The sequence below is a fragment of the Duganella sp. CF458 genome, from assembly GCF_900113115.1.
Lineage (GTDB): Bacteria > Pseudomonadota > Gammaproteobacteria > Burkholderiales > Burkholderiaceae_D > Rugamonas.
Window position 1 is genome coordinate 1 of the sequence record NZ_FOOF01000025.1, and the last position, 57,671, is coordinate 57,671.

General features: G+C 65.1%; 45 protein-coding genes, 1 pseudogene and 1 riboswitch (1 of these 47 running past the window's edge). Of the genes and pseudogenes, 30 read left to right on the forward strand and 16 right to left on the reverse strand.

Translation table 11 applies throughout. From position 1 onward, the window contains the following. Nucleotides 1-612: 612 nt before the first annotated feature. From BM269_RS27245 to BM269_RS27285, 9 genes are all read left to right on the forward strand, one after another. The gene (locus tag BM269_RS27245) at nucleotides 613-1,056 is read left to right on the forward strand and encodes a VOC family protein (RefSeq protein ID WP_090445139.1); all 444 of its coding nucleotides are present in this window, start codon (nucleotides 613-615) and stop codon (nucleotides 1,054-1,056) included. A 45-nt stretch (nucleotides 1,057-1,101) separates the two neighbouring features. Further along, nucleotides 1,102-1,470, forward strand: a complete 369-nt coding sequence (locus BM269_RS27250; RefSeq protein ID WP_090445142.1) for a DUF6404 family protein — start codon at nucleotides 1,102-1,104, stop codon at nucleotides 1,468-1,470. 61 nt (nucleotides 1,471-1,531) lie between these two features. Continuing rightward, nucleotides 1,532-2,815 (forward strand): MFS transporter, encoded by a 1,284-nt coding sequence (locus BM269_RS27255; protein WP_090445144.1) that lies wholly within the window; start codon nucleotides 1,532-1,534, stop codon nucleotides 2,813-2,815. A 5-nt stretch (nucleotides 2,816-2,820) separates the two neighbouring features. After that, nucleotides 2,821-3,045, forward strand: a complete 225-nt coding sequence (locus BM269_RS27260; protein ID WP_139232889.1) for a hypothetical protein — start codon at nucleotides 2,821-2,823, stop codon at nucleotides 3,043-3,045. Nucleotides 3,046-3,060: 15 nt separating this feature from the next. Further along, the gene (locus BM269_RS27265) at nucleotides 3,061-3,585 is read left to right on the forward strand and encodes a hypothetical protein (RefSeq protein ID WP_090445150.1); all 525 of its coding nucleotides are present in this window, start codon (nucleotides 3,061-3,063) and stop codon (nucleotides 3,583-3,585) included. Nucleotides 3,586-3,596: 11 nt separating this feature from the next. Continuing rightward, nucleotides 3,597-3,872, forward strand: a complete 276-nt coding sequence (locus tag BM269_RS27270; protein ID WP_090445153.1) for a hypothetical protein — start codon at nucleotides 3,597-3,599, stop codon at nucleotides 3,870-3,872. Between the two features lie 99 nt (nucleotides 3,873-3,971). Then, nucleotides 3,972-4,526, forward strand: coding sequence for a dihydrofolate reductase family protein (locus BM269_RS27275; protein ID WP_090445156.1), 555 nt, complete (start codon nucleotides 3,972-3,974; stop codon nucleotides 4,524-4,526). Between the two features lie 4 nt (nucleotides 4,527-4,530). Then, a complete protein-coding gene (locus BM269_RS27280) occupies nucleotides 4,531-5,013 on the forward strand; it encodes a GNAT family N-acetyltransferase (RefSeq protein WP_090445159.1) in 483 nt (160 codons plus the stop codon). Next, nucleotides 4,997-5,572 (forward strand): LURP-one-related family protein, encoded by a 576-nt coding sequence (locus BM269_RS27285; protein WP_090445162.1) that lies wholly within the window; start codon nucleotides 4,997-4,999, stop codon nucleotides 5,570-5,572. Before BM269_RS27280 ends, BM269_RS27285 begins: the two co-directional genes overlap by 17 nt. Before the next feature lie 3 nt (nucleotides 5,573-5,575). Here BM269_RS27285 and BM269_RS27290 read toward each other — a convergent pair whose 3' ends face one another. Continuing rightward, complete coding sequence (locus tag BM269_RS27290; RefSeq protein ID WP_090445285.1) at nucleotides 5,576-6,739, reverse strand: zinc-dependent alcohol dehydrogenase; 1,164 nt, start codon at nucleotides 6,737-6,739, stop codon at nucleotides 5,576-5,578. A gap of 139 nt (nucleotides 6,740-6,878) precedes the next feature. On the opposite strand from BM269_RS27290, the gene BM269_RS27295 reads away from it, so the two are divergent. From BM269_RS27295 to BM269_RS27315, 5 genes are all read left to right on the forward strand, one after another. Beyond that, the gene (locus BM269_RS27295; RefSeq protein ID WP_090445165.1) at nucleotides 6,879-7,178 is read left to right on the forward strand and encodes a hypothetical protein; all 300 of its coding nucleotides are present in this window, start codon (nucleotides 6,879-6,881) and stop codon (nucleotides 7,176-7,178) included. 56 nt (nucleotides 7,179-7,234) lie between these two features. Next, nucleotides 7,235-8,290 carry a Holliday junction branch migration DNA helicase RuvB gene (ruvB, locus tag BM269_RS27300; RefSeq protein ID WP_090445168.1) on the forward strand — a complete coding sequence of 352 codons (1,056 nt, stop codon included), beginning with the start codon at nucleotides 7,235-7,237 and terminating at the stop codon, nucleotides 8,288-8,290. Further along, a complete protein-coding gene (locus tag BM269_RS27305; protein WP_090445171.1) occupies nucleotides 8,283-9,047 on the forward strand; it encodes a glutaminyl-peptide cyclotransferase in 765 nt (254 codons plus the stop codon). The genes ruvB and BM269_RS27305 overlap by 8 nt, the downstream gene beginning before the upstream one ends. Before the next feature lie 76 nt (nucleotides 9,048-9,123). Continuing rightward, nucleotides 9,124-12,624 carry a response regulator gene (locus BM269_RS27310; RefSeq protein ID WP_170860498.1) on the forward strand — a complete coding sequence of 1,167 codons (3,501 nt, stop codon included), beginning with the start codon at nucleotides 9,124-9,126 and terminating at the stop codon, nucleotides 12,622-12,624. A gap of 8 nt (nucleotides 12,625-12,632) precedes the next feature. Continuing rightward, nucleotides 12,633-14,141: a sensor histidine kinase gene (locus tag BM269_RS27315; protein WP_090445178.1), complete on the forward strand. Its 1,509-nt coding sequence runs from the start codon at nucleotides 12,633-12,635 to the stop codon at nucleotides 14,139-14,141. 15 nt (nucleotides 14,142-14,156) lie between these two features. On the opposite strand, the gene BM269_RS27320 is transcribed toward BM269_RS27315, so the two are convergent. Continuing rightward, nucleotides 14,157-15,014 carry a sterol desaturase family protein gene (locus BM269_RS27320; protein WP_090445180.1) on the reverse strand — a complete coding sequence of 286 codons (858 nt, stop codon included), beginning with the start codon at nucleotides 15,012-15,014 and terminating at the stop codon, nucleotides 14,157-14,159. Nucleotides 15,015-15,097: 83 nt separating this feature from the next. On the opposite strand from BM269_RS27320, the gene BM269_RS27325 reads away from it, so the two are divergent. Continuing rightward, nucleotides 15,098-15,775, forward strand: coding sequence for a Crp/Fnr family transcriptional regulator (locus tag BM269_RS27325; protein ID WP_170860499.1), 678 nt, complete (start codon nucleotides 15,098-15,100; stop codon nucleotides 15,773-15,775). Nucleotides 15,776-15,782: 7 nt separating this feature from the next. On the opposite strand, the gene BM269_RS27330 is transcribed toward BM269_RS27325, so the two are convergent. Beyond that, the gene (locus tag BM269_RS27330; RefSeq protein ID WP_170860500.1) at nucleotides 15,783-16,706 is read right to left on the reverse strand and encodes a LysR family transcriptional regulator; all 924 of its coding nucleotides are present in this window, start codon (nucleotides 16,704-16,706) and stop codon (nucleotides 15,783-15,785) included. Nucleotides 16,707-16,836: 130 nt separating this feature from the next. On the opposite strand from BM269_RS27330, the gene BM269_RS27335 reads away from it, so the two are divergent. From BM269_RS27335 to BM269_RS27355, 5 genes are all read left to right on the forward strand, one after another. After that, entirely contained in the window at nucleotides 16,837-18,294 is a 1,458-nt protein-coding gene (locus BM269_RS27335) for a coniferyl aldehyde dehydrogenase (protein ID WP_090445189.1), read from the forward strand. Nucleotides 18,295-18,491: 197 nt separating this feature from the next. Further along, nucleotides 18,492-20,423, forward strand: coding sequence for a DUF1302 domain-containing protein (locus BM269_RS27340; protein ID WP_090445192.1), 1,932 nt, complete (start codon nucleotides 18,492-18,494; stop codon nucleotides 20,421-20,423). Nucleotides 20,424-20,445: 22 nt separating this feature from the next. Then, nucleotides 20,446-21,789, forward strand: coding sequence for a DUF1329 domain-containing protein (locus BM269_RS27345; RefSeq protein ID WP_211482754.1), 1,344 nt, complete (start codon nucleotides 20,446-20,448; stop codon nucleotides 21,787-21,789). An 82-nt stretch (nucleotides 21,790-21,871) separates the two neighbouring features. Next, nucleotides 21,872-22,960, forward strand: coding sequence for a YCF48-related protein (locus BM269_RS27350; protein ID WP_090445195.1), 1,089 nt, complete (start codon nucleotides 21,872-21,874; stop codon nucleotides 22,958-22,960). Continuing rightward, nucleotides 22,957-25,317, forward strand: a complete 2,361-nt coding sequence (locus BM269_RS27355) for an efflux RND transporter permease subunit (RefSeq protein WP_090445199.1) — start codon at nucleotides 22,957-22,959, stop codon at nucleotides 25,315-25,317. Before BM269_RS27350 ends, BM269_RS27355 begins: the two co-directional genes overlap by 4 nt. Before the next feature lie 51 nt (nucleotides 25,318-25,368). On the opposite strand, the gene BM269_RS27360 is transcribed toward BM269_RS27355, so the two are convergent. From BM269_RS27360 to BM269_RS27370, 3 genes are all read right to left on the reverse strand, one after another. Next, complete coding sequence (locus tag BM269_RS27360; RefSeq protein WP_090445202.1) at nucleotides 25,369-25,818, reverse strand: DUF2147 domain-containing protein; 450 nt, start codon at nucleotides 25,816-25,818, stop codon at nucleotides 25,369-25,371. A gap of 142 nt (nucleotides 25,819-25,960) precedes the next feature. Beyond that, a complete protein-coding gene (locus tag BM269_RS27365; protein ID WP_090445205.1) occupies nucleotides 25,961-29,839 on the reverse strand; it encodes a fibronectin type III domain-containing protein in 3,879 nt (1,292 codons plus the stop codon). Between the two features lie 297 nt (nucleotides 29,840-30,136). Next, entirely contained in the window at nucleotides 30,137-32,926 is a 2,790-nt protein-coding gene (locus BM269_RS27370; RefSeq protein WP_090445289.1) for a valine--tRNA ligase, read from the reverse strand. Between the two features lie 55 nt (nucleotides 32,927-32,981). Here BM269_RS27370 and BM269_RS27375 point away from each other — a divergent pair, with 55 nt between their 5' ends. The 10 genes and pseudogenes from BM269_RS27375 (at nucleotide 32,982) to BM269_RS27415 (ending at nucleotide 44,453) form a co-directional block, all read left to right on the forward strand. Beyond that, the gene (locus BM269_RS27375; RefSeq protein ID WP_090445208.1) at nucleotides 32,982-33,593 is read left to right on the forward strand and encodes a TetR/AcrR family transcriptional regulator; all 612 of its coding nucleotides are present in this window, start codon (nucleotides 32,982-32,984) and stop codon (nucleotides 33,591-33,593) included. A gap of 122 nt (nucleotides 33,594-33,715) precedes the next feature. Beyond that, nucleotides 33,716-34,189, forward strand: coding sequence for a hypothetical protein (locus BM269_RS27380; protein WP_090445211.1), 474 nt, complete (start codon nucleotides 33,716-33,718; stop codon nucleotides 34,187-34,189). A 217-nt stretch (nucleotides 34,190-34,406) separates the two neighbouring features. After that, a complete protein-coding gene (locus tag BM269_RS27385; RefSeq protein ID WP_090445213.1) occupies nucleotides 34,407-34,835 on the forward strand; it encodes a DUF2170 family protein in 429 nt (142 codons plus the stop codon). Between the two features lie 10 nt (nucleotides 34,836-34,845). Then, complete coding sequence (locus tag BM269_RS27390; RefSeq protein ID WP_090445216.1) at nucleotides 34,846-35,556, forward strand: PspA/IM30 family protein; 711 nt, start codon at nucleotides 34,846-34,848, stop codon at nucleotides 35,554-35,556. Nucleotides 35,557-35,562: 6 nt separating this feature from the next. Next, complete coding sequence (locus tag BM269_RS27395; RefSeq protein ID WP_090445219.1) at nucleotides 35,563-35,898, forward strand: hypothetical protein; 336 nt, start codon at nucleotides 35,563-35,565, stop codon at nucleotides 35,896-35,898. A gap of 24 nt (nucleotides 35,899-35,922) precedes the next feature. Beyond that, nucleotides 35,923-36,552: a hypothetical protein gene (locus tag BM269_RS27400; RefSeq protein WP_090445222.1), complete on the forward strand. Its 630-nt coding sequence runs from the start codon at nucleotides 35,923-35,925 to the stop codon at nucleotides 36,550-36,552. A gap of 34 nt (nucleotides 36,553-36,586) precedes the next feature. Then, a complete protein-coding gene (locus tag BM269_RS27405; RefSeq protein ID WP_090445225.1) occupies nucleotides 36,587-38,650 on the forward strand; it encodes a flotillin family protein in 2,064 nt (687 codons plus the stop codon). Continuing rightward, nucleotides 38,647-38,757: pseudogene (locus BM269_RS30180) on the forward strand (zf-TFIIB domain-containing protein); the annotation flags it as partial. The gene BM269_RS27405 and the pseudogene BM269_RS30180, both read left to right, overlap by 4 nt. A 21-nt stretch (nucleotides 38,758-38,778) precedes the next feature. After that, nucleotides 38,779-39,186 carry a TFIIB-type zinc ribbon-containing protein gene (locus tag BM269_RS27410; protein ID WP_229204825.1) on the forward strand — a complete coding sequence of 136 codons (408 nt, stop codon included), beginning with the start codon at nucleotides 38,779-38,781 and terminating at the stop codon, nucleotides 39,184-39,186. Between the two features lie 11 nt (nucleotides 39,187-39,197). Then, nucleotides 39,198-44,453: a DNA repair ATPase gene (locus BM269_RS27415; RefSeq protein WP_090445232.1), complete on the forward strand. Its 5,256-nt coding sequence runs from the start codon at nucleotides 39,198-39,200 to the stop codon at nucleotides 44,451-44,453. Here BM269_RS27415 and BM269_RS27420 read toward each other — a convergent pair whose 3' ends face one another. From BM269_RS27420 to BM269_RS27465, 10 genes are all read right to left on the reverse strand, one after another. Beyond that, complete coding sequence (locus tag BM269_RS27420) at nucleotides 44,454-45,998, reverse strand: class I adenylate-forming enzyme family protein (protein WP_090445234.1); 1,545 nt, start codon at nucleotides 45,996-45,998, stop codon at nucleotides 44,454-44,456. After that, nucleotides 45,991-46,821, reverse strand: a complete 831-nt coding sequence (locus BM269_RS27425; protein WP_090445237.1) for an SDR family oxidoreductase — start codon at nucleotides 46,819-46,821, stop codon at nucleotides 45,991-45,993. The genes BM269_RS27420 and BM269_RS27425 overlap by 8 nt, the downstream gene beginning before the upstream one ends. 10 nt (nucleotides 46,822-46,831) lie before the next feature. After that, on the reverse strand, nucleotides 46,832-48,841 hold the full coding sequence (locus BM269_RS27430; protein WP_211482755.1) for an acetyl/propionyl/methylcrotonyl-CoA carboxylase subunit alpha: 2,010 nt from the start codon (nucleotides 48,839-48,841) through the stop codon (nucleotides 46,832-46,834). Further along, nucleotides 48,838-49,995, reverse strand: coding sequence for an acyl-CoA dehydrogenase family protein (locus BM269_RS27435; protein ID WP_090445240.1), 1,158 nt, complete (start codon nucleotides 49,993-49,995; stop codon nucleotides 48,838-48,840). Before BM269_RS27435 ends, BM269_RS27430 begins: the two co-directional genes overlap by 4 nt. Nucleotides 49,996-50,008: 13 nt before the next feature. Then, on the reverse strand, nucleotides 50,009-51,634 hold the full coding sequence (locus BM269_RS27440; RefSeq protein ID WP_090445243.1) for an acyl-CoA carboxylase subunit beta: 1,626 nt from the start codon (nucleotides 51,632-51,634) through the stop codon (nucleotides 50,009-50,011). Further along, on the reverse strand, nucleotides 51,634-52,506 hold the full coding sequence (locus BM269_RS27445) for an SDR family oxidoreductase (RefSeq protein ID WP_090445245.1): 873 nt from the start codon (nucleotides 52,504-52,506) through the stop codon (nucleotides 51,634-51,636). Before BM269_RS27445 ends, BM269_RS27440 begins: the two co-directional genes overlap by 1 nt. An 11-nt stretch (nucleotides 52,507-52,517) precedes the next feature. Then, nucleotides 52,518-53,636 carry an acyl-CoA dehydrogenase family protein gene (locus BM269_RS27450; protein ID WP_090445292.1) on the reverse strand — a complete coding sequence of 373 codons (1,119 nt, stop codon included), beginning with the start codon at nucleotides 53,634-53,636 and terminating at the stop codon, nucleotides 52,518-52,520. Then, nucleotides 53,633-55,438 (reverse strand): acyclic terpene utilization AtuA family protein, encoded by a 1,806-nt coding sequence (locus BM269_RS27455; RefSeq protein ID WP_090445248.1) that lies wholly within the window; start codon nucleotides 55,436-55,438, stop codon nucleotides 53,633-53,635. Before BM269_RS27455 ends, BM269_RS27450 begins: the two co-directional genes overlap by 4 nt. Nucleotides 55,439-55,577: 139 nt before the next feature. Next, nucleotides 55,578-56,783 carry a DUF4382 domain-containing protein gene (locus BM269_RS27460; RefSeq protein WP_090445251.1) on the reverse strand — a complete coding sequence of 402 codons (1,206 nt, stop codon included), beginning with the start codon at nucleotides 56,781-56,783 and terminating at the stop codon, nucleotides 55,578-55,580. Between the two features lie 124 nt (nucleotides 56,784-56,907). Continuing rightward, nucleotides 56,908-57,528 (reverse strand): hypothetical protein, encoded by a 621-nt coding sequence (locus BM269_RS27465; protein WP_090445253.1) that lies wholly within the window; start codon nucleotides 57,526-57,528, stop codon nucleotides 56,908-56,910. Nucleotides 57,529-57,585: 57 nt separating this feature from the next. Next, nucleotides 57,586-57,671: riboswitch (TPP riboswitch) on the forward strand (it continues 27 nt past the right edge of the window).

Here is a 57,671-nt window from a genome sequence, read left to right on the forward strand (position 1 = left end):
CGCCAATCAATTTGCCATTCTGTTTGGGGAACGCTTTACCAACGCGATCAATTAATCAAACCGCGACCCCGGCACACAAAATTCCTGACAGGTCCTCGGTCGCAGTCCCTCGCCTCTTGCGCTTGAAGAGATGAGGCAGACCAAGTCATCAACTCACGGCCGACATTCACATGAGCACCGACCCAAATGACCGGATCTCTCGCTTGCTTTCTGTTTGCAGCAGAATTGTTGTAACGGCGCAGACTCAATTTGATCCGAAAGACAAAAGACACACCCTCGTCCTCGCTGACATACGAGACCCTGCTGCGATTGAAATAGCAAAGAATGTGCTTCTCGTCGACCCGGAATCATGTCATGGAAGTTGGATGAGCCCGGTCGATTTCCATATTGCCTTTTTAGCTGGGAAGACTCTGATTGGAAGTGTGGGTGTTGTTTTAGACAGTTGGCTTAGAAGTTCAATGTGGGAGGGGGATTACGTGATTAGCAGCGATCACGAATTTCGAGCATGGTTGGAGGGTCATATAGTGCTAAATGGACCTCTTGATCGCTGATGCAATCGCCTGCCTGCGAAGCTATCGGCCAGTGACAGGGTAAGCAATTTAGGGAGACATCATGACAGTGAAGCGCATGGACAACGTAGGCATTGTGGTGGAGGACCTTGATGCCGCCATTGAGTTTTTCTCCGAGCTTGGTCTTGAACTGGAGGGGCGCGTGCCAATTGAAGGAGATTGGGCTGACGGCGTGACTGGTTTGCATGGCATGCGCGTCGAGATTGCGATGATGCGTACGCCGGATGGCAACAGTCGGCTTGAGCTGTCCCGCTTCTTCGCGCCAGCGGTGGTTTCCGATCATCGTGCCGCGCCCGTGAATTCCCTGGGCTATTTGCGCGTGATGTTTGCCGTGGATGATATCGACGGTACGCTGGCTCGGCTCGGCAAACTTGGGGCGAAGCTGGTTGGCGAGGTGGTCCAGTACCAGAACGTGTACCGGCTCTGCTACATCCGCGGGCCGGAAGGAATCCTCATTGGGCTGGCCCAGGAGCTTGGCCAGAAGTGATGCCACAGAGGAGGTGCATGCTAGAATTTCCCAAAATATTCGACCATGACATATCCACACCGACTCGAGACTGCACTCGCACACCTTGCCGCAACCGGCATCATGAAGAGCAATTACGCGCCGCCGTTGTTCCGCATTCTTTGGCGGATCGGCGTTCATGTACGACCGCCGCACTTCGCGAGTTTCAGCGCCAATTTCCTGTTGACGGGTGCCTGGTTTGGCGTCGTATGGGGTGCGCTCATGTGGCTCCTGGTCTGGCCGGGAACCGGTAAATCGTCTCTCGTTGCTGCGATTACGGCCCTGGTGTCCGGAGTATCGTTTGGTCTTTGCATGGCGTTGTACTACCGCCACGGTGCCCGCAAGTACAAGCTGCCTGAGTGGTCGCAGATTCCGCAGGAAAAGCTGGTTCGATGATGGCGCGGTGCTCTATACTCGCCACGATTTTCCAATTCGCGCGGCGCATAGAGCATTTGAAATGACCAACATCACTGCTAATCAAGTTCCTCCACGAATCCTTCGACGGCAATCCCTGGCGCTTGTGCTGCTGGTGGCCAGCGGCGTCATTAACTACCTGGACCGTGCCACCTTGGCCGTGGCGAACGAATATATTCGTGCGGACCTTGGCTTGTCGCTCGGTGAGATGGGTGTGCTGCTGTCGGCATTCTCGTGGAGCTACGCCTTATGCCAACTTCCGGTCGGCGCGCTGGTCGACAAGATCGGGCCGCGGTGGCTGCTTGGCATCGGCTTGGTGGTGTGGTCGGTGGCACAGGCGGCGGGCGGATTGGCTTCGACCTTTGGCTTCTTCGTGCTGGCGCGTATCGCACTTGGGATCGGGGAGGCGCCGCAGTTTCCTTCTGCGGCGCGGGTGGTGAGCAACTGGTTCCCGCTGCGGTCGCGCGGAACTCCCACGGGCATCTACAATTCAGCGTCTCCTTTGGGCGTTGCCTTGGCGCCGCTGCTGCTGCCGCCATTGATTGCGGCGACCAGTTGGCATTGGGCGTTTTTCGTCACGGGCGGGCTTGGCCTGCTTGCTGCAATTGTCTGGGTGAGTGTCTATCGCGATCCGGTGCGTGAGGAACTGAGCGCGGAAGAGCGTGCCTACCTTGAGGCCGGCGAGTCCAGCGAGGCCGCACCAAAGACCAGTTTCGCCGCCTGGCGGGCCCTGTTCCGCCATCGTGTGACCTGGGGCATGATGTTCGGCTTTTTCGGTTCCGTGTACCTGAACTGGGTATACCTGACCTGGCTGCCCGGTTACCTGCGCACTGAGCGTCATATGGACCTGACAAATGCGGGCTTTGCATCGGCCATTCCGTTCCTGTGCGGCTTTGCCGGCGCCCTGATCGCGGGCTGGGCGTCCGATCGCATCGTGCGCTTTGCGCGCACGCCGATATCGGGCCGCCGTAACGCGGTGGTGGTGGCCACGCTGGGCATGGTGGCGTTCACGATTCCCGCTGCGCTGGTGGAGAGCAATGTCGTGGCAGTGGCGTGCATCTCCATTGTGATCTTCCTCGCCAACGCCTCATCGGCCTGCGCATGGTCGCTTGCCACGGTGGCGGCCCCGCGCAGCCGGATTGCATCACTCGGCGCGATCCAGAATTTCGGTGGCTTCCTGGGCGGGGCGCTGGCGCCTGTCCTTACTGGATATATCGCGCAAAACTGGTCCTTTGTACCGGCGCTGCTGACCGGTGCGGGTATTGCCTTCCTTGGAGCCATGTCTTACCTGTTCCTGGTCGCGCAACCCATTCCTGAAGAAGAGTGACATGATTGATTGATCCGCACATGTCCCACAGAAGCAAGTTCGCAACCTTACTGGCGATTGCCAGCGCCGCACTCATCGCCGCCTGCAGTCAGAAGGCCGACGGCGTGTCGGATGAAGACATCAGGGTGTCTAGCCTCGAAGCCCTTCCAGACATTTCGAACCGGTTGATTGGCAAGGAACGCCAGGTCAAGCCGAGCGAGCCGGATTACGTTCCTGAGCCGATAGCGTAGTCGCTGAAGACTCAATTGGGCAAGTGGCCAAAGGGCGAGGAACTGGCTGGTGCGCTTTCCTACTGTTCCGGTGCCCTGGTTTCCAATCGACTTGGCGCGAAGTCCGCTTGCGATGACGGGTATTCGCCCACACCGGAAAATACATGCATCGAGAAGCATGGCTATGGCAGGAAATCCATCGGCCAGGCACTGACCGCGGATCGCCGCGACCTGAATGGCGACGGCGTCAATGACTACATCATCTCGGACCGGTATTACTGCGATAGCTTGTCCGCAAACCAGGCCAACGTATACTTCGTCATGCTGTCCAATTCGAAAAAGGATTTCACGCTGGCATATGCAGACTGGGCGTCGTATGCCATGTATGTGGTTGACGACAAGGTCAACGGCAAGCCTGTCCTGATCGAGTCGGCCGGCAAGTCCTTCGGGACTTACTCGACAATCTATGAGCTGCGTGATTCGAAATTCTTGCCAAAGGCTTGCGTTTTCCACGACGAGAAAGGCTATAGCGCCTGCGAGCTTCCAAAGCCGCAAAGCTGAAAGGGTTCTTGATGCGCAAGCTTACGTTTGCCCTGGTTGGGGCACTGGCCGGAATGGTCGCGGTGTCGTGCTGGATCGGTGGCGCCATCGGTTGGGAACAAAGCGGGCTGTGGCCGGCGTGGCTCGCGGTGCCGCTTGGCGTTGGCATGGGGCCGATGTACCTGATAGAGGACTTGATGTCCCTCGCCGAAGGCAAGCCGCAGGACATGATCGCCTTGCCGCACGCGCTTGCCGTAGGGTTGGCCGGTGGTGCACTGGGCTGGCTGATTGCCCATTTCCGACAATAGTCGTTTGGGTAAGTAACTTTTTGTGAGAATTTGAGGCGGCGTTGGCGCGTACAATATTGCACCCTGATCCTCCGCGCAATGCGGCAGCGTTGCAAGCACATGAAGACCCAATTTTCTACCGCCACCAGCCTTGACGGCTTCATTGCCACCGAAGACGACTCGCTCGACTGGTTGTTCCCGCTCGGCGATGTCAACGACAGCAGCTATCCCGAATTCATAGCCCAGGTAGGGGCGATTGCGATGGGTTCTTCCACCTACGAGTGGATGCTGCGCAATGCCGATACGGTGGCGGCGGAAGTTGGTTCGCCGTGGCCCTATACACAACCCACCTGGGTATTTTCTTCGCGTACCCTGTCGCTCATTCCGGGCGCCGACCTGCGCTTCGTGAACGGCGATGTGCGGGCGGTGCACGGCGCCATGCGCGAGGTGGCCGGCGGCAAGAACCTGTGGATCGTGGGCGGCGGCGACCTGGCCGGACAATTCCATGATGCCGGGCTGCTGGATGAACTGATCGTGCAGGTCGGCTCGGTGACGCTGGGGCAGGGTAAGCCGCTGTTCCCGCGCCGCTTGACCAACCCGCCGCTGTCGTTGCAGTCGGCGCGCAAGATCGGATCCGGCATGGTGGAGCTGCGCTACCTCGTACAAAGACTCTGAACGTATGCTGATCCGTCCTTATCAAACATCCGACTGGCAGGGAATCTGCCTGGTGCATGACGCGGCGCGCAAGTTCGAACTGGAAGCCAGCGGCCTGGCCGATGCCTTCCTGACGCTGGAGGAAACCGGCGAGGAAGCGGGCTTGTTCGATGCCGCCTTGCTGGTGGCGGAAGTCGACGGCGAAGTTGCCGGCTTTGCCGGCTTCACTGACGACGAAGTCACCTGGCTGTACGTCGATCCCGCGCGCTATCGCAAGGGGATTGGCCGCGCTCTGGTCGACGCCGTGTTACGCGAATCGGGCACGCCTTTGTCGCTGGATGTCCTGGTCGGTAACACGGCCGCCCTGGCTTTGTACCAAAGTGCCGGCTTCAAGATCATCGACACGATCAGTGGCAAGCTGGCCGGCAATGAGCAGTTTGCCGCGACGGCACATGTTCTTCATAACTCTAACTCTCAACTGGGGAAATCAATTGCTGGACAGGACTAACTACTTCGTCAAAGAACACGTCGGCGTGCTCAAACTGTCGGACACTTACGACATCATCGACCCTGATACCCAGCAGAATCTGGGCGTGGCACAGGAAAAACTGAGCTTCCTGGTGCATGCGTTGCGCCTGGTGATCGACAAGCGGATGCTGCCGACCAAGGTGGAAATTTCGGAACAGGTCAACGGCCCTGCGCTGCTGACCATCAAGCGCGGCGTGACTTTCCTGCGTTCGCGAATCGAGATCCTGGACCGTTCGGGCCAGGTGATCGGCTACTTCAAGTCCAAGCTGTTCAGCCTGGGCGGCGGCTTCTTCGTCTACGGCACGCGCGACCAGTTGGTTGCCGAAGTGAAGGGCGACTGGAAGGGCTGGAACTTCAAGTTCCTCGACGCCAAAGGCAATGAGAAGGGCACCGTCAGCAAGAAGTGGGCTGGCATCGGCAAGGAGCTGTTCACCAGCGCCGACAACTACATGATCTCGATCGCCGACGACTTCAAGGCCAACTCCGGCTTGCTGCTGGCCGCTGGCCTGGCGATCGATATCGTCTTCAAAGAGCGTTAAGCACTAGCCTGGCCGCAGGATCACCTTGCGGCACTCCTCTTCCTTCTTGTCGAAGATGCGATAGCCTTGCGCCGCCTGTTCAAGCGGCAGGCGGTGTGTGATGATGGCTTCGGGATGCAGCCTGCCTGCGCCGATGAATTCCAGCAGTCCGGGCATGAAGCGCTGCACGTGGGTCTGGCCCATCTTGAAGCTGATGCCTTTATCGAAGGCATCGCCAAACAGGAAGCCGTGGATAAAGCCCGAATATACGCCCGGCACACTGACCGTGCCGCCGCGCCTTACGGCGGCGATGCACTGGCGTAGCGCGGCGCCGCTGCTTCCTTCCAGCTTGATTGCCGTCAGCGCCGTTTCCAGGGCGCTGCCCTTGGCTTCAAAACCGATGGCATCGATCACCGCATCCACGCCGCGCGACGCGGTGTTGTCGATAATGTATTCGGCGGCATCGACCTCATCGAAATTAACCGGAATCACGCCGTAGGCCTGGCGCGCAAAGTCGAGCCGGTAGCCGTTGTGATCGACCATGAAGATGGTCTCCACGCCCAGCATGCGCGCACACGCCGCTGCCATCAGGCCCACCGGGCCGGCGCCGTAGATGGCCAGGCTGTCGCCCGGCCCGACGTTGGCGTTCAACACAGCCTGGTAGCCGGTCGGCAGGATATCGCTCAAGAACAGCACCTGCTCATCGTCCAGCGCATCGGGGATGCGGATCGGGCCGACGTTGGCTTTCGGCACCCGCACGAATTCGGCCTGCCCGCCCGGCATGCCGCCGTACAAGTGGGTGTAGCCGAACATGGCGGCGCCTGAGCGCAGGCTTTTCTTGTTCATGATGGCGCCACGGTCGGGGTTTGTGGTCTCGCAGGCGGAGAACAATTGGCGCTCGCAGAAGAAGCAGTTGCCGCAGGCGATCACGAAGGGCACGACCACGCGGTCGCCGCGGGACAGTGCGGTGACGCCGGGGCCGGCATCTTCCACGATCCCCATGAATTCGTGGCCGAGGATGTCGCCTTCCTTCATGCCGGGCACCTTGCCGCGGTAGAGGTGCAGGTCGGAGCCGCAAATCGCGGTGGCGGTGATGCGCAGAATGACGTCGTCCGGCTCCTGCAGGATGGGATCGGGCACCGTGTCCACCTGGACATCATGTGCGGAGTGGTAGGTAAGGGCGCGCATGACAAGCTCCTTGGGTTTGCATTGCGCCAGTATCGTCACCACAGCCGGCACGCCAAGCGGCGCGCGTGCCGTGCCGCTGTAGGCGCAGGCCTTCAAGGCTGCGCGTGCTAGACTCTGGCGATAGTCAGGAGGACTTGCGATGAAAATTCGTCAACTTTACGTGGCGGTGCTGGCCGCCGGGCTGTCGGCCATGGCGCCTGCCGCATGGGGCCAGCAGGCCTCGGTCCAGGACAAGCCCGAGGCACGCCAGCAGGCCAAGGCCGGCGTGAACGGCGAATCCTCCACTGCTGCGCGCAAGGCCAGCGCTCTACAGGCGCCGAAAAAAGGGGGCGAACCGGCCACCCAGCCGGACCGGCGCGAAAAGGCGATGCAAGTCTCCGGCGGCCTGCAGAAAAAAACCAGCGAAACGGCGAACGCGGCCGCTTCCAACATGAAGTAAGGCCCGGGCTGCCCGGCCTTGTTAAAATCATGCCCTGAACCTCTTTTCGAGCTGGCATGAGTATCCAAACCGACAATTTCACCGAGCAGCGCATCATCGACGCGGCGCCGTCCTCCCCGAACGAGGAGGCCATCGAGCGCGCGCTGCGTCCCAAGCACCTCGATGAATACGTCGGGCAGTCCAAGATCCGCGACCAGCTCGAAATTTTCATCTCGGCCGCCCGCAAGCGCAGTGAAGCGCTGGACCATACCTTGCTGTTCGGTCCTCCCGGCCTGGGCAAGACCACGCTGGCCAATATCATTGCGCGCGAAATGGGCGTCAACCTGCGCCAGACTTCCGGCCCGGTGCTGGAGCGCCCGGGCGACCTGGCCGCGATCCTGACCAACCTGGAAGCGAACGACGTGCTGTTCATCGACGAGATCCATCGCCTGTCGCCGGTGGTCGAAGAGATCCTGTACCCGGCGCTGGAGGACTACCAGATCGACATCATGATCGGCGAGGGCCCGGCGGCGCGCAGCGTCAAGCTGGACCTGCAGCCTTTCACCCTGGTCGGCGCCACCACCCGCGCCGGCATGCTGACCAACCCGCTGCGCGACCGTTTCGGCATCGTGGCGCGGCTGGAGTTCTATACCACCGATGAATTGGCGAAGATCGTCGCCCGCAGCGCCGCGCTGCTGAAGGCGAATATCGACGAAAGCGGGGCGGTGGAAATCGCACGCCGTGCGCGCGGCACGCCGCGTATCGCCAACCGCTTGCTGCGCCGCGTGCGCGACTACGCGGAAGTGAAGGGCAACGGCGACATCACGCGCGAGGTGGCCGATGCCGCGCTGCGCATGCTCGACGTCGACCACGTTGGCTTTGACGTCATGGACCGCAAGCTGCTGGAAGCGGTGCTGTACAAATTCGGCGGTGGCCCGGTCGGCATCGGCAACCTGGCGGCCGCCATCGGCGAGGCCGCGGATACTATCGAGGACGTTTTGGAACCATACCTGATCCAGCAAGGCTTCCTGCAACGCACGCCGCGCGGCCGCGTCGCTACCGCGCAGGCCTACCAGCATTTCGGTGTCACGCCGCCGCGCAGCAGCGCCACTGGAGACCTGTGGGATGCGTAAGTTGGCAGCGCTGGGCGCGGCGGCGTTGGCCGCGCAAATCGCCTCGGCCGCAGTGCCGGTACAGGGTTACTCGATCAAGGCGGCTTACCCGCACGATCCGCAAGCCTTCACCCAGGGCCTGTTCTTCAAGGACGGCTTCCTGTGGGAGAGCACCGGCCAGTACGGTGCGTCTTCCGTGCGCAAGGTGGAACTTGCCACCGGCAAGGTGCTGCAAAAGCGCGACCTGCCGGAGAAAGTGTTCGGCGAAGGCATCGCGCCGCATGGCGACAGCATTGTCGGCATCACCTGGATGAACCAGGCCGGTTACGTGATGGACCAGGGCAGCCTGGCCATCAAGGGCACCTTCAATTACCTGGGTGAAGGATGGGGCCTGACCAGCGACGGCGAGCGCCTGTACATGAGCGACGGCACGCCGGAAATCCGCGTGCTCGATCCGAAGACCTTCGGCGAGCAGCGCCGCATCAAGGTCACGGCCGACGGCCAGCCGCTGGCGCAGATCAATGAGCTGGAGTGGGTGGACGGCCAGATCTATGCCAATGTCTGGCAGACCGACCGCATCGCCCGCATCGACCCGTTCAGCGGCCATGTGCTGGGCTGGATCGACCTGTCCGGACTGGCGGCGACCGCCAAGGTGGGCAACGATGTCGACAATGTCCTGAACGGCATCGCCTACGACGCCAAGTCGCACCGCCTGTTCGTGACCGGCAAGCGCTGGCCGAAGCTGTTCGAAATCGTCCTGCGGCCGCACAAAAAATAGTAACTGTCGGTAGGCTTGCCTCATGGAGTTTTCCGCGCAAGAATAGCTTGAAAACTCAGCCTTGCGGAGGCTCGCCGTGCTTGCGCGTTCCAGCAGCTTGTTCTGGAAACTGTTCCTGCCCATTGCCTTGCTCCTGGCCGGGTGCGGTCTGGTCATTTCGGCACTATTGCCAATCCTGATCAGCGAGAATGCGGAGCGCGATGCGGTGGACTCGGCGCAGGCCACGGTGCGCCAGTTCCTCCTGCTGCGCAAGTACTACACCGAGAACGTGGCGGCGCGTGTGCTGGCGCAGACCGATATGCGGGTCGACCCGGACTATCGCAGCAAGGAAAACGCGATCCCGCTGCCGGCCACCATGATCCACGACCTGAGCGATTTGATGCAGGGCGGCGGCACCACGGTCAGGCTGTACAGTCCTTTTCCCTTCCCGCAGCGGCGCGAGCGCCCGGTCGACCAGTTCGCGCGGGATGCCTGGACCTACCTGCAGAATACCCCCGACGGCGTCTTCTCCCGCACTGAAACCCTGCATGGCCGCAGCACGGTGCGGGTGGCGCTGGCCGACCGCATGAGCGCCCAGGCTTGCGTTTCCTGCCACAACAGCCATCCGCAAAGCCCCAAGACCGACTGGAAACTGGGCGACGTGCGCGGCATCCTGGAGGTCGATTCCACGCGCGAGGTGGCCAGCGCCACGCGCATCGTCAGCTGGGTCTTGTTCGCGTTCGGCACCGTGCTGGTACTGGTGGCGGTGGCGCTGCGCGTGTTCTACCAGCGCAATGTGGCGCAACCGCTGCACCGGGCGCTCGATTCGGCGCGCGCGCTGGCCGATTCGCGCGCCGGCCATGTGGCGGCGGTGCAGGCCGTGGCAAGCGGCAACCTGGACCATGATTTCACGCCGGCGCCGCTGCCGCAGCTCGACCTGGCCGGCGTGGCGCACGACGAGGCGGGCGACCTGCTGCTCTCGGTGGCGGGGCTGGCGGAGTCGCAGCGCAGCTTCGACGATGCCTTCGCCAGGATGACCGAGGCCCTGCGTGCCAGCAACCTGGCCGACCGTGAGCGCGATTGGCTCAAGTCCAGCCAGAATGAACTCAATACCGTCATGCGCGGCGAGCAGGAACTGGCCGCGCTCGGGCAACGCATCCTGGATTTCCTGGCGCAGCGCCTGCAGGCGCGCGTCGGCGCGCTGTATGTGGATGAGGGCCTGGGCGCGGGCATGTGCCTGCTGGCAGGTTATGGACTGGCGCAGGAGCGGCACCCGGCGCGGGTGGCGCCGGGCGAGGGCCTGGCGGGGCAGGCGCTCCGCGACGGCAGGCGGATGCTGGTCAGCGAGGCCCCGCCGGGCTACCTGGAAATCGGTTCCGCCCTGGGCAGTGCCGAGCCGTCCTGCGTGCTGGTGTTGCCGTTGCAGCATGGGCGCAATATGGTGGGGGTGGTGGAGCTGGGCGCCTTCCGCCGCTTCAGCGGCAACCAGCTGGCGTTGGTCGACCTGTGCGCGGAAGCGGTGGCCATCGGGCTGGAGGTGAACATCACGCGCCATCGCACGCGTTCCTTGCTGGCGGAAACGGCGCAGCAGGCGGAGGAATTGCGGGTGCAGCAGGAAGAGCTCCAGCAAAGCAATGCGGAACTGGAGGAGCGCACCGACCTGCTCGAGCGGCAGCGCGAAGAGATCCAGCGCGTCAGCGCCTACAAGAGCGAGTTCATGGCCAATATGTCGCACGAGCTGCGCACGCCCTTGAATTCCATGCTGATCCTGTCGGCCCTGCTGAAGGAGAACAAGGCGCACAACCTGAACGAGCGGCAGCTTGAATACGCGGGCACCATCCACAATGCCGGGCGGGACCTGCTGAACCTGATCAACGATATCCTTGACCTGGCCAAGATGGAGGCGGGCAAGGTGGAGCTGAATATCGAGCCGGTGGAGCTGGCGGGATTGTGCGCCGACCTGCTGGCGCAGTTCCAGCCCCAGGCCGAGCAGAAAGGCCTGGCATTGCAGGTCGAGCGTTTGCCCGGCACGCCGGCGGCGGCGATGATGGACGGGCCGCGCGTGCAGCAGGTGCTGCGCAACCTGCTGGCCAATGCGCTCAAATTCACGCACCAGGGAAGCGTGGCATTGCGTATCTCCGTGGCGGGCGAGCAGTTGTCGTTTGCCGTCAGCGACACGGGGATCGGCGTGCCGGCGGACAAGCAGGTGACGATCTTCGAAGCGTTCCGGCAGGCGGATGGCAGCATCAGCCGGCATTACGGCGGCACCGGGCTCGGCTTGTCGATATCGCTCCAGCTGGCGCGCACCATGGGCGGGGCGCTGCACCTGCACAGCGTGGCCGGGGAGGGCAGCACATTCACGTTCATGCTGCCATTGCTGCCTGGCGGCGGCGCAGCGCAAGCTGACCGGCCTGGCGTTGCGGTGGCCGCGCCGGCCGGGGACGACGGCGTGCGCCGCATCCTGATCGTGGAAGACGATCCTTTCTTCGCCAGCCTGCTGGCGGATTTCGTACACGGCCGCGGTTACACGCCGCTGGTGGCGGCCGATGGCGAGCAGGGGCTGCAACTGGCGCGGCGCGCCGCGCCGCATGCCGTTCTGCTGGACGTGATGATGGCGCGCATGGATGGCTGGGAAGTGATGCGCGAGCTGCGCGCCGATCCCCGTACCAGCCACCTGCCGGTGCACTTCATCTCCTGCCTCGACGAGATCCAGCGGGCACGCGACCTGGGGGCGCTGGGCCTGGTGACCAAGCCGGTCAGTCCTGAACAATTGGCGCAGGTATTCGACACCATTGAGCATGCATGGGCCGGCGCGCTGAAGCGCGTGCTGGTGGTGGAAGACGACGCGAGCCAGTTAAGCAGCCTGGCCGCGCTGCTGGAGGGGCGGGAAGTGGAAGTGGTGCGCAGCAAGTCCGGCCGGGAGGCGCTCGATTTGCTGGTGCACAGCCACTTCGACTGCATGGTGCTGGACCTTGGCCTGCAAGACATGTCCGGCTATGAAGTACTGGAGGCGATGCAAGCCGCTCCCGGCTTGCGCCACCTGCCGGTGGTGATTCACTCCGGCCAGGACCTGACGCGCGAGCAGCTGCGCATGTTGAACCGTTACGCGCGCAGTGTGATCATCAAGGGGGCCCACAGCCCGCAACGCCTGTTCAGCGAAGTGCAGCTATTCCTGCATAGCGTGGAGCAGGGCGGCGACGCCACCCATCAGGAAGCCTTTGCCCTTGCAGGCAGCAAGGTGCTGGTGGTGGACGACGATATGCGCAACCTGTTCTCGCTCGCCAGCCTGCTCGGCGACCGCGGGGTGCAGGTCATCGAGGCCGAAAACGGCCTGGAGGCGCTCGACAAGCTGGCGCAGGAAAGCAAGGTGGACGCGGTGTTGATGGATATAATGATGCCGCAGATGGATGGTTACGAGGCGATGCGCCGCATCCGCGCCGATCTCCGCTTCAAGGACTTGCCCATCATCGCGATGACCGCCAAGGCAATGCCGGGCGACCATCAGCATTGCCTGGAGGCGGGAGCCAGCGATTACCTCGCCAAGCCGATCGACACCGCGCAGCTTTTATCGCTGTTGCGTGTCTGGATTAGACGCTAGGGGAGCGCATGGACCTGAACATCCCGGTGCTGCTGGTCGACGACCGACAGGAGAACCTGACGGCGCTGGAAGCCTTGCTGGAAGATATGCCGCTGCCGCTGCACCTGGTCAAGGCCATGTCCGGCCATGAAGCCTTGCGCCAGTCGCTCAGGCATGATTTCGCGGTGGTGCTGCTGGACGTGCAGATGCCCGAAATGGACGGCCTGGAGACGGCCGAACTGCTGCGTACCAACCCACGCACGCGCCACCTGCCCATCATCTTCGTCACCGCCGGCCTGCACGACCGCGTGCGCCAGTTCAAGGGCTATGAAATGGGCGCGGTGGATTTCCTCAACAAGCCGATCGAACCGGCGGTGTTGCGCAACAAGGTGGCCGTGCTGTGCGAACTGTACGCCAAGGTGCAGGAGCGCACGCAGGCCCTGCATGAATCGGAGCGGCGCCTGCGCATGGTGATCGACAGCGCCTGCGAGGCCTTCATCGCCACCGACAGCCAGGACATCGTCACGGACTGGAACCATGCGGCGGAAGACTTGTTCGGCTGGCGCCGCGATGAAATGCTGGGCCAGCCGGCCGGCAAGGTGCTGTTGCCGCCTGCGGGGTGCAGCCAGCGTGGGCGTCACCGTACCGGGCGCGAGTTCGATGTCGAAGTGTCGCAGTGGCAGGTGCCGCAATCGCAGCCGCCCGCGTTTGCGGCGCTGGTGCGTGACATCACGCAACGCAAGGAAGCCGAGGAAGCGCGCAGTTGCGAGCTGCGCCAGGCCCTGCAGCAGATCGTCGAGCAGGAAAAAATGGTGGCGCTGGGCAGCATCGTGGCCGGCGTGGCGCACGAATTGAATACGCCGGTCGGCAACCTGGTGTTGCTGGCATCGACGCTGCGCGACCGGGTGGGCGAACTTGCCGGCAATGCGCTGGCCGGCAAGTTGACGCGCTCCTGCCTGGTGCAGGCGGCCGGCGAATGCCGCGAAGCGAGCGAAGTGCTGATCCGCAGCGCGGACCGGGCGCGCGAATTGATCGAAAGCTTCAAGAACGTGGCGGTGGACCAGACCAGCCAGCGCCGCCGCCAGTTCGACCTGCAGACCTGCCTGCACGATATCCTGGTCACGCTGGGGCGCATGATGCGGCAGGCGAATGTGACGGCGGAACTGCAGGTGCCGCCCGGCGTGCTGATGGATTCCTACCCGGGGCACCTGGAGCAGATCCTCAACAACCTGATCGTCAACTCCATCCTGCACGGCTTTGAGGGGCGCGGCTGCGGCAAGGTGTCGATTGCAGCCAGCGTGGCGGGCGACCATGTGCGGCTGGTCTACAGCGACGACGGGGTCGGCATCGCGCCGGAGCTGCAGCAGAAGATCTTCGAACCCTTCTTCTCCACCAAGGTCGGCGCCGGCGGTTCCGGGCTCGGCATGTACATCGTGAACAACCTGGTGAGCGGGGCGTTGCAAGGCAGCGTGAGCCTGAGCAGTGCGCCGGGGCAGGGCGTCCGGTTCGAGTTCAGCCTGCCGCTGGCGCCTGCCTGAGCCGCCGCCCGCGCCTTATTCATCGCTGTAGATCTTCCCGCCGAATTTCAGGGCGCTGTGCTCGCGCTGCGATTGCAGCAAGGGATAGAACATCTGCTTGTCCCAGCGCTCGGCGCCGAACAGCCGGTCGTCGCGCAGGCCGAATTCGGCCGGGTAGCGGCGCGTAATGTGGGCGGTGCCGAACAACACGTCCCAGAAGAACAGCAGGTTGCCGAAGTTGCCCTTGTAATGGCCGATGCCGTCGGCGTTGGTGATGGCGTGATGGGCGCGGTGCGTGGCCGGGGTGGAGATGGTGCGCTCCACCAGCCACATCAGGGGGCGCAGGGCCCGGATCCGGTACAGCGGCTCGTCCCAGGCCCAGGCGCAGTGGGCGCCGAGGATCACGGCCTGCTTGACGACGACGTAGGCGAAATACATCCAGCCGCAACCCAGGTAGACCATGGCGCCGGAGAACCAGATGCCGGGCATCATCAGGTAGTAAAAGAAGTTGTTGCGGTAGGTGATGCGGATGCTCATGTAGGAAGCCGAGTGGTGGGCGCGGTGCAGCGGCCACAGTCGCGGCGAATGCGAGATGCGGTGCCACCAGTACTGGCTCATGTCGTCGCCCACCAGCAGCAGTCCGGCCCAGGCCCACCAGGGCAGTCCGGCCCAGGCGTTGCGCAGGCCCGGCGCCAGCCACTGGCCCAGCGCGCTGGCGCCGAACAGGATCAGCGGCTGGGTGATGGCCAGCAGGCTGACTGCCATCAGCACTTCCAGCGCAGTATCATTGGCGCTGGCACGTACCGTGTCGCGGTAGCGCCGGCTCGCGAATTCAGCCAGGGCCAGGCCCGCAACGACCAGTGCCAGCAGCGTGTACATCATGTTGTTGTCCATGTTCCGGGTCTCCTTTGGCCACCATGATGCAGGGCAGCGCCGGCAAAGATTGTTCAATTCCGGGCAATTCAGGATTATTTTGCATGCAGATATTCTTCGACAACCCCTGGTTCGCCCGCCTGCCGGCAGCGCAAGCCCAAGCCTTGCTGGCGGTGGCGCGCAGCGTGCGCCTGGTACAGGGGGAAGTGCTCTACCTGCAGGGGGACACGGCAGCCGGGGCGCAGGACGGACTGTGGGGCGTGGTGCGCGGCGCGGTGCGCCTGTCGGTCATGCATGCGGACGGCAGCGAGGCCATCGTGACCATGGCGGAAGCGGGCAACTGGTTCGGCGAAACGGCCCTGCTGGCGGACTTGCCGCGCAGTGCGACCGCGACGGCGCACGCAGACACGGAGCTGCTGGCGGTCAGCGCCGAACGCTTCGCGGCCCTGATGCAGGACGTGGTGTTTGCCAACGCCATGGCGCGCCTGGAAGGGGAGCGGCTGCACGCTGCGTTCGGCCTGATTGCCGACATGGCGATGTACAGCACCTGCACGCGCCTGGCGCGGCGCCTGTTGATGATGGCGCACGGCGACCTGACCCAGGCGGCGAGCGCGCGCAGCACCATCGCCGCCTCGCAGGACCAGATCGCGATGATGCTGGGCGTCGGCCGCACTACCCTGAACCGGGAATTGCAGGCGCTGGCCGGTTGCGGCGCGATCGCCCTGCGCTATGGCCAGATCGAGCTGCTCGACCTGGAAGCGCTGCGCGCGGCGGCGGCCTGACAGCGCATCACTGGCGCGGCATTTCCGTGCCGGCCAGTTGTGCCAGGATTTCGCGCGCCGCCTGCAGCACGCGCTGCGCCCCTGGCGACAGGGTGCGCCCGCGCAAGCGGATGGTGGCAATGTCGGCCCACAGCGGCGGCAGCGGCACCTGCACCTGTGCCAGCCGGCCCTCGGCGGCCGCTTCGGCCAGCGCCGCATGACTGGAAATCAGCAGTAAATCGCTTTCGGCCACCACGTCGACCAGGGTGTGCACGCTGTCGCAACTGAGCATGATCGGCAGGTCGCGCCCGGGCGGCAGGCGGAACAACTTGTTCATCTGCGTCATCAGCACTTCGGGAATGGTGGGCGCCGCCATGCCGTAGGGCAGCAGCTCGGGCGGGGTGACGTCATCCCGTCCGAGCAGCGGGTGGCCGGGGCGGCAGTAGATGCCGCCGTACTGGCGGCATTCGTGGGTGATGATCAAGTCTTCGGCCGGTTCGATCAGGCGCACGTCGGACATGAAGAATTCCATTTCTTCGCCGCGCAGGTGGTCCAGCAGGTAGGTCGAAGTATTGATGGTCACCGACAGGCTGATGCCCGGCTGGTCGGTGCGTACCTGGCGCAGCATGCGCGGCAGCAGGGCGCCCGAATGCAGGGGGCCGATGCCGAAGGCCACGTGGCCGCTGTCGCCATTTCGCAACAAGGACAAATCATGTTCCATGTTGCGTACATCAAACAGTAAGCGCCGCGCGTGGTTGAAGAAGGCGGCCCCGGCCACCGTCACCGCCACGTTGCGGTTGCCGCGGTCGAACAGCAGGAAGCCCAGCTCGTCCTCCAGGGTCTGCACGGCGCGCGACAGGGCGGGTTGGCTGATGCTGATCTTCTCGGCCGCCCGGACGAAATTGCCTTCGTCGGCGACCGCCAGGGCGTAACGCAAGCGCTTGAAATCCATGAAAAATCCTCTAGTATGCGGAATATGCATTGTGCGGATAAATACAATGCATTGGACGAATAGTAGTGTCAAACACATACTCGTTTCAACGACAGCGTTAATAAAACGCGGCGCAACTGGAGACACTGTGATGAAAGTTCAGGAATTCGACCCTGCCGTCGTAGGACGCGGCGCGTCCTCTCTGCTTGACGTGCTGGAAGTGCAGCGCGCGGCCTTCAATGCCGACATGGTGCCGGCGGCCGCGCTGCGGCGCGAGCGGCTCGACCGCCTGCAGGCGATGGTGGCCGACAACGAGCCGGCCATCCTGGCCGCGATCGACAGCGACTTCGGCGGCCGCGCGCGGCAGGAGATGGTGCTGACGGAACTGTTCGTCGTGTTGTCGGCCATCCGCCAGCAGCGCCGCAAGCTGGGACGCTGGATGCGCCCGCGCCGCGTGGCGACGCCGCTGCACATGCTGCCCGGTTCGAGCCGGATCATGCCGCAGCCGCTGGGCGTGATCGGCAATATCGTGCCGTGGAATTACCCTTGCCAACTGGCGCTGGTGCCGGCGGCGGCGGCGCTGGCGGCCGGCAACCGCGTGATGATCAAGCCAAGCGAATTGACGCCGGCTTTTTCGCGCCTGCTGGCGCAACTGGCAGCGCAGTATTTCAGCCCGGCGGAACTGGCCGTGGTGGAAGGCGGCGTGGAGGTCAGCCGTGATTTTGCCGCGCTGCCGTTTGACCATCTGATTTTCACCGGCTCCACCGCGGTAGGGCGCCAGGTGGCTGTCGCCGCGGCGCATAACCTGACGCCGGTGACGCTTGAGCTGGGCGGCAAATCGCCCGCCATCATCGATGAGAGTTGCGACCTGGCCGAATCGGCGCCGCGCCTGGCGTTCGGCAAATTGTTCAATGCCGGCCAAACCTGCGTGGCGCCCGATTACGCGCTGGTGCCGCGCGCGCGCGTCGAGGAGTTCGTGCGCGAAGTCAGCGCGGCGGCGGCGGCCATGTATCCCCGGTTTGCCGGCAACGAGCAGTACACCAGCATCATCAGTGAGCGCCATCACGCGCGCCTGCAGCAGCTGGTGCAGGATGCCGAGCAGCAGGGCGCACGCGTGGTGCACATTGGCGCTGGTGCTGGTGCCGGCGCAGCGGGGCAGGCCGGCGAGCGGCGCATGGCGCCGGTGCTGCTGCTGGACGTGACGCCCGAGATGGCGGTGATGCGCGAAGAGATCTTCGGTCCGCTGCTGCCGGTGGTGCCGTACGACACGCTGCAGCAAGCCATCGCCTTCATCAACCAGCGCGAGCGCCCGCTGGCGCTGTACTGGTTCGGCAAGGAGCGTCGCAACTGCACCAAGGTGCTGCACTCGACCATCTCCGGCGGCGTGACCATCAACGACGCGCTGTGGCATGCGGCGCAGGAAAACCTGCCCTTTGGCGGCGTGGGCGCCAGCGGCACGGGCGCCTATCACGGCGAGCATGGCTTCCTGGCGTTCTCCAAGCAAAAGCCGATCTACCGGCAGGCGCGCCTGAACGGCTTCGGCCTGTTCCGCCCACCGTACGGCCGCGTCTTTGACACGCTGGCCGATTTCCTGAAACGCCATATGTAATGGCTTAGTGCATGCAAGTTCAGGCAGTTCCTCCGCACGCGATGAAATGTTAGGCTAGCTTGCCAGCGGCATAGACGCCAATGGCAATGTGCAGAAGATGATTCGCGTGAGGAGTTTAAGCAGTTAAGCAGTTGAGCAGTTGAGCAGTCAAATAAGTCTGTATAAAAAGCTGTAAAAAACCATTAGGAGACACTAGGATGACGAGGAAGTACAACCGTACCATGGCATTCGCTGTGGCGGCGGCGCTGGCAACCCCACTGGCGCACGCAGATACCTTCACCACCGACAATGGACTGGAAGGACGCTGGTCCCTGAATATGTCGGTCGGCACCAGCATCCGGATGAAGGATGCAGACAAGAACCTGATCTCTGTACCCAATGGCGGCACGGCAGGCGCCGGCGCCGACGACGGCAACCTGAACTTCTCCAAGCACGACGCCTATTCCACCGTCGGCAAGCTGACCGGCGAACTGGAATTGAAGGGCAATACCTACGGCCTGTTCATGCGCGGCTTCGCCTGGTACGACAAAACGCTCAAGGGCAAGGAAATGCCGCACGGGCATTACAACAACGGCTACAAGTCGAACGGCGAGTTGAACGACAACGGCTTCGACCAGCTGTCCACCTTTGACGGCGCCGCGCTGGCCGACGCCTATGTGTTCGCCAACTGGGACCTGGGCGGCAAGGCGCTGAGCGCCAAGCTGGGCAACCAGGTGATCAACTGGGGCGAATCGCTGTTCGTGCCGGGCATTAACGCGATGGGCGCCTTCGATACCAGCGCCGCGCGCCGCCCCGGCGCCCAGGTCAAGGAAATCCTGCGCCCGCAACCGGCCCTGATGGCCAACCTGGGCCTGGGCAACGGCCTGTCGGTGGAAGCGTTCTACAACTTGGGCTGGCGCCAGAACGTGGTGGACGGTTGCGGCACCTACTGGTCGGCGGCCGATTCGCTCAACTGCAACAACGGCACCGTGCTGTTTGGCGACGGCACCAAGCTGAATGACCAGGGCCAGTACAATGGCGCGCCGTTCCTGGCCGCGTTGCCGGCTGCGCTGAATCCGGTGCTGGCCTCGCTCGGCCTGTCGCGCAGCATGCCGCTCAACTTCCGCATGACCACGGCGGAAAAGATCAAGCCGAAGAAATCCGGCCAGTTCGGTCTCTCCAGCCACTACTTTGCCGATGCCATCGCGACCGACTTCGGCGTCTACTTCGCGCGCTACCACAGCCACTCGCCGATCGTGTCGGTGGTCAAGCAGCCGTCGGCGCTGCCGTCGGTCTGGTCGGGCCGCCTGGCGCAGCTGGTGAAAGCCGTGCCGTCGCTGGCGCCCGCACTGGGCACGCTGGGCGTGCTGCCGGCCGGGAATATCGTGTGGGACTACAGCGGCGAGAACGTGAAGACGCTGGGCCTGTCGGCGGCCACCGAAGTGGGCGGCTTCTCGCTGTTCGGCGAAGTGTCGCGCACCAAGGACATTCCGGTGCAGATCAACGCCATCGACCTGCTGGTCGGCACGGCGCTGGGCATCGGCCCGCAGGCCAAGCTGGCGGTGATCGCGCGCAACCCGGCGGTGCCGACCGGCACCGTGATCCACGGCTACGACCGCAAGGACAAGACCCAGGCGCAAGTGTCCTTCATCCGCCAGTTCCCGCAAGTGCTGGGCGCCGATTCGCTCACCCTGCTGGGTGAGGTGGCGGGCCAGAAGTGGAGCGGCATCGGCGACCCGAACACCAGCACCCGCTATGTGCGCGGCTTCATGTACAACTTCGGCCCGACCGCGGCGCTGGGCGGCACTTGCGGCCCGGCCGGCATCCAGCCGAACGCCTCGTACTGCGAGAACCAGGGCTATGCCACCAGCAGCGCCTGGGGCTACCGCCTGTCGGCCGAGATGCTGTTCCCGAACGTGGTGGCCGGCATCAACTTCAAGCCGCGCGTCTACTTCGCGCACGACGTGAAAGGCTATGCGGCGGACAACCTGTTCGTGGAAGACCGCCAGACCCGCTCCGTCGGCCTGCGCGCGGACTACAACAACCGCTATTACGCAGACATCAGCTACACCAGCTACAACAAGAGCGCCAAGTACGACCAGTTCCACGACCGCGACAACATGCAGTTCGTGGTCGGCGCCAACTTCTAATAAAGACACAGGAGACAGGTAGATGAAGATGATGAAGCAAAGCTTGCTGGCCGCAGCGCTGGCGTGCATCGCGGGCGGTGCCATGGCCGGGCTGTCGCAGGCCGAGGCGGACCGCCTGGGCAAGGACCTGACGCCGGTGGGCGCGGAAAAAGAAGGCAACAAGGCCGGCACCATCCCGGCCTGGGGCGGCGGCCTGACCAAGGCGCCGGCCGGCTTCGACAGCAAGAACGGCTATGCCGACCCGCTGCCGAACGAGGCGGCGCAGTACAGCATCACGGCGGCCAATATGGACAAGTACAAGGACGTGCTGGCGCCGGGCCAGATGGAAATGCTGAAGCGCTACCCGAGCTACAAGATGAATGTCTACAAGAGCTACCGCACGGCCGGCTATCCGCAGGGCGTGTACGACACCATCAAGGCCGAGGCGTCCAAGGCGGAGCTGGCCGGCGGCGGCAACGGCGTGACCGGCATCGCCCGGACCACGGTGCCGTTCCCGCTGCCCAAGAGCGGGGTGGAAGTGATCTGGAACCACCTGATGCGCTACCGCGGCGGCACCATCGAGCGCTACACCGCCGAATTCCCGGTGCAGACCAACGGCGCCTTCACGCCGGTGACCCGGACCGAGAAGGTGGCGTTCGCGCAAGGCATGGCCAATCCGGAGCCGAACCGCCTGCTGTACTACATGGCGACCCTGACCGGGCCGTCCTCGGTGGCGGGCGATGCGCTGCTGGTGGTCGATCCGCTGGACCAGGTGAAGGAATCGCGCCTGGCCTGGACCTACAACCCGGGCCAGCGCCGCGTGCTGCGCGCGCCGAACGTGGCGTACGACTCGCCTGGGCAGGGCGCCGACGGCCTGCGCACCACCGACGACTACGACGGCTTCAACGGCGCGCCCGACCGCTACGACTGGAAGCTGGTGGGCAAGAAGGAGATGCTGGTCTCCTACAACAACTACAAGATCACCAACAAGGCGATCAAGTATGCCGACATCGTTCGCCCTGGCCATATCAACCAGGACTTCGTGCGCTACGAGCCGCACCGCGTGTGGGTGGTGGAAGCGACCCTGAAGAAGGACAAGCGCCACATCTACGCCAAGCGCGTGTTCTACGTGGACGAGGACAGCTGGCAGGTGGTGCACACCGATTCCTACGACGGCCGCGGCGAGCTGTGGCGCGTGCACGAAATCGGCGGCATCCAGTACTACGATGCGATGACCCACTACTTCGCATACGAGGTGTTCTACGACCTGCAGGCACGCCGCTACCTGCTGTCCGGCATCTCCAACCAGGAGAAGCCGATCAAATTTGGCGTCAAGCTCGATCCGTCGAACTTCACGCCAGATACGCTGCGCCGCTCTTCCAACTGAGGACGGCGTAGCGGGTTTGGGGGTGTCTCTTCGGGCGCTTGCGTTCACAGGGAGCGCTGCGCCCATTTTTTGCAGGTAGAGCATGAATAAAGTCTTGAAACGGGCCGCTGCCGCGCTGCTGGGCGCACTGGCGGTGGTGCCGGCGGGGGCGGGCGAGCCGCTGCAAACGCCGGCGCGCATGTCGGCGCGGGCGCCGAAAGCGATGCTGACGGCACTGGCGCAGGCCGGGCAGCGCACGGTGGCGGTGGGTGAGCGCGGCATTATCCTGCTGCGCGATAGCGGCGCCAATGCGGCGTGGCAGCAGGCCAAGGTACCGGTGTCGGTGACGCTGACCGACGTGGCGTTTGCCGACGCATCCAACGGCTGGGCCGTCGGGCACGACGGCGTGATCCTTTCCACCAATGACGGCGGGGCGCAGTGGCGCACCCGCTTTGACGGCAACCAGGCCAATGCGTTGATGCTGGCCGACGCCAAGGCGGCGGTTGCGAAGGCGCAGGCGGCGGGGGCGGGCAATACCGCGCTCACCGACGCCGAGAACGCGCTGGGCGATATTGAAGCGGCGGCCAAGTTCGGCCCGTCGCGCCCGTTGCTGGGCGTATGGTTCCGCGATGCCAAGACCGGCTACGCGGTGGGCGCATACGGCCAGGCCTTCCGTACCACGGACGGCGGGGCACACTGGAATTCCATGGGCGCGGGCCTGCCCAATCCCGAAGGCTTGCACTACAACGCGATCGGCGGCGGCCCGGGCAATGTGCTGGCCATTGCGGGCGAGGGCGGCTACGTCTATCGCTCGCAGGATGGCGGCACCAGCTGGCAGCGCATCGAAACCGGCTACGGCGGCCAGTTGTACGGCGTGCTGTTCACCGGCCGCAGCTTGCTGGCCTACGGCTTCGGCGGCCACGTGTTCCGCAGCGAAGATGGCGGCGCCACCTGGCGCGAGACGCCGGCGGTGACGAAAAAGAGCCTGGTGGGCGGCGCCATGCAGGGCGGCAGCATCGTGCTGGCGGCCCAGGATGGCGCGCTGCTGCGCAGCGATGACGATGGCACCAGTTTCCGCGTGGTGCGCCAGGGCGATGCGGTACCGACGGCCGGCATGCTGGCCGTAAATGGTACGGTGCTGCTGTCGGGAGTGGGCGGCGTGCGCGCCGCCGCAGGAGAGGGCGCCAAATGATCCGCGACGACAAGAAAGCCTGCCAGGTGGCGCAGCAGGGCCACCAGCGCTTCACCTCCGTCGAGCATTGGCTGGAGCCGCGCCTGTTCAAGCACCGCTTCATCATCATGATCGCCTTCCTGCTGGCGTCGGTGCTGTTCGCCTGGCAGGCGGCGCTGCTGAAACCGGACGCCAGCTTGCAGAAGATGGTGCCGGCCACGCATCCCTTCATCGCCAATTACCTGAAATACGAGAACGAGTTGCGCCCGCTGGGCAACAACATCCGTATCGCGGTGGAGGCGAAAAGCGGCGACATCTACTCCAAGGCGTACCTGGACACGCTGAAGGCGGTGACCGACGAGGTGTTCTACATCCCCGGCGTGGACCGCGGCAACCTGAAGTCGCTGTGGACGCCCAACGTGCAGTGGATGGAGGTGACCGAGACCGGCATGAACAGCGGCCAGATCATCCCGCAGGGCTTCGACGGTTCGCCGGCCATGCTGGACGAGGTGCGGGCCAACGTGGCGCGTTCGGGCCGCATCGGCAGCCTGGTGGCGGCGGACCAGAAGTCCACCATCGTGCAGGTGCCGCTGCTGGAGATCGATCCGGACAAGGGCAGCAAGCTCGATTACGGCCTGTTCTCCGAGCGCCTGGAAAAGCTGGTGCGCGACAAGTACCAGGCGCAGGGCGTGACGATCCACATCGTGGGCTTTGCCAAGGTGGTGGGCGACCTGATTCACGGCGCCAAGGCGATCGGCATATTCTTCGCAATCACCTTTGCCATGACGGTGGCGCTGCTGCTGTGGTATTCGCGCTGCTGGAAGTCGACCCTGGTGACGGTGTTTTGCTGTTCGCTGGCGGTGATCTGGCAGTTGGGCATCGTGCGGCTGCTGGGCTTCGGGCTGGATCCGTACTCGATCCTGGTGCCGTTCCTGACCTTTGCCATCGGCGTGTCGCACGCGGTGCAGAACATCAATACCATGGCGGCCGAGCGGCTGTCCGGCAAGACCGACACGGAAGCTGCCAAGCAGACCTTCCGCCAGCTGTTCATCCCGGGCACCATCGCGCTGTTGTGCGATGCGGTCGGCTTCTCGACCCTGCTGGTGATCGAGATCGGCGTGATCCGCGAGCTGGCGATTTCGGCCTCGGTCGGCGTGGCGGTGATCGTGCTGACCAAGATGTTCCTGTTGCCGGTACTGATGTCCTACGTGGGCGTGACGCCGGCCTGCCTGCGCAACCAGCAACGGAAGGCGCAGGGCAAGCATCGCTTCATGCGCCAGCTGTCGCGCATCGCGGAGCCGAAGTTTGCCAAGCTGGCGGTGCTGGGCGCGCTGGCGGTATTCGTCACCGCCTTCGCGCTGAACCGCGACCTGAAGATCGGCGACCTCGATCCGGGCGCCCCGGAACTGCGGGCGGATTCGCGCTACAACCGCGACAACGCCTACATCACCGGCCATTACTCGACCAGCTCGGACGTGTTCGTGGTGATGGTGAAGACGCCGGCCGGCGAGTGCGGCGCCTATCCGACGGCGGAAGTGGTGGACCGCTTCCAGTGGGAGATGGAGAACGTGCCGGGCGTGGAGTCGACCGCTTCGCTGTTCACGGTGCAAAAGCGGATCATCAGCAACGTGAACGGCGGCAGCCTGAAATGGCAGGCGCTGTCGCGCAACCGTTTCGTCTCCAATTCGGCGCAGCGCATGATTCCGTCCGAGTTGTACAGCAACGATTGCTCGATGCTGCCGGTGCTGGTGTTCCTGTCCGACCACAAGGCCGACACGCTGACGCGGGTGGTGCAGGCGGCCCAGGCATTCGCCAAGGAGAACAATACGCCGCAGGCGGAGTTCATCCTGGCAGCGGGCAACTCCGGCATCGAAGCGGCCACCAATATCGTGATCAAGCAGGCCGAGATCACCATGCTGGTGCTGGTGTACGCCATTGTGGCGCTGCTGGTGTGGTGGGAGTTCCGCTCGCTGCGGGTGACCATCTGCATCATGGTGCCGCTGTATATCACCTCGGCACTGTGCGAGGCCATCATGGCGCGCCTGGGGCTGGGGGTGAAGGTGGCGACCTTGCCGGTGATTGCGCTGGGTATCGGGATTGGGGTGGACTACGGCATCTACATCTACAACCGGCTGCAGTGCTTCCTGGAGCGCGGCATGGAACTGAAGGAAGCCTACTTCGAAACGCTGAAGACCACCGGCGTGGCGGTGGCGCTGACCGGTGTGACGCTGGCGCTGGGCGTGCTGACCTGGGTCTGGTCCGACATCAAGTTCCAGGCCGATATGGGCCTGCTGCTGATGTTCATGTTCCTGTGGAATATGGTGGGGGCGATCGTGATGATCCCGGCGCTGGCGTCGTTGCTGCTGCCGAAGCGCTGAAACCGGCAGGCCGGGGTCTGACCCTGTGGGTCGGACCCTGGTTTACCGGTTTTACTCCTGGCGCTCCCAGGTCTGCGAGCGGCCCAGCATCGGGAAGCCAACGTAGCCGCGTACTTTCAGCTTCTTGCCGCCGTCGGCGATTTCCAGCTTGCTCTTGTACACCTTGCCGTTGTTCGGGTCGAGGATCTCGCCGCCGTTGTACTCGCTGCCGTCCTTCTTCAGGCCGGACACGATCACCATGCCGACAATCGGCTTGTCCTTGCGCGCGTCAGTGCACTTGTCGCACACCGGGTTCTGGTCTTCGGTCGGGCCGCGGTACAGCTTTTCGATCTTGCCCTGCAGGGCGCCGTTTTCCTCGGTGATGCGGATCAGTGCCTTTGGCTTGCCGCTGACGTCATCGATGTTCTTCCACAGGCCGACAGGGGAGGGATCTTGGGCGAATGCCGGAGCGGCAGCCAGCAAGGCTGCAGCAGCCAGCGCCACTGTGCGGGTAAGGCGCATGGGGTGTCTCTTTTTTAGATTTGGGGAAAATCAGTTTAGCAAAGGACCCGGCGGGACACCGTACGGTCATGCTATTTTTTTTGGAGGGAAGCCTCTAGAATTTTGGGGGGAACCGCGCCGCCTGGGCGGCGCGGCTGTACGGTCAGGATTTGAAGTTGCCGTCGTTGCGCTGCAGGGGGCTGCCGCACGATGCCGGGGTGCTGAATTCGCGATTGCCGGACGCGGTGCCCTGGCCGCCTTCCCATGCCGCGGTGCTGCCGTTCCACTTGACGTATTTGTACTGGATGGCGCTGGCGGCGGGCAAGGTCAGGGTGCCGCTCCACGGCACGTTGGCGCCGCTGCCCTGGATCGCCAACGCGTAGCCGCCGGCCGGCGTCCAGTTGCCGAGGGCGGCGTGGTTGCCGACCACGTACAGGTTCTGCCCGACGACGGTATTGGCGTTGGCGATGGTGAAGCTGACCTGGCAGCCGGCTGCCGCCGTGGTGCTCACTGCAAGGGCGGCGCTGGCGGCGGAGCTGTTGCCGGCGGCGTCGAAGGCCTGTACCGCGTAGCTGTAGCTGGTGGCGGGCACCAGGCCGGTGTCGCTGTAGCTGGTGGCGCTGGTGCTGGCGACCTGCACGTTGTTGCGCAGGATGTTGTAGCCGGCCACGCCGACGTTGTCGCTGGCGGCAATCCAGGACAGCGTGGCCGACTGGCTGCCGACGTTGCTGCTGGCAAGGCCGGTGGGCACGCCGGGCGGGGTGGTGTCGGCGCCGGTGCAGGGGTTGGCGGTGGTGACGGCGCCGGCATTGACAGCGGAGATGCCGCTGCCCAGCGCGTAGTTCCTGCCGCCGTTATTGTCCCAGTTGCCGCTGCCGTTATTGAACACGGCTTGCCAGCCGGTGGCCGCGCCGAGGCTGGCGGTATACGACAGCCAGCCGCTGCAAGCCGGGGCCATCGCCACGCCGGGCACCGTGGTCCAGGCGCCGCCGGTCGGGCTGTAGTGGATGTTGGCGTTGCCCCAGCCGCTGGGCAGGCGGTAGTACACGGTGGCGACATTGCCGGCTGCCGTGGTGAGGGTGCGGGCGGCGGAAGCCGGACCGGTATTGCCTGCCGCATCGCGCGCCTTGACCGTGTAGCTGTAGCTGGTGGCAGGCGCCAGGCCGCTGTCGGTGTAGCTGGTGGCGGCGGTGGCGCCAACCTGGCTGCCGTTTCGCAGCACCAGGTATTGGGCGACGCCATAGTTGTCGCTGGCAGGCGCCCAGGTCAAGGTGGCGGCGACCGGCGTGATGGCCGATGCCGCCGGCTGGCCGGGCGCGCTGGGGGCCTGGGTGTCGGCGGCCAGCGTGGTGATGGCGAGGGCCGGGCTGGCGGCGGACTGGTTGCCCGCGGCGTCAAGCGCGGTCACCGTGTAGCTATAGGCGGTGGCGGGCGCCAGGCCGCTGTCGCTGAAGCTGGCGCCGGCGGGGGAACCGGCCAGCACGCCGTTGCGGAACACCTGGTAGCCGGTGACGCCGATGTTGTCGCTGGCGGCGGTCCAGGCCAGGGTGAGCGAGCGGTCCGTCAGCTGGCTGGCTGCCGGCTGGCCGGGCGCGCCGGGTGCAGTGATGTCGACCGTGAGGAAGGGGTACACCCCGTTGACGGTGCCGTTGATGTCTTCCGCATAGCCGGAGCCGGTGGCGACGGGGCGGTAGCGGCCGGCGCCGACAAACACCTGCTGGATCTCGGAGCGGGTGAGGTTGCCGCGGGTGTCGGTCATCTCGACGTAATAGTCCAGCAACTGGTTGCGGTAGCCGGAGAGATAGGCGTAATACAGGTCGCCGCTGTCCTGCGCGGGCAGGGCGGCGATGGTGTCGCGCGTGGCGGGGATCCAGGCTACGCCGTTCATGTCCGGCTGCAGCTCGCGCAGTTGCATCGGGATGTCCTGCCAGGCACCGACGTTGGCGGGGTTGATCGACAGGCCGGGCTGGCCGGCCAGCGCCGCCGGGTCGTACACCTTGTACGTGTCGTCGGCCGCGTCGATATTGTTGCTGGCGTGGACCCGTACTTTCACGCTGGCGCCGGCAATGCCCGACACGTCGTGGCCGTAGGTGTAGACGGCAAAGTCATTGCTGTAGTGCTGCACGGTCCAGCCTTCGGCCTTGGAAGCGTTGACCGAGCCGGGGTTGTAGGGGTAGCGCTGCGGCCACCAGACGGAAGGACCGGTGCGGTCCTCGGCCAAGCGCGCCTGCACGTACGGGCGCGAGAAGGCCAGCGAGTTGTTGAACGCCAGCGTGGGCTTGACCGAATCGTCCTTGTTCTCGTCGTAGTAGCCGAAGCCCGAGTCCATGGCCGGCAGCAGGAAGTACCAGGCCAGTTCCGCCGGGTTGGCGCCGCCGGCGTAGTCGTTGGCGGCGTCGCCCTTGACGGGGTAGGACAGCATCCACGGATTGAGCTGGTTGCCGGCGTGCGTCACCTGGCGCTCCAGCGCCGTGCCGGGCGACCAGTGGCTGGGATGGCCGTCCAGCCAGATCTGCTCGGCGGTCTTGGCGTAGTTGAGGGCAGCCTGCAGCAGGGCGAAGTTGCGTTCCAGGTAGTGCCAGCCGTATTCGAAGGAGACGGTGGCGCCTTCCTGCTGCCCTTTCAGGTTGGTCTTGGGCGCCAGGTGGTTGCCGGTGATGCGGTTGAAGTCGGCGAACTGGCCTTTCCAGATCAGGAACGGCAGGCGCCAATGGTACCAGGTCGGGTCGGACGAGGAATCGCGCGTGTCGATCCAGGAGCCGTCCTGCACGTGCTGCACGTCGGCCTCGGGGATCGGCTTGGCGCGCAGGTATTCGTCGATGCCGAGGCAATAGCCGTTGCCGCTGCAAGTGCTGGTGTGGCCGGCCTGCCAGGTGCTGAGCGCACCGGCGCGGCCGCCGGAATTGTCGCCGTCGTGCGCCACCACGAAGAACTGGCGCGCCTCGAGACTGGTGTAGGGCGCCAGTTCGTCGACCGTGACCGCGCCTTCCCAGCCTTCCAGCCAGGAGCCGTTCTGGCTGACCGGGATGCCGGCCAGGCGCGTGACGGCGCCGGTGGCGGGATCGACGTGGCGCACCCAGTGCGGGGTGGAGGCGAAGGGGAATTTGTTGACCACCACCTGCTGTTCGTGCGCCATATTGGCGGCGACCCAGCTGCCGGCCGCGGAAGTGTTGCGCAAGTCGGCGCGGTTGGGCGGCGAGGTCAGGGTGTCGCCGCTGGCGTCATAGCTGGCGTAAGGGTAGTCCTTCAGGGTGCGCGAAAAATGGTTGTTGCCGATGACCGACCACTGCACGCCCAGCTTGGCCAGGGTGGGAATCAGGCGTTCGGAAAACCCCAGCTCGGTGGGGAAGAAGCCCTTCGAGGCGACAAAGCCGTTGCCGAGGAAGTAGGGCTGGGCCAGCGTGACGTTCTGGTAGACCAGGTCTTTCAGGAAGTAGTCGGGGCCGACCAGGGGGCCCATGCTGTGGTGGCCGGTGAAGTGCACGGTGTCCAGCGTGCGGTAGTTGTTGGCGGTCTTCAGCGTGTTCCAGGTGTTGAGCCATGACGCGCCCCAGCCGCTGTTGCTGTAGCCGGGCACGTTCTGCAAGGTGGCCAGGCTTTGCACATTGTTGATGACGGCACCGGACATGGTGACGTGGACCTGGCCTTGGGCGCCGGACCAGCTTTGCATCTCGTGCGCCACCTGCATCGGCCAGTACTGGTAGGCGCCGGTCTTGGCATCCGGCGTGTAGTAGGCCACCAGGTCGTCGTGCGGCATGATGGCGCCGCCCAGCGAGGCCGGCAGGTAGTAGCTGTAGCCGGCCGGCGGGTTGTTCTTCAACTTGATCACTTCGCCGTCGTAGGTGTAGCGCACGGGCGCGCCGACTGCGGTGGCGTTGTACCTGGCCAGCGGGTCGACCGCGTAGAAGGGCCAGAAGTTCGGCATGTGGTTGTGGTACACGTGGGCGGCCGGGATGGGGCCGGCGCCGGCCGGGCTGGCGGCAAACAGGGCGGCAAACAGGGCGGCCAGGACGGCGGCCCAGGGTGTCAGACACGATTGCATGCACATCTCCTTTCACAGGTGGGAACTGCGGAACGGGTGCGCAAGGGCGCCTCGCCAGTGGGGCGATAGCAGCTAGCGGTTGGATCGTCTCAGTGCGTGATGCCCTTTGCGGGACTGCTTGGGTGTGGATGTACTATTACTACCACTGGAGCGCGGTGCGCAGAGGTAGAGAGGGGTAAACTACGGATTGTTTGACTACATGTCAACACGGATGATGTAGTTTACCTACAGTTTGAGGGTAAAAAAATGCCCGGCGGGACCGGGCATTGCTCAAAAAATGGGGTACGTCCCTATTTTTTACAGCTTGGCCAGCTGTTCCTGCATCTTGGCCAGGGTGGCGCCGAAGGTGGCGACCCGTTCCTGTTCCTGTGCCACCACGGCTGCCGGGGCGCGGGCGACAAAGCTTTCCGAGGACAGCTTGCCGTTGGCCTTGGCGATCTCGCCTTCCAGGCGGGCGATCTCTTTCGACAGGCGCTCACGTTCCGCTTTTACGTCGATTTCGACTTTGAGCATCAGCTTGGTGGTGCCGACCACGGAGACGGCGGCCGGCGATTCCGGCAGAGCGTCGACGATCTGCACTTCCGACAGCTTGCCCAGCATCTGGATGTATGGGGCAAAGGCGGCCAGCTTGGCCTTGTCGTCGCCGGAGGCTTCCACGATCAATGGCACGCGCACCGATGGCGACAGCTTCATCTCGCCGCGCAGGTTGCGGGCGGCGTCGGTCATGCCTTTCAGCTCGCCCATCCAGGCTTCGGCGGCGGCGTCGATCGCCGCTTCGTTCGGCAGCGGGTAGGCCTGGGTCATGATCGATTGGCCTGCGCCGCCTTTGCCGGCCAGCGGCGCGACGGTCTGCCACAGCTGCTCGGTGACGAACGGGATGATCGGGTGCGCCATGCGCAGGATCACTTCCAGCACGCGCAGCAGGGTGTGGCGGGTGGCTTGCTGCTGGCCCGGGGTGCCTTGCTGTACCTGGACTTTCGCCAGTTCCAGGTACCAGTCGCAGTACTCGTACCAGACGAACTGGTAGATGGTGGAGGCGATGTTGTCGAAGCGGTAGTCGGCAAAGCCCTTATGCACTTCCTGCTCGGCGCGGTTGAGGGCCGAGATGATCCACTTGTCGGCGGCCGACAGGTCGGTTTCATTGGCGGAGCAGTCGTGGCCTTCGGTGTTCATCAGCACGAAGCGGGTGGCGTTCCACAGTTTGTTGCCGAAGTTGCGGTAGCCTTCGCAGCGGCCCAGGTCGAAGTTGATGTTGCGGCCCAGCGAGGCGTAGGAGGCCATGGTGAAGCGCACGGCGTCGGTGCCGTAGGCCGGGATCCCGTCCGGGAATTCCTTGCGCGTGGCTTTCTCGATCTTGGCCGCGTCTTTCGGGTTCATCAGGCCGGTGGTGCGCTTGGCAACCAGGTCTTCCAGGGCGATGCCGTCGATCAGGTCGATCGGATCCAGGGTGTTGCCCTTGGACTTGGACATCTTCTGGCCTTGCGAGTCGCGCACCAGGCCGTGCACGTACACGGTTTCGAACGGTACCTTGTTGGTGAAGTGGCTGGTCATGATGACCATGCGCGCGACCCAGAAGAAGATGATGTCGAAGCCGGTGACCAGGACCGACGATGGCAGGAAGGCTTGCAGCTCCGGCGTTTCGTTCGGCCAGCCGAGGGTGGAGAACGGTACCAGGGCGGACGAGAACCAGGTGTCCAGCACGTCGTTGTCGCGGGTCAGCGCGCCGCTGATGCCCTTGGCGGCGGCTTGCGCTTGCGCCTCTTCTTCGCTGCGCGCGACATAGACGTTGCCTTGTTCGTCGTACCAGGCCGGGATCTGGTGGCCCCACCACAGCTGGCGCGAAATGCACCAGTCCTGGATGTTGTTCAGCCACTGGTTGTAGGTGGTGCTCCAGTTTTCAGGAACGAACTTGATCTCGCCGCTGGAGACTTTTTCCAGCGCCACTTCGGTGATCGATTTGCCCGGGTTGAAGGTGCCTTCAGGAGCCGGCTTGCTCATGGCGACGAACCATTGGTCGGTCAGCATCGGCTCGATCACGACGCCGGTGCGGTCGCCGCGCGGCACCATCAGCTTGTGCGGCTTGACTTCGACCAGGAAGCCTTGCGCGTCCAGGTCGGCCACGATCTGCTTGCGGGCGGCGAAGCGGTCCATGCCCTGGTAGGCGGCTGGGCCGTTTTCATTGATCTTGGCGTCCAGCGTCAGGATCGACGGCATGTCCAGGTTGTGGCGCTGGCCGACGGCGTAGTCGTTGAAGTCGTGGGCCGGGGTGATCTTCACGCAGCCGGTGCCGAATTCCTTGTCGACGTATTCGTCGGCGATGACCGGGATTTCGCGGCCGACCAGCGGCAGCTTGAGCATCTTGCCGACCAGCGCGGTGTAGCGCTCGTCGGTCGGGTCGACCGCCACGGCGACGTCGCCCAGCATGGTTTCAGGACGGGTGGTGGCGACCACCAGCGCGCCGCTGCCGTCGGCCAGCGGGTACTTGATGTGCCACATCGAGCCGTCTTCTTCTTCGGAGACCACTTCCAGGTCGGAGACGGCGGTGCCCAGCACCGGGTCCCAGTTGACCAGGCGCTTGCCGCGGTAGATCAGGCCCTGTTCGAACAGGCGCACGAAGACTTCGCTCACCACTTTGGAGCGCTCGGCGTCCATGGTGAAGTATTCACGTTGCCAGTCAGGGGATGTGCCCATGCGGCGCATCTGGCCGGTGATGGTGGAGCCGGATTTTTCTTTCCACTCCCAGACTTTTTCGACGAATTTTTCGCGGCCCAGGTCATGGCGCGACACCTTCTGCGCGTCCAGCTGGCGCTCCACCACGATCTGGGTGGCGATGCCGGCGTGGTCGGTGCCAGGGATCCAGGCGGTGTTGTGGCCCAGCATGCGGTGGTAGCGGGTCAGGCCGTCCATGATGGTCTGGTTGAAGGCGTGGCCCATGTGCAGGGTGCCGGTGACGTTCGGCGGCGGCAACTGGATGCTGAAGGACGGCTTGCTCAGGTCGAGGGAGGCTGCGTAGTAACCGCGCTTTTCCCACTCGCTGCGCCAGAACTGTTCAATGTCGGCAGGCTCGAAAGACTTGGCTAATTCCATGATTTGGGCTGTAAATTTGGCGAAAACTTTCATTATAAGGTAGATTGCTGGGGACATGGACGCCAGCAATTCCCCCCAGCCACGCAAGCGCGGCCGCCCCGCGCAGGCCGCTTCCGACAGCCTGAAAACGCTGCTCATTGCCGTTTCGGCAAGACTATTCCGCGAAAAAGGATTCGATAACACGACCGTGCGCGATATTGCGGCCGCCGCGGGCGTGCAGGCGGGGTCGTGGTTTTATCACTTCAAGTCGAAGCAGGACATCTTGCAGGCGGTGATCGAGGAGGGCATGCAGCAGGCCCTGGCGCGCATCGAGGAGGTGGCTGCGTTGCAGCTGCCGGCGCGCGAGGCGTTGCGGCGCCTGGTGCATACCCATCTCGAGACCTTGCTGTCGCCGGGACAGGATTTCGTCTACGTCATGCTCTACGAGTGGCGCGCGCTGTCGCCGGAAGGGCAACTGCGCATCGTGGCGGCCAAGGACCGCTACGAGGCGCAGTGGGATGCGGTGCTGCGCGAGCTGCAGGCGTCCGGCGAGTGGCCGGCACCGGGCAAGCTCGATCGGCTGTGGCTGTTCGGGGCGCTGAACTGGTCGGCGCAATGGTACCGGCGCGACGCCGGCGTCAGCATCGATGAACTGGCCGAGTCCGCCATTCGCTTCCTGCTTCGGTAGTTCCTTCCGGGTCCCTCTGTGGGAAGTGCTGAAATGGTGTTGCAAGGTGCTGAAAAGTGCTGAAATTTGAACTTCTCTCGAATTTCTCCCTCTAAGGGATTTTCGTCTCGGGAAATTTCAGCATGAACCAACTTGTGAGCGTACCAATCGCATTGCCAACGCTGCGCGCCTTACTCGATTATCAGGCTGAGCACGCCAGCGAACAGGACTTTTCCGACCTTGTGGATCGTATCTTCCGCGAGTGGTTGGCGCGCCAGCGCGGGCCGCAAGGCTATCTCTGGAAAACGGTCATGCTGCCAGATGGCAGCCGCTTGCGTATTACCAGCCTGCAGCGCGCGCATTACGCAACCATTGTTGGTGGCGAGCTCATTTATGAAGGTGTGAGCATGTCGCCGAACCAATTTGCCAGTGCGAGTCTGGGGACCGTTCGCAATGCGTGGAAGGCGATTCTGGTCCAGCTCCCGGGAGAACTCAACTGGACGCCAGCAACCAGGCTTCGCTATTCAGCTGAGGCCGAAGCTCGCCGGAAAGCATACCGCGAGGCGGCACGGGCAAGAGAGGAAGCGATGTGCACATCTCGCGTTGAGAAGTGCTGAAATCGTGTTGCAAAGTGCTGAAAACTGCTGAAAATCTGCTGCGCCTGAAAACTCCCCCTCTGGAGTGATTGCGGGCCGCGCGATTTCAGCACCTCCCCCCGACAGTGCCCGAACGAGGACCGCTGCGCAAAGCGCCGCGGCGGTCCTTGACATTTTATGTCAAGCTTTTATACTTCCGACATAATATGTCTAACCACCCACAACAAGGAGAGACTCTATGGACGAAGTGATGGGCCGGATGCTGGCGATCGAGCGCGCGCTGTCCGCCCAGGTGGGCTCGCTGTCGGTGAGCGCCAACCTGCTGGCGCCAAGCGAGCCGGATGGCGTACCGGTCATGCGCATGTGCATCGAAGGTCAGGAGGAGATTCCGGTGTTCGTCACCGCTTCGCCGCAGCAGGTGCTGTGCATCTGCTACCTGTGGACCGAGCGCGAAGTGCGCCCCGAGCGCCGCGCCGAGATGCTGGAAGCGATGATGGACCTGAACATCGCGATTCCGCTGTCGAATTTCGGCCGCATCGGCGAGCACTACGTCATCTTCGGCGCCCTGGCTGCCGACGCCGCGCCGGACAGCATTGCCACCGACGTTGCCATGGCCGCCGACAATGCGCTCGAAGCCCTGGAAGTGTTCAACGAATTTCTACTGTGAGGAGGCCATCATGGCTGTTTTTTCCAAAATGCTGACCATGTTGCGAGGTAACCTGCGCGAGATCGGCCAGAGCGTCGTCGACAGCAATGCCACCACCATCTACGAACAGGAAATCGTCGAAGCCACCGCCCACGTGGCCACTGCCAAACATGACCTGACCGCGGTGATGGCCAAGGAAATGCAGGCCGGCCGCGAAATCGAACGCCTGCGCGCCGAACTGCAAAAATACGAAGAGCTGGCCGTGCAGGCGCTGCAAAAAAACGAGGCGGGCCTGGCCGAAGAAGTCGCCGCGCGTGTCGCCGACCTGGAAGTGGCGCTGGCCGAACAGGAAGAGGCGCGCGTCCAATACGCTGGCCACATCGCGCGCCTGAAGGACATGATCCGCAACGCCGAAGCCACATTGCGCGAACATGAGCGCCAACTGGCCATGGCCAAGACCACCGAGAGCGTCTACAAGGCTACCGCCACCATCTCCCAGAACATGGGCTCGAGCGGCTCCAGGCTGATGGGCGCAAAAGAATCGCTGGAGCGGATTCGCCAGCGCCACCAGGACCTGGCCGACCGCATGCAGGCAGCCGAAGTGCTGGAAGGCGAATTCGGCACCAAGGCGCTGGAGAACAAGCTGGCGCAAGCGGGGATCGGCGAGCGCGCCAACCGCAAGGCCGAAGTGATGGCCCGCCTGCAGGCGCGCGTCAAGCCGGCCCCGCCGGACCAGGGTTGACGCGCCATGGTACGCAGTTCCTCCCGCTGGTCGGGATCGGATGCGGCCTTGCGCTCCGTTCAGGTGGCTTTCGACGTGGAGACGCAGGTGATCGACGCGGTGCGCCTTGCCGCGTTCAAGAGCCAGCTCTCCACCTCGGACCAGATCCGCAAGATCCTCGGCCTGCCGTATGCCACCAAGCCGGTGCGCCCGCGCCTGACGGTCAGCCTGTCCGATGCCGACTACGCGCTGCTGGGCGAACGCCTGGGCGTGGACGCGGCCGACCGGCGCCGCATCAAGGAAATCCTGCATGAGCAGCTGATAGAATTTGCAAAAAAGCAATCAAAACATGAAAATAGCTGACCTCACCAACATGAAGGGCACTGCATGAGCACCTGGCAAATCCTGGCCAGCTTTCCCACCGCCATCCCCACCGTCCTGCTGATCATCCTGCTGGTGTATTGGGGCTTGTCGGTGGTTGGCGTGTTCGAGCTGGGCGAAAACATCGAAGGTGACGCCGATCACGCCGACCTGGAAACGCTGGCCTCGTGGCTGGTGGCGCTGGGCCTGGGCGGCGTGCCGTTCTCGATCGTGGCCACGCTGCTGGTCTTCTTCACCTGGCTGCCGACCGCCCTGCTGCACCAATACGTGCTGGCCTGGCTGCCGGCCGGGGGGCTGCAGTGGGCCGGCGGCGCCGCCATCCTGCTGGCGTCGGCGGCGTTCAGCGTGTGGATCTCGGCGCGCCTGGTCAAGCCCTTGCGTCCACTGTTCGTCAAGCACCATGCGCCGGAAAACCGCAGCCTGGTCGGCCGCACCTGCCGCATTGTCACCTTGTCGGTGGACGAAAAATTCGGCCGCGCCGAAGTGGAAACCAGCGGGGCCAGCCTGAACGTGCGCGTGTGGGCCAGTTCGCCCAACGCATTGGGCAAGGATGCCCTCGCGGTGATCGTCGCCTACGACGAGTCAGCGCAGAAGTACGAAGTACAGGCCGCCAGCGCGGCCAACTTAGAACAATAAATACCTACAACACCAACACACCTGAAGGAAATCCATGGACATCATGTTGATTGCAGCCGCCACCGGGATCGTCGTCTTGCTCGGCGCCCTGGCAATGTTCGCGCGCTTCTACCATAAAGTCGAACAGGGTCACGCAATGATCATCAACACTTTGCGCGCCGAGCCGGACGTCAGCTTCACCGGCGGGATGGTCTACCCCATCATCCACAAGCGGGAACTGATGGAGATCTCGCTCAAGACCATCGAGATCGACCGCTTGGGCAAGGACGGCCTGATTTGCCGCGACAACATCCGCGCCGACATCAAGGTCACCTTCTTCCTGCGCGTGAACAAGACCAAGGAAGACGTGCTGAAGGTCGCACAGGCAGTCGGCTGCGCCCGCGCCTCCAGCCAGGAGACGCTGGAAAACCTGTTCTCGGCCAAATTCGCCGAAGCGCTCAAGACCGTCGGCAAATCGATGGACTTCGTCGACCTGTACCAGGCGCGCGACCGCTTCCGCGACGACATCATCCGCCAGATCGGCAACGACCTGTCCGGCTACATCCTGGAAGACGCGGCCATCGACTATATCGAACAGACCCCGATCGAGAAGCTGGACAGCCACAACATCCTGGACGCCCAGGGTATCAAGAAGATCACCGAACTGACCGCGATTGAAAGCGTCCGCACCAATGAATTGAAGCGCGACGAGGAAATGCGCATCAAGAAGAAGGACGTGGAGACCCGCGAAGCCATCCTGGAACTTGAGCGCCAGCAGGCCGACGCCGAGGCGCGCCAAAACCGCGAGGTGACCAGCGTGCGCGCCCGCGAGCAGGCCGAGGCCGAGAAGGTGCAGTCCGAAGAGCGCGCCAAATCCGAGCTGGCCCGCCTGCAGGCCGAACAGGTCGTGCTGGTGCAGCAGGAAAACACCACCCGCGAGAAGGAAGTGGCGGAGAACAACCGCAAGCGCGCCGTCGCCATCGAGGAGGAGCGCGTCACCCGCGCCCGCCTGCTGGAAGTGGTCGCGCGTGAAAAAGAAGTCGAACTGCAGCGCATCGATAAAGAGAAGGCGCTGGAAGTGCAGAAGAAGGCCATTGCCGACGTGATCCGCGAGCGCATCGTGGTGGAGCGCACGGTGGCCGAGCAGGAAGAAGCCATCAAGGATGTGCGCACCCTGGCCGAGGCCGACCGCGGCAAGAAGTCGGTGGTGATCGCCGCCGAGGCCAGCGCCGAAGAGAAGCTGCTGCTGGCCGTCAAGGCAGCCGAAGCGGAAGAACGCGCGGCCAAGCATCGCGCCGCCCAGGAACTGACCCTGGCGGAAGCGGCGCTGAAAGTCGCCGAGAAGGAAGCTGAAGCCAAGAAACGCCAGGCGGAAGGCACCGAAGCCGAAATCGCCGCCCCGGGCCTGGCGGAAGCGAAGGTCATGCTGGCGTCGTCCGAAGCGATCGTCAAGCAGGGCGCGGCACAGGCCGAAGCCACCCGCCTGCGCATGGAAGCCGAAGCCAAGGGCAAGGAGCAACTGGGCCTGGCCGAAGCGGCCGTGAAGACGGCCGATGCCGCCGCCACCGCAACCCTGGGCACGGCGGAAGCGAAAGTGATCGAGGCCCGCTTCGAAGCCGAGTCGCGCGGCCTGGCGCAGAAGTTCGAATCGATGTCCGCGATGAGCGCCGAGACGCGCGCCCACGAAGAGTTCCGCATGCAGCTGGAACTGGCCAACGAGCAGGCCCTGAAAGGCATCGATGCGCAGACCATGATCGCCCGCGAACAGGCCGAGGTACTGGGCAAGGCCCTGCAGAACGCCAAGATCGACATCGTCGGCGGCGACGGCAACTACTTCGACAGCTTCGTGCGTGCGCTGTCGGTCGGGCGCGGCATCGACGCGGCCATCGACAAGAGCAAGACCCTGCAGATCGGCCTGAAGGACCACCTGAGCGGCGAGCGCGACATGGTGAACGACCTGCGCGGCCTGATCGGCGCGCTGGGCGGCTCGGCGGGCGAGCTGCAGAACCTGACCGTGGCTTCGCTGCTGGCCAAGGTGTCGCGCGAAGGCACCCAGCAACAGCAGCACGCCTTGAACAACCTGATCGCCGCGGTCCCTGAGCTGAAAGGCAAGCCATGATCTGCCCGGCCTGCGCAAACACCCATTTCGAGCCGACCCGCATCGAAGGCGGCCTGCCCGCCGAGCGCTGCGATTCCTGCGGCGGCGTGCTGGTGGAGCTCGCGCGCTATCGCGCCTGGCGCAAGTCCATGCCCGAGATGGCACTGGCCGTCGCCGCGTGGGAGCCCAGCGTCACCGACGGCGCCGTCCGGCTCTGCCCCAAGACCGGCCGCCTGATGACGCGCCTGAAGGTGGACAGCCAGCATCCGCTGCGCCTGGATTACAGCGCGGCAGCGCAGGCGATCTGGCTCGATGCCGGCGAGTGGGACACCCTGGTCTCGCTCGGCGTCCACGGCCAGCTCGATGCGATCGCCTCCGACCGCTGGCAGGCCAGCGTGCAAAAGGCTGCGTCGCGTGAGCGCATCGAGCAAGCCGTGCAGGCGCGCTTCGGCGACGACTTCGCCGAACTGGCCCGCATCCGGGCCTGGCTGGACACCCGTCCGAACCGCCGCGAGATGCTCGCCTTCCTGGGCGCACCTAAAGACCAAAGCGACTGAAGCAAGAGACCATGAGCCAAGAACAAGCAGCACCGGCGGGGGCGCAGGCGTCCCTGCGCCATTCGAGCAGCTTCGATTTGCTGCGCAAGCGGCTGGCCGACCAGGGCAAGTCCCTGCTGGAGAAAGCCAGCGCGCTGAACCAGGCCCGGCTGGCCGAGTTCGGCCGCGAAGAGATGGCCCTGCGCGCCCGCACCCGCGCCCGCACCGACAACAACTGCACCGCGCGCGACCTGGTGCTGGTCGGCGACGTGCTGCTGTTCGGCTATAACGTCTTCATCGGCCTGCGCCAGGAAACCCGGGTCGCGGACGTCTTCGCGCTGTACCGCCTGCGCCAGGACGGCGCCGAGGTGGAGCTCGACGCGCTGGCGCTGGAGGGCAGCTTCCTGGCCGACCCGCGCTTCGTGACCGAATTCAAGGAGCTGTATAGCTACTACCGCAACGCGCAGCTGGTGCAGTTGCGCGTGATCCAGGGCAAGCTGCTGGCCGCCTTCAAGATCGGCGAACGCCAGAGCGACCTGCGCGTGTTCCGCTGGCAGCTGGACGAGCAGGGTGCGGCGTCCTATATCGACAACCGCGGCGAACGCGATAGCGCCTTGCCGCCGCCGCATGATTTCGAGTGGACCGTCACCACGCGCGACCAGCACGTGCTGGGCCAGCACCCCCATGTGAACGTGCTCGACACCTTGTTCGTGGAAACGGTCGGCGGCGACTTGACGGTCAAGATCGAAGACAACACGGAAACCGGGCTGGGCATCCACAGCGAGCCGGTCGACGATCCCAACCAGTCGCTCAGCGACGCCGAGATCGCGTATGCCGCGCTCGGCGACCTGATCCTGCTGCGCGTGCGGCCCTACCGCGAGACGCAGCTGCGCTACCTGGTGTATTCGCGCCTGAGCCAGCAGGTGCAGCGGGTCGACAGCATCGGCGCCTCGTGCGTGCAGCTGCCGGAGGACCACGGCATCGTGTTCCCCGGCGGGGTGATCCTGCAGGGCGGCGAGTCGCGCCTGTTCGCCGGGCTGCCGGACGGCCTGCAATTCGAGCGCCGCGTGCTGGCGCCGAACGGCGAAGACGTCCTGTACGTGTTCTACGAGGTGGTCAGCGGCACCTATGTCCTGCTGACCTACAACCTGATCAACAAGACCCTGTCGCAGCCGTTGGTCGCGCATGGCTATGCGCGCTACGACGATGGCAGCATGCTGCTGTTTACCGCGGAAAGCGAGGAGCCGACCCGCAACCACCCGATGCAGTGGTGGCAGACGCCGTTCCTGAGCGAAGAATATGCCGCCCGCGCCGCCCCGCGCCAGGGCTTCTTCGGCAAGATCGGCAACCGTGAGCTGGTACGCGGGCTGTCGGAACTGTACTCGATCGGGCGCATGGTGCGCGAGCAGGGCGAGGCCGGCGCCGACGCAAGCGCGCTGCCCGGCCGCGCCGTCTATGAGAGCTTGCTGCGCCAATGCCGCCGCGTGGCGGATGCTTTCCACTGGCTGGGGGCGCCGGAGGCCAAGGGCGTCGGCGCCGACCTGGGCGGCTTGTCCGAGGTGGCCGGCGCCACCATGGACGAATTCGACAAGGTGGCGGCGATCCAGCGCGAGGCCGCGCGCGTGCTGCAGCAGGCGGCGCAGGAACAGCGCCAACTGCTGGCGGAGACCGCCAGCCGGCTGTGGCAATCGCCGACCGAATTCATCGAAGCCCTGGAGCAGATCCGCCTGGCGCGCGGCCGCCTGGCGACGCTGAAGGAACAGCGCTACATGGACGTGGCGCGCCTGGCGCAACTGGATGGCGAACTGGGCGCCGAAGAAGCCCGCGTCGGCGAGCGCACCGTGCAATTCCTGTCCCAGGCCAACGCTTTCGCCAAGCTGGAAGCGGCATTGGCGCAACAGCGCGAGCAATTGCCGCAACTGGCCACCACGGCCGAACTGGCGCCGCTGAACGAGGCCCTGGACCGCACGGCCCGCAACCTGGATGGCTTGAACGAGCTGCTGGGCACCCTGGCGGTGGGCGACGCCACCTTGCGCACGCACATCCTGACGGCCATCTCCGGCCTGTACGCCGGCGTCAACCAGTTGCGCGCCGAAGCGCGCCAGCGCCGCAAGCAGCTGACGCAGGCGGAGTCGGCGTCCGAGTTCGCCGCCCAGTTCCAGTTGTTCAGCCAGTCGGTGGAGAGTAGCCTGGAGCAGGCCGACACGCCGGAGCGCTGCGACGAATTGCTCACGCGCCTGTTGGCCCAGCTGGAAGCGCTGGAGGGGCAGTTCGCCGAACAGGAAGATTACCTGGCCGAGATTGCGCATAAGCGCGAAGCGGTGTACGAAGCCATGGAAGGGCGCAAGCAGTCGCTGCTCGATGCGCGTGCGCGCCGCGTGCAGGCCATCGGCGACGCCGCCCGCCGCATCCTGGCGGGCGTGCCCAAGCGCCTGGCCCAGTTCAGCGAACCGGCCCAGATGGAGGCCTACTTCGCCTCCGATGCCTTGCTGGGCAAGCTGAAGGCCAGCATCGAAGAATTGCGCAAGCTGGGCAACGCGGTCGCGGCCGACGACTTGGGCGGCCAATTGAAAAGCCTGCGCGAGCAGGGCCAGCGCGCACTGCGCGACCAGAACGAACTGGTGACCGGCAACGTCATCAAACTGGGCCGCCACGCGTTCACCGTCAACCGGCAATCGCTGGAACTGGCCATCGTGCCCCACCAGGGCGCGCTGGCCTTCCACCTGGCCGGCACCGATTACTACGCGCCCCTGCAGGACGAGCGCCTGGACGCCCTGCGCCCATGGTGGTCGCAGGAGACCCTGGCCGAGACGGGCCAGGTTTACCGCGCCGAATACCTGGCGTACCAGTTTGTGCTGGCCGTGCGCGCCGGCAGCGCCGGCATCGATTGGCAGCAGTTGCAGGCAGCGCTGGCGCAGCCGGACAGCGTGCTGCTGGAGGAACAGGTGCGCCGCTTTGCCGCGCCACGCTACCACGAAGGCTACCAGAAGGGCCTGCACGACCACGACGCCGCCGCCATCCTGCGGCAGTTGGTGCCGTTGTGGGAGAACGCCGGGCTGCTGCGTTTCAGCCCGCTGGCGCGCGCCGTCGCGCTGCTGTACTGGACGCATGTGCATGCCTCGCCTGCGGCGCAGTCCTTGCGCCACCAGGCGGAACAGGCCGAATTGATGCGCCGCCACTTCAACAGCGAGCGCTTATGGGGCAAGCTGGCGGCGCAAGCCGAACAGGCGCTGGAGCGCTTCCTCGCTGACGAACAGCTTGAGATCGACGCCTGGCTCGATCACGGCAGCGAAACCCGGGCCTTGCTGCTGCAGCAGGCCGCGCGCTACCTGCTGTCCGAACTGGGTGCGCCCGCCGGTGCGGACCAGGCCTGGCTGCTTAGCCGGAGCGGCAGCGAACTGGCCAACGGCCTGGCGCAGCATCTGGCACGCCACACTATCGCCGCCCCCTGGCAAGCCCCCGCCTTGTCGTGGCGCGAACGCTGGATGCTGGCCACCGAATGGCTGCACGGTTACGCGAGCCAGAACGGCCATGCGTTGTCGCTGCTGCCCGAGGCGGCCGCCAGCCTGCTGTGCACCCTGCCGCGGCGCGTCCAGCAGGCCAGCATCGAAGCGCAGGTCAGCGGACTGCTTGGCGAGCATGCGCGCATCGACAACCGGACGCTCAAGCTGCAGCTGAATGATTTCCTGCGCCGCCTCGAACATCACGAAGCCGTGGTGGTGCCGGCCTTCCGCGCGCTGCAGCAGTTGCGCCAGCAACTGGCGCAAGAGGAGAACGCCCGCCTGCGCCTGGACCAGTTCCAGGCCAAGCCGCTGTCCAGCTTCTTCCGCAACCGCCTGATCGACGAGGCTTACCTGCCCCTGGTCGGCGACAACCTGGCCAAGCAGATCGGCGCGGCCGGCGACCAGCGCCGCACCGACTCGATGGGCATGCTGCTGCTGATCTCACCGCCTGGCTACGGCAAGACCACGCTGATGGAGTACCTGGGCGAACGCCTGGGCATGATCTTCGTGCGCATCAACTGCCCGGTGCTGGGCCACGACATCACGTCGCTCGATCCGGCCATGGCCGGCAGCAGCGCCGCCCGCATGGAGCTGGAAAAGCTCAACCTCGGCCTGGCGATGGGCAACAACGTGATGCTGTACCTGGACGACATCCAGCACACCAACCCCGAGTTCCTGCAGAAGTTCATCGCCCTGGCCGACGGCACGCGCCGCATCGAGGGCGTGTGGCGCGGCGAGAGCCGCAGCTACGACCTGCGCGGCAAGCGTTTCGCCGTGGTCATGGCGGGCAACCCCTACACCGAGTCCGGCGACGTGTTCAAGATTCCGGACATGCTGGCCAACCGCGCTGACATCTATAACCTGGGCGATGTGCTGAGCGGGCGCGAAGAATTGTTTGCCCTGTCGTATATCGAGAACGCGCTGGTGGCGCATCCGGAACTGCAGCCGCTGGCCTCGCGCGACCCGCATGACCTGTACCTGCTGGTGCGCATGTCGCAGGGCGAACCGGTGGCGGCGTCGGAGTTGAAGCATGCCTATACCTCGCAGGAGATCGACCAGATCTGCGCTGTCCTGCAGCGCCTGTTCAAGGTGCGCAACGCGTTGATGAAGGTCAACCTGGCCTACATCGCCTCGGCCGCGCAGGACGATGACTACCGCACCGAGCCGCCGTTCAAGCTGCAGGGCAGCTATCGCAATATGGCCAAGCTGGCGCCCAAGGTGTCGGCCCTGATGCACGACACCGAACTGGACGCGCTGCTGCGCGACCACTACCGCGGCGAGGCGCAAACCCTGACCACCGGCGCCGAAGAGAACCTGCTGCGCCTGGCGCATTTGCTGGGCCAGCCGACGGACGCGGAGCAGGCGCGCTGGAATGCGCTGGTGGAGGAATTCGTCCGCCTGCGCAAGAATGGCGGGCCAGCGGACGGCGCAACGCGGGTCGCCGATCACCTGGCCGAGATCGGCGCCGGCATCGCCGCCCTGGGTGGCCGCATGACGCCGCAGGTGCAGGTGCATGTGCCGGAACAGGAGCGCCTGCACGAACTGCTGCAGCGCCTGGCCGACAGTTATGAAAAGGTCCTGCTGCCCATGATGAGCGCGATGAACTACAAGATGCGGCTTGACCACGGTATCTGGGACGAGGTGCGCGCTACCAGTTCCATCGTGAAGGACATGGAACACCGCCTGCGCCATCGGGGCAAGAAGGGCCCGCCGCCGCCCAAGCAGCCGCGCGGGCCGCTTGGTGAGCCGATCGGTGAGCCGCTTGGTGAGCCGCCAGCCGACTGATTATCCGGCGTACAGCGCTTGATGCTTGGCGCGCAGCACGTGCTTCTGGATCTTGCCGGTGGAGGTCATCGGCAGGGCCTCGACGATCGCGATGTGCTTGGGGATTTCGAAGCCGGCCAGCGTGCTGCGGCAATGCTCCTGTAGCGCGCCGGCGTCGGCCGCCTGGCCCGGCTTGAGGCAGACGAAGGCAGTCACGGCCTCGATCCATTCCTGGTGCGGCAGGCCGACCACGGCGGCCACCGCTACGGCAGGGTGGCCAAGCAGGGCCTCTTCCACACGGATGGCGGGCACGTTTTCGCCGCCGGTCTTGATCATGTCTTTCAGGCGGCCCTTGAAGTGCAGGTAGCCGTCCTCGTCCCACATGCCAAGGTCGCCGGTATGGTGCCAGCCGAAACGGCGTGCCGCGGCTGTCGCCGCGGGATCCTTGAAGTAGCCCAGCATGGCGTTCGGCCCACGATGCACGATTTCGCCGACTGCTCCTGGTCCGAGCAGGCGGCCGTCGGCATCCATGACGGCGGTGTCGTTGACGGGCGTGGCTTGCCCCCAGCAGTTGCCGCTGCGGTGCTGTTGCTCGGGCGGGAAGTAGACCGTCATCGGGAACATCTCGGTCTGGCCACTGCCCAAGGCGAAGCGCGGGCAGAATTCGAGCATCAGGCGGCGCAGCAGCCCGGGCGCCATCGGGGCCATGGCATAAATGGCGAGGCGCAGCGTGGACAGGTCGTGTTCCGCCCGGGACGGGTGCACCAGCATTGCGCCGTACATCGCAGGCAGGGCGGCCACCAGCGTGACGCGGTCGCGCGCCAGCGTGGCCAACGCGGCCGCCGGCTCGAAGGCGCGCGCGATCGAGATGGCGGCGCCGCAGGCCAGCCCCGCCGCGGCCATGCTGAACTGGGCGCAGTGAAACAGCGGCAGGATGGCGGACAGCACATCCTGCGGCACGATCGATACGGTCACCGCATTCGACATCACGGCCGCCATCACCGAGCGGTGCGAGTGCATCGCGCCCTTCGGGTTGCCGGTGGTGCCGCTGGTGTACATGATCAGTGCCAGGGCGTTCTCGTCGATTTCCAGCGCGGGCGGCGTAGCCGTCTGCGTGGCGATTGCGTGCGCCAGCGTGCCGTCGCCACTGTCGGTGCCGCCGGCGCAGCGCAATAGCGGCAAGCCGAGCGAAGGCAGGGCCGCATTCCATGCGGGATGCGCCGCCAGCTGCGCATCGGCCACCAGCAGGCGCGCCTCGGCGTGCTGCACGATATAGGCCACTTCGGTCGGCGACAGCATGGCATTGATCGGAACCCACACCATGCCCGCTTTCAGGATGCCGAAGCAGGCGACCATGAACTCCATCGAGTTGGGGCTTAGCATGGCTACCTTGTCGCCCGGCTGCAGGCCGTTCGACAGCAGGTACTGCGCGAAGCGGTTGCTGTCTTTTTCCAGCTCCGCGTAGCTCATGCTGCGGCCGTTTTCCAGCAGCGCTGCGGCGCTCCCGTTGCGGCGCGCGCTGCGCGAGACCAGGTTGCCAAGGGTGTCCTGCATGCGCTCATCCATTACCAGCCTCCACGAACAGGTCGATCATCGGCTCTACGCCCGGAGTCACCAGGTAATCGGAGAAGTCTGTGACACCGCTGGCGCGCAGGACTTCCTCGTCGATGAAGAAGTTGCCGTTGGTCGAGCGGCTGTCCCGCGTCAGGATCCGGTGCGCCGCATCGGCCATGATTTCCGGCTTGCGGCCATATTGGGCGCCGCCGGGCAGGGCGACGTTGAGGGCCGCCGTGGCGATAATTGTGCGTGGCCACAGCGCGTTGACGCCGATTCCGTCCTCGGAAAATTGGGCGGCCAGGCCATGCACGATCATGCTCATCGCGTACTTCGAGGTGGTATAGGCGGCATGGCGCGCGAACCATTTCGGGTTCATGTCGATCGGTGGTGAGAGCGTCAGGATGTGCGGGTTGCTGGACTGCTGGAGGTGTTCGATGCAATGCTTGGCGCACAGGAAGGTGCCGCGCACGTTGATGTCCATCATCAGGTCGAAGCGCTTCATCGAGGTGCTCTGGGCGTTGCTCAGGCTGATGGCGCTGGCGTTGTTGACCAGTATGTCAATGCCGCCGAATTCGGCAACACCCTTTTCGATGGCGGCTACGACCTGCTCCTCTTCGCGGATATCGACTGCCAGCGGCAATGCATTGCCGCCGGCGGCGCGGATTTCCTCCGCGGCGGAATAGATGGTTCCCGGCAGGCGCGGATCGGGCTCTGTCGTCTTTGCCGCGATGATGACATTCGCTCCATCGCGCGCCGCGCGCAGGGCGATCGCCTTGCCGATGCCCCGGCTCGCGCCGGTAATGAACAGGGTCTTGCCTTGCAGCGTATCCATGAACTCTCCGTCAGGTTGTAATCTCCAGCAGCAGCTGGCCCGTTGCCACTTGCATGCCAAGCGCAGCTCCCAGCGCGGCAACCGTGCCGTCGCGGGTAGCCAGCAAATTGTGTTCCATCTTCATCGCTTCCAACGCCAGCAGCGGTTGGCCGGCGCTTACCTTGTCGCCCTGCGCGACATGCAGCGAAACCACGCGGCCGCTCATGGGGGCTTCGATGCGGCCGCCGGCCGCGCCCATGCCCATGCCCATTTTGCGCGGCGGCGTGTCGCCCAGGTCGTCCAGCGTGTGCTCGACGCCGTCCAGCAGGAAGTGCGTGCGAGCTCCATCGGCCACGAAATGCAGCTTGGCGTGCCGGCCATCGAGCGATAGTTGCAGCGTTCCAGTGCCGGCTTCTGCCACGTCCACGCGCGCCGGCGTGGCGCCGCTCCCGCTGGCGATGCGCCAGGCGCCGGAACCGTCCGCGCTGGCCCGGACCTGGCAGGCGGCGCCGTCCAGCGTGAAGCGCAAGGGGAGGGAATACGGATGGCTGGAACACCAGCCTTGCAGCTCGCCGGGGTAGCGGCGCTCCTGGCGCCGGGAGCGATGCCAGGCCAGCATGGCGCTGGCCGCCAGCACGGTGCGGGCCGGCGTGGCGGCGATGGTGCGCCGCTCGGGCGGCAGGTGTTGCGCTATAAAGCCGGTGCTTGCCTGGCCTTCAACGAAGGCAGGGTGTGCCAGGCATTGCGCGAGGAAGGCGCGGTTGCTGGGGAGGCCGAGCAGGATGCATTCGTCCAGCGCGCGCCGCATGCGCCGCAAAGCGTCGGCGCGGTCGCGGCCGTGGGCCACCAGCTTGGCCAGCATCGAATCGTACCAGGGCGGCACCGCCACGCCGTCGCCCAGCGCATGATCGCAGCGCACCCCGTCCGGCGCGGTCCAGCGCAGTACTTTCCCGCTTTGCGGCAAAAAATCCTGCGCCGGATCCTCGGCGCACAGTCGCACTTCGATGGCATGTCCGCCTGCCGCGCGGCGCGCATCGAGTTCGGCTTGCTGCAGCGGCAGCGGTGCACCGGCCGCTACCAGCAACTGCCACTCAACCAGGTCGATGCCGGTGATCGCCTCGGTCACGGCGTGTTCGACCTGGAGCCGGGTATTCATTTCCATGAAATAGAATGCGCCGTCGCGGTCGAGCAGGAATTCCAGTGTACCCGCGCCCACGTAGCCGATGGCGCGCGCCGCCGCCACGGCCACGGCGCCCATGCGCTCGCGCAGCGCGGGGGGCACGGCGGGCGACGGCGCTTCTTCGATCAGCTTCTGGTGCCGCCGCTGCACCGAGCAATCGCGCTCGCCCATGTGCACCACGTTGCCGTGGCTGTCGGCGAATACCTGGATTTCGATGTGGCGCGGCGCGAGTATCGCGCGTTCCAGGATCACCTCGGCGCTGCCGAAGGCGTGTTGCGCTTCGGAGCGCGCCGAGGCCAGCGCTGCGCCGAACGCGCCAGCGTCATCCACCCGCCGCATGCCGCGGCCCCCGCCACCGGCGGCAGCCTTGATCATCACCGGGAAGCCGATGCGCCCCGCTTCGGCCACCATGCGTTCATCCGACTGGTCCGCACCCTGGTAGCCCGGCACGCAGGGCACGCCAGCCTCCAGCATCAGGCGCTTGGCGCCGGCCTTGTTGCCCATCGCTTCGATGGCCGCGGGCGGTGGGCCGATGAAGGCCAGCCCGGCATCGGCGCAGGCCTGCGCGAACTGCGCGCTCTCGGCCAGGAAGCCGTAGCCGGGATGCACGGCGCCGGCTCCGCTGGCTTGCGCCGCGGCGATCAGCGCGGGGATGTTCAGGTAGGAGTCGGACGGCGCGGGCCCGCCGATGCGCATTGCCGCGTGCGGGCCATCTGCCGTCCCGGCGGCGCAGTGCGGGGCGCCGGCATCGGCATCGGAGTACACCGCCACGCAGCGGTAGCCCAGGCGCCGCGTCGTGCGCATCACGCGCAGCGCGATTTCGCCGCGGTTGGCGACCAGGATGGTGTCGAAGGCTTTCACGCTTTGCGGCCCGGCAGGATGTCCATGTATTTGCAGATGATGCCCAGCATGACCTCGTCGGCGCCGCCGCCGATCGACGTCAGGCGCCCGTCGCGGTAGAACTGCGATACCGGGTTCTCCAGCGTGAAGCCCATGCCGCCCCAGAACTGCATGCAGCCGTCGGTGATCTGGCGCGCCAGGCGGCCCGCCTTCAACTTGGCCATCGAGGCCAGCTCGGTGACGTCGGTACCCCCGATGTACATGCCGCAGGCGCGGTAGGTCAGGGCGCGCAGCGATTCGAGCTCGGTCTGCATTTCGGCCAGCTTGAAGTGCACCCACTGGTTATCCAGCACGCTGGCGCCGAAGATCTTGCGTTCGCGCGTGTATTCGATGGTGGCGTCGATGCAGTTCTGCATCTGTTGCACGATATTGGCGGCGCACCACAGGCGCTCTTCCTGGAATTGCAGCATCTGGTAGGTAAAGCCCTTGTCCTCCTCGCCCACCAGGTAGCGCTGCGGCACCCGCACCTCGTCGAAGTGGATCAGGCCCGTGTCGGAGGAGTTCATGCCGATCTTGCGGATCTTCTGGCCGACGCTGATGCCCGGCGCATCCATCGGCACGATGATCAGGGACTTGTTGCGGTGCGCCGGGCCGTCGCCGGTGATCGCCAGCAGGCACATCCAGTCAGCCTGCAGGCTGTTGGTGATCCACATCTTGCTGCCGTTGATGATGTAGTCGCCGCCGTCCTTGCGCGCCGTGGTGCGGATGGCCGCCACGTCCGACCCGGCGCCCGGCTCCGACACGCCGACGCAGGCCACCGCCTCGCCGCTGATGGCCGGCACCAGGAATTCGCGCCGCAGCGCGTCCGAGCCGAAGCGCGCCAGCGCCGGCGTCGCCATGTCGGTCTGCACCCCGATCGCCATCGGCACGCCGCCGCAGCGGATATGGCCCAGCGCTTCGGCCATCGCCATCGAGTACGAATAGTCGAGCCCAAGCCCGCCGAATGCGGCCGGCTTGGACACGCCCAGCATGCCCAGTGCGCCCAGCTTGCGGAATACCTCCTTGGCCGGGAATATCTCCGCCGCCTCCCATTCGTCGACAAAGGGGTTGATATCGGTCTCGATGAAGCGTTTCAGGTTGCGCTGCAGTTCCAGGTGTTCGTGGCTGTATTCCATGGGGTCTCCAGTGTTATGGTCGCGCGACGCCGAATTGCACCGGTCGCAGTTCGCGCCGGCGCGCTTCCTCGCACACTGCCAGCACGCAGGCCAGCACCTTGCGCGTGTCGCGCGGGTCGATGACGCCGTCGTCCAGCAGGCGTCCGGATGTGGTGAAAGCGTCGGTCTGGCGCTCGAAGGTGTCGATCACTTTGGCGCGCATGGCGGCAATCGCCTCGCGGTCGACCTCCTGGCCCTTGCGCCGCATGCTGCCCTCCATCACGATGGCCATCGTTGTTGCAGCCTGCTCCGCGCCCATCACGGCGGTACGCGCATTGGGCCAGCTGAAGCAGAAGTCCGGCATGAATCCACGTCCGGACATGCCGTAGTTGCCCGCGCCGAATGAAGCGCCGCAATGCACGGTAATGCGCGGCACGTTGGCGTTGGCCAGCGCCTGGATCATCTTCGAACCGTGCTTGATCATGCCGGCCTGTTCGTAGGCCTTGCCGACCATGAAGCCGGTGGTGTTCTGCAGGAAGATCAGCGGCGTGCCGGACTGGCAGCAAACCTGGATGAAATGCGCCGCCTTGGTGGCGCCGGCCGGATCGAGCGGGCCGTTATTGGTGATGATGCCGACTGCCATGCCGCAGATCGCCGCGTGGCCGGTTACGGTGGCCGCACCGTAGCCGGCCTTGAATTCGAGGAAGGCCGAGTCGTCCACGATGCGCGCGATGACTTCGCGCATATCGAGCGGCTTGCGCTGGTCGCAAGGGGCGATGCCGAGCAGCTCGCCGGCATCGTAGCGCGGCATCGCATACCCGGCAGCTTGCGGCGCGGCGGGCAGCGCGTTGTTCCAGCCCAGGCCGGCCACCAGCTCGCGCGTGATGCGCAGCGCGTCCGCGTCGTCTTCGGCCAGGTATTCCGCCAGGCCGGAGACGGCGGCGTGCATCTCCGCGCCGCCCAGCTCCTCCTCGCTGGCGATTTCGCCGGTCGCCGCCTTCAGCAGCGGCGGCCCGGCCAGGAAAGCCTTGGCGCGTTCGCGCACCATCACCACGTAGTCCGACAAGCCCGGCATATAGGCGCCGCCCGCCGTGCTCGAGCCATGCACCACGCTGATCACCGGCAGGCCGGCCGCCGACAGGCGCGCCAGCCAGTAAAAGCCGCTGCCGCCATGAATGAAGGTCTCGACCTTGTAGTCCAGCAGGTTGGCGCCCGCGCATTCCACCAGGTGGATGAAGGGCAGCTTCTGCGCCAGTGCCACCTGCTGCAGGCGCTGGAACTTCTCGATCCCCATTGGCTGCACGGCGCCGGCGTCGATGCCCGAATCGTCCGCCACCACCATGCAGCGCACCCCGCTCACAAAACCGATGCCGCCCACCAGTCCGCCCCCGGGCACCGAGCGGGAGGGATCGGCATGGTCCAGGCAATAACCGGCCAGCGTCGCCATCTCAAGGAACGGCGCACCGGCATCGAGCAAGGCGCCCAGGCGCTCGCGTGGCAGCAACTGGCCGCGCTTGGCGAACAGCGGTGCCGAGGCGGCCGATTTGTCGCGGGTGCGCGCTTCCAGTTCGCGCAGGCGCGCCAGTTGCCCGGCCAGCGCCACGCTGTTGGCCTGGAAGGCCTCGCCTTGCGGCAGCACGCGGCTTTCCAGCGCGGGCATTACTCGCCCTCCAGTACGCGCGGCGTGGCCGCCAGGTGGAAGCCGTTGAAGGCCGCCGTGGCACCGGCCTCGCGCGGCTTGGGCATCGGCATGCCGGGCCGCACGTTCGGGCGGCCGCCGTCGACGCGCAAGGTGGTGCCGGTGATGAAGGCCGCCGCGTCGGACAGCAGGAAGGCAATCGCCGCCGCCACCTCCGATTCGGTGCCGAAGCGGTGCAGCGGAACGGTGCGCGGGAAAGCGCGGATGGTGTCGCGCATTTCCGGCGGATACTGGTCCATGCCGGACGAGGCGATATAGCCCGGTGCCACGGCGTTCACCCGCACCCCATACTGCGCCCATTCGAAAGCCGCCGTTTCGGTCAGGCTCACCATGCCGGCCCGCGCCGCGCCCGAATGGCCCATATTCGGCATGCTGCCGTACATGTCGGCCACGATATTGACGATGGCGCCGCCGTGTTCCGCCATGCTCTGGTTCAGGCACTCGCGCGCCAACAGGAAGCCGCCGGTCAGGTTGGTCTGTACCACCGCCTCCCAGCCTTTCTGGGAAATTTCGCGCAGCGGCGCCGGGAACTGGCCGCCGGCATTGTTGACCAGGCCGTGCAGCGGGCCGTGCTCGGCCACCATCTGCGCCACCACCTCGCGCACCGCTTCCTCGCTGCGTATATTGCAGCTGTAGCCGTGGGCTGAGCCGCCGGTGCGGCCGATTTCAGCCCGCACGGCGTCGAGTTTCGCCGCATCGCGCCCGACCAGCAGCACCTGCGCACCAAGCGCCGCCAGCTCGTGCGCCGTGCAGCGCCCGATGCCGCTGCCGCCGCCCGTGACGACGATGCTACGGCCCTCGAACAGGCCGGGTTTGAAGATCGATTGGTACATTCAGCTTCCTTTCAGCCCCAGCCGAGCTGGCGCGCGGCCAAGTCGTTGAGAATTTCTTCGGCGCCGCCGCCGATCATATACACCTTGGCGTCGCGGTACACCCGCTCGGCCACCGTGCCGCGCATGAAGCCCATGCCGCCCAGGATCTGCACCGCCTCCCCCGAGCATGCCTGCATGGTTTGCGCGGCGAAGTTCTTCAACATGCATACCTGCGCCACGTCCTGCGCCCCGGTATCCATGCGCGCCACCACGCTGTCGATGAAGGCGCGCGTGGCTTCGATACGTGTCGCCATGTCGACCAGTTTGTGGCGCACAGCCTGGTGCTGTACCAGCGCCCTGCCGAAGGTCTTGCGCTGCCGCGCCCATTCCACCGCTTCGTCGAGGCAGGCTTGCGCCAGGTAGCACGCATGCATGGCCAGCATCAAGCGCTCGTCGTTGAAGTTGCGCATCAAGAGCGCAAAGCCGGTGTTCTCCGCGCCCAGCAGGTTGGCCGCCGGTACGCGGCACTGGTCGAAATGCAGTTCAGCGGTATCGGAGCACCACCAGCCCATCTTTTTCAGCGGGCTGCGCGTCAGCCCTGGCGTGTCGCCGGACACCAGCAGCGCGCTGATGCCCGACGCGCCGGCACCACCGGTGCGCACGGCTACCGTGAGCCAGTCGGCGCGCATGCCTGACGTAATGAAGGTCTTGCTGCCGTTGACGATGTAATGGTCGCCATCGCGCACGGCGGATGTCGCCAGGTTGGCCACGTCCGAGCCGCCACCCGGTTCCGACACGGCCAGCGCGCTGATGTGCTCGCCGGACAGGATGCCAGGCAGGACACGCGCCCGCAGTTGCGCGGACCCGCCATGCACGATCGGCGGCGCGCCGATGCGATGGCTGAACAGGGAGGCCAGCAAGCCGCCGCAACCGGCGCGGCACAGTTCCTCGTTCAAGGCCTGCAACTGGCGGTAGCTGGCGGGAATGCCGCCCTCCGCTTCCGGAAAGCCAAAGGCCAGCAGCCCAAGCTCGCCGGCCTGCCGGTACAAGGCGCGCGGAAAGGTGCCGGCCTCCTCCCAGTCGTTGACGTGGGGCCGCAACTCCTGCTCGACGAAGCGGCGCACGGTGGCGCGCAGTGCCTCTTCCATCATGTTCTCCGGCTGGTGAAATTGGGCGGAACGGCCACCGGCATCGCCAGCAGCCATTGCGCCATGCCTTTGCCAAGCGGGTCGTGGCGTAGCGAAGCCATGCCGCCACCGCCCAGCGCCTGCTCGCACACGAAGTTAAAGGCTTGAATGCCGGGCAATTCATAGCGCGTCACCGCACCGTGCACCTTGTCCGCCAAATGCACCGCCACCGCCTCGGGCGTCAACTGCTCCCGCAGCAAAGGCAGGTCATCTGGATGGCGCGCGATGACGCCGATATTCGAGGTATCCCCCTTGTCGCCGCTGCGTGCCCAAGCCAGCTCGATCAGCGGCACCAGGCGCCACCCCGCCCCGGCTGGGCCCGTGTCCCACCTTGGGGTCATCACGGGGACGCCGAGTCCCGAATCGGGACACGGTCTCGAGCGTAGCGGTGTGGCACAGAAGAGCTCGTGTCTCATTTCGGGTGTGACCCCAAGGTGGGACATGGGCTGGGCCGTGGTGCCGTCGGGTAGGTGGACGAGGGGCTGGAGGCGGGTTTTGTCGAGCAGGAAGGAGAACTGTTTGATGGCGGGCGAGACTGACGGCCGCCCGCCGAAGCCGGTGGTGCCGGGCGCCCAGGAAGTGCCGGCGGGGGCGATCTCGCGTGCGAATATGTCCAGCGCGGCACGCTGCGGGTGCGCTACCGCCAACCACATGACTGCTTGCCCGAAGCCTTCTGCGGCGCCGAGAACGTCCATATTTGTCGCCGAGTAGTCGGCCAGGCCGGCGCGCGCAAACATGGCTCGCGTGCGTGCCAGGATCGCGTCCGCACTGCGGCGCGCCTTGCGCCCGGCGTCGTGGCCGACCACCGTCAGTTGCGCGGCGCTGCGGAAGCCATCGGCATAGGTGGCACTGACCTTGTAGGTACTGGTGGGCGCGTTGCCGCGTGCACCTTGCACCAGCACGCGTTGCGGGCCGTCCTTCATCAGCGTGACATGGGTGAAATCGCACACGACATCGGGCAGCAGATAGCGCGCCGGATCGCCAATCTCGTACAGCAATTGCTCCGCTGCCACGGCCGGCGACACCAGCCCGCCCGTGCCTTCCGGCTTGCCCAGCACGAAGCTGCCGTCGGCGCGGCATTCCACCACCGGATAGCCGCTGTTGGCCCAATCCGGCACCTCTTCCCAGTCGGTGAACAGGCCGCCGCTGCCCTGGCAGCCGCATTCGATCAGGTGGCCGGCCAGGCTGCCGGCCGCCAGCAGGTCGTAGTCGTCGGCGGACCAGCCGAATTCGTGCATCAGGGCGCCCAGCGTCACCGCGCTGTCGACGCAGCGGCCGGTGATCACCACGTCGGCGCCGGCATCCAGCGCGGCCTTGATCGGCAGCGCGCCGAGGTAGGCGTTGGCGCTCAGGACGGTGGCCGGCAGCTCGATGCCTTCCTCGCGCAGGGCGGGCAGCAGGGCGGAAACGTCGTCGCCTTCGACCACGGCGATGCGCGGCGCAAGGCCCTGTTCCGCCGCCAGCGCGCGCAGTGCTGCGGCGCAGCCTTGCGGATTGATGCCGCCGGCGTTGGCCACGATGCGCACGCCGCGCGCCAGCGCATCGCCCAGCTCGTCGCGCATGACGTCGATGAAGTCGGTGGCGTAACCGAGTTCCGGCTGCTTGCGGCGCGCGGCCGCCAACAGCGACATGGTCAGTTCGGCCAGGTAATCGAAAACGAGGTAATCGAGCTCGCCGCCATCGAGCAACTGGCGTGGGCCGAGGGCGCTGTCGCCCCAGAAGCCTGATGCTCCGCCGATCCGGACATGGTTCCTGCCTGCGCGCACCGTGCCTCCTTTTATTAAATCATTCGATTGAATAATTTAGGATACTCCGGAAAAGCGCGGGCATGCAAGAAAAAAAGCCCCGGCTGCCGCCAGGAGGCGGGGCCGGGGCTCTCGCGTCAGCTTAGCCGACGCCAGGTGCTTAAGGCACCAAGTTGAAGTTGACGTTGACGGCGTTGGCGATATTGATGTCGACCGCTGCGTTGGACAGCGTGGTGTAGCCGGTCGCCGAAGCATCGACCTTGTACATGCCGGTGGCCGGGATGGTGCCGGCGCTGGAGAAGGCCAGCGGCAGGGTCGCGCTATACGCGGCGTATTGCGGTGGCGCCAGCGGCAGCCTGGTGATGCTGTACGCGCCGGTGCTCAGGTCGGCATTGGTGTAGCGCAGCGTCACGGTCGGGCCGCCGGTAATGGCTTGCTTGGCCGAGACCAGGGCCGATTCGGTGGTGCTGGCCGGGGCCAGGGTGGCAGTGCCGCTGATCGAGCCCATCAGGCTGGGGGTGGCCAGGGTGAATGGCGCGCCAGTAGAGCTGATCGGGACCATGGCGCTGGTGGATGTCACCGGTACGCCGCCGATCACGTAGGCGGCATGGGTATTGGAGGTGATGACCACGTCGTAGTTGCCGAGAGGCAGGCGCGACAGCACGAATTCGCCGGTGGCGCTTGGCACCGTCGCCGCCACCACGGCACCATTTTGCTGGGCGCTGACGGTGACGCCATCGGACAGCAACGGCACGCTGACAAAACCGTTGATGCCGTTCAGGGCAGTCGGAATCACTTTCACTACCGGTTTCAACGCGTACTTGCCGTTGCCCTTGGTGACAATGGATTTGCAGGCGTCGAAGTCCATCACCAGGTCGTAGCGCTGGCCAGCTTCCACCGTGAAGTCGGCGTTCATCTTGATGCCGCTTTGTACCGCGCTCGGGGTGTCGAGCGAAATCTCGGCGGTGGTGCCGCTCAGGACCACGGAGTTGGCAGTCGCATTGCCGGTGTTCGGGTCCAGCACCAGGCGCACCTGGTTGTAGCGGCCTGCCGCCAGCGAGGTCTGGCCCAGTGCGTCGAGGGTGCCGTTGGTCAGGTTCAGCAGGTTGATCTTTTTACCCGGCGACAGGGTGATGTCGGTCCAGCCGCTATCGGTGTCGCTGGCGGTGGCACTGGTGTTGACGCGCACTTTATTGACCGTGACATTCACGGCGTCAAAGCCGCAGGCCGGTGCGTCGGTTATCGAGGCCGCCAGGGTGCCCATGGTCTGGGGCGGCGGAGTGCTGCCGCCACCCCCACCGCCGCCGCAGGCCGCGAGCAGGAGGGAGGTCAGCGTGAGCGGAAGCAGGGAGACTTTCGAGTTCATGATTTTGCCCCTTGTCGTAGTGATTAGCGCTCTTCCATTATCGGAAGCGACGGCAAAAACGCTATGTGCGATGACACACGCAGTAACAGACTGTTACAACTTGCATGACGAAAGTCGATTTAACTCAGGGGCAGTTGACGTTCCACGCAACAAGTTCTGCACGCGCTTGCCGCACTGTGATGTCAGCCTTGCTGCCGATATCACTTTCGTATCCCAGCAGAAACATGCCGTCCTTGCTGCGGCCCAGTGCACGCAACTGGAAGCTGCGCGAACGGGTCGGCGCGCAATTGGTGTTGCCGGCCATGAGCAGGCGCGCGCGCTGCAGCAATTCGCCCTGGGCCTGGATCAGGCGCAGCATGTCGATTTCGGCCAGCGGCGCGCGCAATTCGGCCATCGTGGCCGGCGGCATGCCGCAGTTGGTGGTGTGGTGGATCCAGACATGCTGGCTGGTTTCACCGCGCCAGCTGTCGTCGGCTTGTTGCGTGTAGCGGGTGCGCGAGACGCGGCACAGCGGCAGCACCAGGCGCACCGGCGCCGCGTCGGTGCTAGCGCTGGCAATCCATTTCTTGCCGTCGCGCGAAAGTTCAAGGCGCAGCGGCGGCACGGGCGTGCCCGGCGCGGTGCGCTGCATGAATTGTTCGAACGAGCGTTGCTCGGCCAGCGTCGGCGCGCGCGCGTTGGCGCCTGGTGCGGCTGCACTTGCTGCCTGCGCGGCCATCGCCGCCAGGAATACTACATATCGCATCCGGTCTCCTTTCATTGCGCATCGATTATAGATATAATCCGCTCGCTGCCGAAAGGTGGCACACGCTAGGGGTCCTGTGCGCTCATTTCCATTTTTGAGTGCGCGGGTGAGAAATACCCTCCGAACCTGATCTGGATAATGCC

Coding starts and splice junctions, on each gene's coding strand:
- BM269_RS27245 (WP_090445139.1), top strand. CDS start 613: ATGACAGTGAAGCGCATGGACAACGTAGGCATTGTGGTGGAGGACCTT.
- BM269_RS27250 (WP_090445142.1), top strand. CDS start 1,102: ATGACATATCCACACCGACTCGAGACTGCACTCGCACACCTTGCCGCA.
- BM269_RS27255 (WP_090445144.1), top strand. CDS start 1,532: ATGACCAACATCACTGCTAATCAAGTTCCTCCACGAATCCTTCGACGG.
- BM269_RS27270 (WP_090445153.1), top strand. CDS start 3,597: ATGCGCAAGCTTACGTTTGCCCTGGTTGGGGCACTGGCCGGAATGGTC.
- BM269_RS27275 (WP_090445156.1), top strand. CDS start 3,972: ATGAAGACCCAATTTTCTACCGCCACCAGCCTTGACGGCTTCATTGCC.
- BM269_RS27280 (WP_090445159.1), top strand. CDS start 4,531: ATGCTGATCCGTCCTTATCAAACATCCGACTGGCAGGGAATCTGCCTG.
- BM269_RS27290 (WP_090445285.1), bottom strand. CDS start 6,739: ATGCGCGCCCTTACCTACCACTCCGCACATGATGTCCAGGTGGACACG.
- BM269_RS27295 (WP_090445165.1), top strand. CDS start 6,879: ATGAAAATTCGTCAACTTTACGTGGCGGTGCTGGCCGCCGGGCTGTCG.
- ruvB (WP_090445168.1), top strand. CDS start 7,235: ATGAGTATCCAAACCGACAATTTCACCGAGCAGCGCATCATCGACGCG.
- BM269_RS27305 (WP_090445171.1), top strand. CDS start 8,283: ATGCGTAAGTTGGCAGCGCTGGGCGCGGCGGCGTTGGCCGCGCAAATC.
- BM269_RS27315 (WP_090445178.1), top strand. CDS start 12,633: ATGGACCTGAACATCCCGGTGCTGCTGGTCGACGACCGACAGGAGAAC.
- BM269_RS27320 (WP_090445180.1), bottom strand. CDS start 15,014: ATGGACAACAACATGATGTACACGCTGCTGGCACTGGTCGTTGCGGGC.
- BM269_RS27325 (WP_170860499.1), top strand. CDS start 15,098: ATGCAGATATTCTTCGACAACCCCTGGTTCGCCCGCCTGCCGGCAGCG.
- BM269_RS27330 (WP_170860500.1), bottom strand. CDS start 16,706: ATGGATTTCAAGCGCTTGCGTTACGCCCTGGCGGTCGCCGACGAAGGC.
- BM269_RS27335 (WP_090445189.1), top strand. CDS start 16,837: ATGAAAGTTCAGGAATTCGACCCTGCCGTCGTAGGACGCGGCGCGTCC.
- BM269_RS27340 (WP_090445192.1), top strand. CDS start 18,492: ATGACGAGGAAGTACAACCGTACCATGGCATTCGCTGTGGCGGCGGCG.
- BM269_RS27345 (WP_211482754.1), top strand. CDS start 20,446: ATGAAGATGATGAAGCAAAGCTTGCTGGCCGCAGCGCTGGCGTGCATC.
- BM269_RS27350 (WP_090445195.1), top strand. CDS start 21,872: ATGAATAAAGTCTTGAAACGGGCCGCTGCCGCGCTGCTGGGCGCACTG.
- BM269_RS27355 (WP_090445199.1), top strand. CDS start 22,957: ATGATCCGCGACGACAAGAAAGCCTGCCAGGTGGCGCAGCAGGGCCAC.
- BM269_RS27360 (WP_090445202.1), bottom strand. CDS start 25,818: ATGCGCCTTACCCGCACAGTGGCGCTGGCTGCTGCAGCCTTGCTGGCT.
- BM269_RS27365 (WP_090445205.1), bottom strand. CDS start 29,839: ATGCAATCGTGTCTGACACCCTGGGCCGCCGTCCTGGCCGCCCTGTTT.
- BM269_RS27370 (WP_090445289.1), bottom strand. CDS start 32,926: ATGGAATTAGCCAAGTCTTTCGAGCCTGCCGACATTGAACAGTTCTGG.
- BM269_RS27375 (WP_090445208.1), top strand. CDS start 32,982: ATGGACGCCAGCAATTCCCCCCAGCCACGCAAGCGCGGCCGCCCCGCG.
- BM269_RS27380 (WP_090445211.1), top strand. CDS start 33,716: ATGAACCAACTTGTGAGCGTACCAATCGCATTGCCAACGCTGCGCGCC.
- BM269_RS27385 (WP_090445213.1), top strand. CDS start 34,407: ATGGACGAAGTGATGGGCCGGATGCTGGCGATCGAGCGCGCGCTGTCC.
- BM269_RS27390 (WP_090445216.1), top strand. CDS start 34,846: ATGGCTGTTTTTTCCAAAATGCTGACCATGTTGCGAGGTAACCTGCGC.
- BM269_RS27395 (WP_090445219.1), top strand. CDS start 35,563: ATGGTACGCAGTTCCTCCCGCTGGTCGGGATCGGATGCGGCCTTGCGC.
- BM269_RS27400 (WP_090445222.1), top strand. CDS start 35,923: ATGAGCACCTGGCAAATCCTGGCCAGCTTTCCCACCGCCATCCCCACC.
- BM269_RS27405 (WP_090445225.1), top strand. CDS start 36,587: ATGGACATCATGTTGATTGCAGCCGCCACCGGGATCGTCGTCTTGCTC.
- BM269_RS27410 (WP_229204825.1), top strand. CDS start 38,779: ATGCCCGAGATGGCACTGGCCGTCGCCGCGTGGGAGCCCAGCGTCACC.
- BM269_RS27415 (WP_090445232.1), top strand. CDS start 39,198: ATGAGCCAAGAACAAGCAGCACCGGCGGGGGCGCAGGCGTCCCTGCGC.
- BM269_RS27420 (WP_090445234.1), bottom strand. CDS start 45,998: ATGGATGAGCGCATGCAGGACACCCTTGGCAACCTGGTCTCGCGCAGC.
- BM269_RS27425 (WP_090445237.1), bottom strand. CDS start 46,821: ATGGATACGCTGCAAGGCAAGACCCTGTTCATTACCGGCGCGAGCCGG.
- BM269_RS27435 (WP_090445240.1), bottom strand. CDS start 49,995: ATGGAATACAGCCACGAACACCTGGAACTGCAGCGCAACCTGAAACGC.
- BM269_RS27440 (WP_090445243.1), bottom strand. CDS start 51,634: ATGCCCGCGCTGGAAAGCCGCGTGCTGCCGCAAGGCGAGGCCTTCCAG.
- BM269_RS27445 (WP_090445245.1), bottom strand. CDS start 52,506: ATGTACCAATCGATCTTCAAACCCGGCCTGTTCGAGGGCCGTAGCATC.
- BM269_RS27450 (WP_090445292.1), bottom strand. CDS start 53,636: ATGATGGAAGAGGCACTGCGCGCCACCGTGCGCCGCTTCGTCGAGCAG.
- BM269_RS27460 (WP_090445251.1), bottom strand. CDS start 56,783: ATGAACTCGAAAGTCTCCCTGCTTCCGCTCACGCTGACCTCCCTCCTG.
- BM269_RS27465 (WP_090445253.1), bottom strand. CDS start 57,528: ATGCGATATGTAGTATTCCTGGCGGCGATGGCCGCGCAGGCAGCAAGT.